Origin of the sequence: Shewanella sp. FDAARGOS_354 (assembly GCF_002209245.2) — a bacterium.
Lineage (GTDB): Bacteria > Pseudomonadota > Gammaproteobacteria > Enterobacterales > Shewanellaceae > Shewanella > Shewanella xiamenensis.
The window spans coordinates 2,421,990-2,479,660 of record NZ_CP022089.2 but is presented as its reverse complement, the minus strand read 5'-3'; the positions used below and the strand labels follow the sequence as shown (position 1 = coordinate 2,479,660).

Below are 57,671 nucleotides of genomic sequence, written 5' to 3'. Positions count from 1 at the left end.
TTGATGGGCGGTTTTAGTGGCGATGTAGCCTATCTTAATCAGCTTCAAGGTGAGTCGCGCTTAATGGCAAAAGCCTTGATCCAACAAACCATTGCTGAAGTTGCCGCGGTTTGCGCCCAGCATCATATCGACTGTGATTTACACCATGGCGGCAATTTACGGGTAGCCGCGCGTTATCCTGAGCAATTAGCCAATATTCAAGCCGAATTAGCACAGTGGCGCGCAGATGGCTTTGGTGAAGAAGATATTCGTTGGCTGGATAAGCCCGAGCTTGATAAGCAAGTGTGTATGGCCTACGGCCAAGCGGCACTTTATACCCCCCATTGTGCGCGAATACACCCAGCGAAACTCGTCTGTGGTTTGGCTGATCTGGTGCAAAGTTTAGGGGTGAAGATCTACGAGCATACCCCAGTAAATCACATGGTGTATCTCGGTGATGCGCAAACCCAATTACAGACGCCACAAGGAAATGTTCGTGCGGCGATTGTGGTGCCCGCCGTTGAAGGCTATCTTCGCCAATTGGGTGAATTGGGTCGATTCACCTTGCCTGTTCAGAGTTTACTGATCGCCACTGAGCCGTTAACGGATGAAATGTGGCAGGACATTGGTTTAGCTAATCGCGCGACCTTTAGTGATGCTAGCCGCATCGTTACCTATGGTCAGCGAAGTCCTGATAACCGTTTGATATTTGGCGCCCGTGGCGGCTACGGATTTGGCGCTAAAGTGCGGACTGAATTTGGATTTAATCCCGAGTGCTTTAATGCCCAATCTTCCGCTAGCCATCGTCAATCGGCTTTTAAAGGGGAATTTGGCTTTCGCTATCAGCTATTGTTGGCGTTATTTCCGCAATTGGCGGATGTGCAAATTACTCATGGTTGGGGCGGTACCTTAGCCTTAGCACGGCAGTTTGCGCCCCACGCTATTTACGATAAAAATGTAGGATTGGGGCTTATTGGTGGTTACGGCGGCGAAGGTGTTGGGGCTGCCAATCTTTTTGCCCGCACGCTGGTGGACTTGATCTTAGCGCGTGATACGCCGCTTACTACTATGCCTTGGGCTTTTAATGCCCCGGTTCAGCAAGTATTAACGCCTTGGGAACCTGAACCTTTGCCGTGGCTAGCTTATCATGGCATGAACAAGATTTTTGCATGGGAAGATAGGCTTTACAGCCGTCCAAAGAGTGCAGCTTGGCAAAAAGGCTTAGCCAAGCGGCTCGCGAATAGATTAGAAGGCTTAATGAGTTAATCTACTTATAAACCAGAGAGTTAATCAGTAAACCAGAGTGTTAATCAGGCCATTACCGAGTCATTTTTATTCATATACGATTTATTCATACACGATAACTACTTGCTGATCCGATGATGTTAACCGAACAGTTTTTCCTACAGGGCCGCGTTAAGCTTGAGATTATTCCCCACGAAATGCGTATGTCCCATTGGGTGTACGCGCCCAGATTAACCGATATGAAAAGCGGGCAAGTGCTGCTCGATCTTATCGGCCAATGCTGGGATTGTCAGTCTGCTATTGAGCGGGATAACGCGCTTTGCCTAACTCTCGATGGCTACCCCGATAGAGCCAACTGGCTTGAGTTGGCCTTTTTGCCCGATACGGGGCGAGTCCAGCTAAGGGCTGGCAATATCGACACTAAGGCGCTAATTGCACAAGAGTTTCTACCACAGGAGCTGACTGGCTACTTTGATACGATACGCGCGAATCTCATCTGTTAAAGGAAGATATATGCCCCAAAACCCAGCCAGCTAAGGACTAACAGGGCGATGGCAGCCCAAGCAATGGGAGTAAATTGAGTCTGTGGTAGCGAAAAATCTTCGCCGTCATCCATCTCGCCAGCCGCGCTTACTTGTTGGTTTTTTGCCCTTAACTGTTGCTTTCTCTGTTTATCCCGCTCGCGAGCTTTGGCTTTTTGCAGTTTTTTATATTCGGCAATGCCCTTTTCAATCCCCTGGGCAATCAGTTTAGTTTGTTCTTTGGTTTGTCCTGGTTTTTGAGTAGCCTTCGCCATGGCTAAGGCATCTTGCTGGGTTTCGGTTGAGATAGTGGTTTTCATCTGTTCACACTGTGACTTTAGGTGTCTATTGCAGCGATTATACCCACAACTGCGCCGCTAAAGGCGCTAGTGAAGTCAATTTTGCATCAAAAAATCAATGGATAACCGCCCAGTGGTGCAGGAATAAACTCAGGTTCGTAATCCCATACTTGGCGAATTATATCAATCGATAATGCGTCGTTAGGTGTACCTTCACTGACGATTTCACCCTGTTTGAGGACGATAACTCTGTCGCTGTAACGGGCAGCCTGATTTAGGTCGTGCAATACCACAATCACAGTGTAGGCGTGCTTGTGGGCGAGATTTTTTGCTAGCGCTAATACTTTGTGTTGCTGCGCCAGATCCAGTGCTGAGGTTGGCTCATCTAACAGTAAAATCGGCGGGAAGGGGGATTGGCTTAACTGCGTTAACACCCTCGCCAGTTGCACCCTTTGTTTTTCTCCCCCAGAAAGCGTGGGGTAACTGCGCCGAGCTAAATGCAATACACCCACTTCGGCAAGCCATTTTGTGACTAACTGCTGGCCTTCTTTTTGACTCAAGGTTAAGGGATAAAGCCCCATTGCCACCACTTCATCCACGGTAAAGGGGAAGGTTAAGCTGGCATGTTGAGGCAGAACGGCGAGGGATTTTGCCAGTTCAGCCCTTGGCCAATCCACTAGTGGGCAGTGGCCAAGCTTGATGCTGCCTTGCGCAGTGGGGATCTCTTGGCACAGTGCCTTTAACAGTGTGGATTTGCCTGCCCCATTAGGCCCTAAAAGTGCGGTGACACTGCCCGGTTGAAATTGCACGCGAATGTTGTTCAACACCGCCTTATCGCCGATAGCGTAGCTGAGCCTATCCACGGTTAATTGGGTACGTTCAAAATGTTGTTTAGCGACGGGCGCAGCCGATAAGCTCATAGCCATGGAGTTCTCGCTTAGATTAATTTGCTGCGTTGTTGCAGGAGTAAAAAGATAAAGAATGGCGCACCGATAAGCGCTGTGACTAAGCCGACAGGTAATTCGGCGGGGGGTAAAAATGCCCGCGCACCTATGTCAGCTAAGGCTAAAAGCGCAGCGCCCAAGAGGGCGCTCATGGGTAAAAGTCGTTTATGATCTGGCCCCAAAATCATCCGCACTAAATGGGGAACCACTAGACCAATAAAACCGATAATCCCTGTTGCGGCCACACTCACGCCTACGCCTAATGCACAGAGTAGGATGAGTCTTAACTTAAGACGGTCGACATCAATCCCTAAATGTCTGGCTTCAGCTTCACCCAGTAGCAGGGCATTAAGTGCCATGGCATCACGCTGAAAACGCCAACTCAGCAACACTAATACCAGTAAACACAGGCCGACATATTGCCATTGAGCTCCCGCAATACTGCCCATTTGCCAAAGGGTTAAGTCACGTAATGCCATATCATTAGCGAGATAAGTCAGTACGCCTATGCCCGCTCCTGCTAGCGCTGCAATCGCCACGCCGGAAAGCAGCAATAACACCACAGATGTGCCTAAACCGTTACTCGCCAGACGATAAACGATCAGGGTTGTGGCTAACCCACAGAGAAAGGCGCCAAGGGAAATCATAAAAGATCCCACGTCGGGAAATAACACGATACAGATGGCCGCACCTAATGCGGCTCCCGATGACACCCCGATAATACCTGGGTCTGCCAGTGGATTACGGAATAATCCCTGCATCACAGCGCCACATTGAGCAAGAATTGCGCCTACCGTAAGGGCTAACAAGGTCCTGGGTAGACGCACGTTACTTACCACCAGTTGCTCATGGGGTGCAAGATTGCCAATGCTTTGCTGGGTTGCCCAATTAAATACCGCACTGAGGGAGTCCATAAGACTAATGCTTACAGGACCTACACTCACCGAGAGTATACTGCTCAGGATGAGGAGCATCATCATTGTGGGCCAAAGCCAGCGATACTGTAACATGGTTATTTTCCCGCCGTTTTACCTTGAGTGAGTAGGGTATCTGCAAGCGTTTCGGCAGCACCAATGGCGCTAATACCTAAACCTCCCAGTAAAGCTTGCGGGGCAAGGGTTTGGATATGACCATTTTGGCCTGCGGGAGTATGCGCTAGCAGCGGCATCTCCTTTAATAGAGCCTGGGTTGTTTGACTGTTGGTTTGCGAGTCAGTTTTTTCGCTGCGGTTAGACAGTAAAATCACATCCGGTTGTAAGGCGAGAATGCCCTCTTGGGACAATGTCTTGTAGCCTTCAAAGTCTGCAATATTCTTTGCGCCCGATAGCGCAATAATGGTATCGGCAGCGGTACCTTTGCCACCGACTCGGGCTCCTCGTCCTTCCTGTAATAACATAAAGAGGATTTTTGGCTGAGCATAATGTTGGCTGAGTTGTTGTTTTTGCTTATTTAACTTATCTAGCCTTTGATGCAACTCCTGCTTTAGCGGGGCCGCTTTGTCTGTTCGATTAAGCGATTGTGCTAGCGTATCGATATTGCTCATTAATTGTTGCTCATCGGCGCTTGAGGGTAATTGCACTACCTTGATATTGGCTTGTTTTAGTACGTTTAGGGTGGTTTCTGGGCCCATTACGTCGGACCCCACAACTAGTGTAGGGCTGAGTGCCATAATGCCTTCAGCGGAAAGCATGCGGTGGTAGCCCAGTTTAGCGACTGAGCTTAATTGCTCAGGCACATAGCTGGTGGCATCGACAGCCACTAACTCATCGGCCGCCCCTAACGCCAGCACTAACTCGGTGACACCCGCCCCCGCGCTCACCAACTTTATGTCCTGAGTTGCACTCCAAGCATTAAATGAAACGAGTGCTATGACTGCGGGGAGTAGACACAACCATTTATTGAATGCATTGCTATCGGTCGGTTGACTGAGTTTATTAAATCTATAACGCACAGCTTGAAACAACATGGGTAAACTCCTGATCCATCTAAAAGCAAGGTCGAGGTGTTATCAACCTTGCAGGGTAAACGGGTTAAAACACGATTGAGTTAAGGTTTAGGGTTAATGTTCCATCAAAATTTGGGTTTGATTAATGGCGTTGCCCTGCAAAAGTGCCAGTAGCTGCATTAGCGGTTCAACTGGCGCGGCTTTATCGGCAGCAATAATGACGGTGGCCTGTGGTTGAGCCGTTAACTGCGCTTCAAAGGCTGTAGTAAACGCGGTTAAATCAGCAAATTTTTCGCCATTAATCGCCCAGTAGGGTGAAGTCGCCATAATATTGATGGCTATCGATTGCTTATGCTCGAATGCAGTAATGGCGTTGCTTGGGCTTTGAGGTACATCAACGGGTAAGCTCAGCAAACGGCTATTTGCGGTGAGCAACAGAAACACTAAAACAATAAAAATAATATCAATCAATGCCGTAAGATCGATGCTGGGCAGTGGCTCTAAGGCACTGATCCCTGCTTGGGGTAACGACGTGTGGTGAGTGCTTATCATGGCTGAGACTCAAGAGATGCGGCGTGTGGAGTGTTAGGTGTTTGATTCGCCTGATTTCCTAGAGCGAATGCCTGATATAAGTCCTGCTCAAGTGGCTGCTTGTCTACACCGGATAACCATAAGTTAATTTGATTCAGCACATGGCTCGCTTTTAAGCATTGGCTATGCGCCCAAATCCCGAATAAATGGGCGGCGGTAATAGTCGGCACCGCAATAATAAGGCCTGCTGCGGTAGTATTCATCGCCAGCCCAAGCCCCGCACTGAGTTGCGCGGGTGTGACTGGCCCTTGGGACTGGCCAAGTTGGGCAAACATGTCAATTAACCCAAGTACTGTGCCGAGTAACCCCAGTAGCGGACTAATAATCCCTATCACTTGCAAAATCTTAAGGCCCGCTTGCAGCTCCCTTTGTTGTTTATTCAGCCATAGACTGAGTAATTCTTCCCTGAGTGGTTTGGGTTGATGTGCTTGCGCTAACAGCAGTGTTGCGCCACTGGCCAGTAAATCCTGCTGATGGCTGGTTTTAGAGAGTAAAGCTTGAATGTTTTCGCTTGTCGGTTTGGCATCAGAGTGGCGTAGCTCTTTAACCCAAGCTTGTTTTTTTGGGGAGATTGACGCTACGGATTGTTGTAAAAACAGTGCGCTACGCTCAAGGCAAATCATCAAGGCAAGGAATGCACATATCAGCAAAGGCCAGGTGAGTGAACCGAGCTGGCCATGTAGGGTAGAAAAGTCAGTCATAAGCGGTGAGTCTCTATAGTTAGATCTGTTATCAAGCATTCAGCCAAATTCGTTGCAATAGGATTAGCGTGGTTAAGCGATTGCATCGCCACAGGATCAATTTAAGGCGAAGCGAATCGGTACCCTCACCTTGTAATGGCTCGCCAGTTTTGGGCTTGGCGCCTCAAACTGCCAAGTCTCTACCGCCTCTAGTGCCGCTTGATCCAGCAGGCTGACACCAGAGCTTTTGACTAACGTGAGGGCGAGCTGTTGTCCAAATTCGTTAAACATCACTTCAATTGTTGCGGTTCCTTCCAAGCCTTTTTTGCGCGCCATACGCGGGTATGTTGGTTGGGGAGGTTGACTGGCAAAAGTGGGTGTTGCCAGCTCGATAACCTCGGGAGTGGCTTTGGTGTTCTTGCTGGCACTTGTGGGCGTCACATCGCTGTTGTTAATAGCTGCATTATCTTGAGTCTTGATTTCTGCCATTTGCGATATCTCTCGCTCAGAAGATTTTGCTATTTCTTCTGTTTCTTGTTGATGCAGTGTATTTGCAGCCATTAGCTTCATAGCCGTTGTCGCATCTGCCTTAGAGGATGTGTTCGGCGTTGGCTTGTTTTGTTCAGCGGATTTAACAGTTTGCGGCTTAGCTGTGGTCGGTTCGTGGGCTTGCCTTGCCATTTCAGTTGTCGCCGTATCAGTTCGTTTTGGCGCCGTTTGGCGCTTACTGGCATTAGCTACCTTGGCATTAGACGAGCTTGCATTAGGCACATTTTGGGAGATCGTATCCACGGGATCTGCATTCGCTGGCGTACTTTTTAGCTCAGATATGACCGCTGATTTTTCCACTGAATGATGTGCTGCAAAGCTTAAGGTAACCGCTTTGTTTACCTCATTGAATGCGTGCATTTGAGCAAATTCGTTAAGATTCTTCGGTAATGAAATCGAAGGCTGCGAAGCTATAACCCCCGTTTGAATCGCAACAGTTAATGCGCCAAAAGCTAAATATCGTTTTGGTGTCACGGCAAACCTTCCCATTCCCAAAGCATTCACTCATCAATCATTGCTAATTAAGATACACAAATATAAATAAGATCGCAAATGATAATGATTTTCATTTGATCAATTTTATATTCTCAGTTAGAGTGCCTGCAATTGCTAAAGTGAATGCTCAAAAAACTAGCAAAATGCCAAGGTAGGCGAATGACTGTTACGAGTCTTTTTAGATACTAATTGATTAATAAAATTAATAATTTGAGGAAGATAATATGAACAAAAAGCCGTTAGTGATCGCCGTTGCGATGGCACTAAGTAGTACGGCGCTAAGTTTTGCGTTAGCGGCTGAAGAAGGCGTCAAACCCTCTGCGGTTCAGAAGAGTGCTGAACAGGGGGTTGTCGAAACTGAATTTGATGAAGTGTTAGTGAGTGCGACGCGTTTGAGTGAGAAAGTGTCTGAAACCAGTCGAAGTGTGGCAGTTGTCGCAGAAGAGCAGCTTAACGTTTCACAGGCTTCATCGGTTGCCGAAGTATTAAAAAACGAAGCGAATATTAACTTAACAAATGGCCCAAGAGCGACCTCTCAGGGCGTCGAAATTCGTGGTTTAAGCGGTGATCGTGTTTTACAAACGATCGATGGTGCAAGGCAAAATACTAGTTCGGGCCATCGCGGTTCCTATTTTATGGACCCTGAACTACTTAAATCTATCGAGGTGATCCGAGGTCCTGCCAGTAGTTTGTGGGGCAGTGGTGCCCTCGGCGGTGTTGTTGCACAAAATACTAAGTCTGCTCAGGATTTTTTAGCGCCAAATGAAACCTTTGGTGGTTATGTCAAACAAGGCTATGACACCAATGGCGACCGCACTAAAACCAGCGCCGCAGTCTATGGCCAGCAAGCAACAGTCGATTGGTTGCTCAATGGCAGTTATGTTGATTCCAACAATATTAATACCGGCAATGATGAAACCTTAGTCAACAGCGCTTCTTCAGGAAGCAGTGGACTGGCTAAATTCGGCTGGCAGGCTGATAAAGCCTCACGCTTAGCGTTATCGGCAAGAGTTAACAAGATTAATGAATTGGTGCCAAGTAATCCTTCTGCGGCAGTGAGTAGCTCAGTGCCTTTAGTGCGCCGCAAAACGGACGATCAAAATATCACCCTCAATTACAGCTTAGCGCCAGCCAATAATCCTTATTTGGATACTCATGTGCAGGTTTATTGGAATAGCACAGATTACGACGAAGACCGTGTCACTAAAGGCCAATTAGATAGTACTGAATACCGCACCGTTGGCATTAATTTGAACAATAGTTCTCAACTCGGTAACACTAAGTTGACCTACGGTGTTGATGGCTATCGCGATACCCTTAAAACCGTTAGAGACGATAAGGGACAGGTTGGGCAGCGTCCTGAGGATATTGATGGCGAAACAACGGTATGGGGAGCTTTTACTCGGGCGGATGTGCAACTGACACAAACGGTAAACCTCGATGCTGCTTTGCGTTATGACAGTTTTAAAAACCAGAGTCATAACCTTAATGCATCTGCTGATGATACTGAGCTATCTCCTTCACTTGGATTAAGTTGGCAAACGCAGCCATGGCTGACCTTAAGTGCGCGCTATGATCAGGCCTTCCGAGCGCCGACGGTGGAGGAAATGTTCTCTAGCGGTACCCATTACTGCATTCCGCCAATACCGGGTTTTTTACCCCAAGGGTTATGTAACACCTTTGCGACAAATCCTAGCCTAAAGTCAGAAGTGGCCCGTAATAAAGAGCTTAAAGCTGACCTTCGCTTCAATGACTTAGCTGGTGATGATGAGTTAGCCATTACCTTAAACATCTTCCGTAATGATGTGGACGATTTTATTGTTCAGCAAGTCTCTAATCCATATCGGGGGATACCAGGACTTGAGCAAACAACCTCGTGGAACAACGTGGAAGACGCTCAATTAACGGGCTTTGAGCTCAGTGGTCGTTATCGTATTGGACAAACGCGTTTAGCGATGAATTATGGTCAAACCCGCGGAGAAGACCGTAACACTGGCGATTATATCGAAGGGATGCCAGCCAATAAGTTTAATGTCGACTTGTCCCAAGGGATTATGGAAGGCGATATGAAGCTAGGCACGCGAGTGACCTATGTTGCCAGCCAAGCGAATACACCCAAAGGTTACAGTGTTGCAAAATATGATGAATACACCCTTTGGGATGTGTATCTAGCATGGGAGCCCGCGATGGGCGTAATGTCGGGCCTGAGAGTTGATTTTGCCATTGAAAACATTGGTGATGAGAAGTATCTGCAGGCATGGCAAACCTTGTATCAGCCCGGCCGTAATATGAAGCTGTCTGCACGCTACATGTTCTAAACCTTGGGATAGAGGATCTAGGAAATGACCCAAACAGTCGACATTGAAAACACGGATAACGTGCTGAGTCGCCGAGATTCAAATGCTGAAACCCAGCAAATGTTGCGGCAACGATTTGAAACTCAACCAGATTTAATGCCTGTACAGTTGGCGAGTGAATTAGGGATTGCCGAGCTTGAGGTGGTTACCGCCTTACCTCAAGCGCAGCGAGTGTTTTTACCTTTGGCCCATATGGACGAGTTACTACAAAGCTTACCCGAGTGGGGTTCGTTAACTACCATAGTGATGCTTTCGGGCAGTGTATTTGAATTTAAAGGCGATTTTCCCCAAGGAAAATTTGCCCATGGCTACTACAACCTCTACAGCAAAGGGGATGGCTTACATGGCCATCTTAAATTGGATGGCATGCGGGCGATAGCCTTGATCAGCAGACCTTTTAGGGGCAGCGAGAGCCATTCCATTAACTTTTTTGGACCTCAGGGTGAAGTGGTATTTAAAGTTTATTTAGGACGTGACAAGCAAAGAGTGCTTTTTCCTGAGCAAGTGCGCCGTTTTAAAGCGCTGGCCGCTACCTTTGCTGATTAACATTGATGAACGTAATTTATTGAGGAAACCAATATGAAGCCTGACATTTCCGAGCAAGAACAGCGTTTAAGGGACAAACTGTTACCTGAAATAGAGGTCTTTAAACAGCAACGTAAAACCTTACAACTCGCCACCGTCGATACCGATGGTCAACCTAATGCCAGTTACGCGCCATTTGCCTTAGCAGACGATGGTTTTTATATCTTGGTGAGTGACTTAGCGCGCCACGGCCATAATCTTAAACAGTCTACTAAAGTGTCTGTGATGCTGGTGGAGGATGAAGTCGAAGCCAAATCTGTATTCGCCCGCAAACGATTAACCTTTGATGCCATGGCTCAAGCGGTTGCACGTGATACGCCCTCGTTTAGCAAAGGAGTCAGCCTGTTATCTAAACGTTTTGGCGACATGTCGGATAATTTGGCAGCGCTGACGGACTTTAACCTGTACAAGTTAGCGCCCCATCAAGGATTGTATGTCAAAGGCTTTGGCCAAGCCTTTACTCTTACAGGCAGTGAATTACTCGATGTGAACTGGAAGCGTGATGGTCACCATGGCACCCCAAAAACGCCTGAAGATATGCAGGTAGCTTAGATATCTGTGTTTTACACTTCTGTACTTTGATCTTGCCCTACTCAAGGCGCAATCATAAACCCGCTATCAATGCGGGTTTATTTTTGGCTTTTATATTCTTAGCCTTGAATTTTTGCTTTGCTAGCATCACTTTGGTTATCGTGTGCGCTTTCTTGTGTGCTCAGTTCATTGTCATTTGTGCTAAGTTGAATGACAAATAAAGCCGAAGGATAACAAGAGTGAACAAACCGCTCATAGAGCCCACCGATTCGAGCATTCCACCTCTTCGACCATTATTGGAGTCCATTGTGTCTCAACAATCTTCACACACCTCGGTTCGCCAACGGGCGGTATTGCCCTGGCTTTGGCAATTTCTTAAGCCCTATCGCCTGCGGGTGGTAGCGGCGATTGTATTTCTGTTGATTGGTTCCTTGGCCTGGCTATCCCTCGGGCAGGGCGTGCGGTTGATGGTGGACGAAGGCTTTATTAAGGATAACGCCCAGCGTCTCAATGAAATTATTCTGTTGGTGCTGCTGATCACCGCCGTGAGTGGCACCGCGGTGTTTTGCCGTTTTTATCAGATGACTTGGCTCGGCGAGCGGGTCAGTGCCGATATAAGGCTTGCGGTTTATAATCAATTACTTAAATTATCTCCGGCATTTTATGCCAAGGTGCGCACTGGTGAGGTGATTTCGCGTTTTACCGCCGATTCAACCTTACTGCAAACCGTTGTCGGCTCGAGTCTTTCTATGGCACTGCGCTCCGGCGTGACGGTTATTGGTGGGCTGGCGATGATGGGGATCACCAGCGTGAAGATGACACTACTGGTGTTACTGGCCGTGCCTTTGGTGTTGGGGCCTGTCGGTTTCTTTGGCAGAAAGGTGCGCACCTTAGCGCGCGAGAGCCAAGATAGGGTGGCGGATCTCGGTGCCTATGTGGATGAAACCTTGCATGAGATCCACACAGTGCAGGCCTATGGCCATGAGGATAAGGACCGCAGTTTATTTAACGGCCGTGTCGAAGATGTGATGACCGCCGCCAGCGGCCGCATTCGTTACCGCGCGCTGCTGATTTCTTCAGTGATGTTCCTCAGTATTGCTGCCATTGCGCTAGTGACTTGGGTCGGCGCCCACGATGTGATGTCGGGTAAGATGACGGGCGGCGAACTCTCAGCCTTTATGTTTTATGCGGTCATGGTGGCAGGCGCGGTTGCGACCATTAGTGAAGTGGTCGGGGAAATCCAACGTGCCTCGGGCGCCGCAGAACGCTTAATCGAATTAGCCGAAACTGAGGTCGATATTCCGGCGCCACTGGTGCCTAAAACTCTGCCAGATAAAGTACGCGGCGAGCTGCAACTGCAACAACTTAACTTCCATTATCCCGAGCAAACTCAGTTAGTGCTCAGCGACTTAGACCTTGTAATAAATGCCGGCGAGCGGGTGGCTTTGGTCGGCCCGAGTGGTGCCGGCAAGAGCACGCTATTTCAGTTATTGCAGCGGTTTTATGTGCCGTCATCTGGCAGTATCTTATTGGATGGGATTGATATTGCTGCGCTTTCACCACAGGATTTGCGGGCGCAGTTTGCACTGGTGCCGCAGGACTCAGTGATTTTTGCTACTAGTGTGCTAGAAAATGTGCGCTATGGCCGCGTTGATGCCAACGAGCAGGAAGTGATCGATGCCTGTATTGCGGCCCGTGCCCATGAGTTTATCAGTGAATTTAATGAAGGTTATCAAACCTATTTGGGTGAGCGCGGTGTGCGCTTATCTGGCGGGCAAAAACAACGTATTGCCATTGCGAGGGCCATTTTAGCCGACAGACCTATCCTATTACTCGATGAGGCCACCAGTGCACTCGATGCCTTGAGTGAGCAAAAAGTGAAGCAGGCGCTTGATGAGTTAATGGCGGGTAAAACTACGCTGATCATCGCCCATCGGCTTGCAACCGTAATTAATGCCGATCGAATTATTGTGTTTGATAAGGGGCGAATTGTTGCCAGTGGTAAGCATCAAACTCTAATGCAAACCAATGCCTTATATCGAGAGTTTGCCAGTTTGCAGCTGCTAACGGATGAGGTTAACCCATTGAGCGAGTAAGACTTGGATTGGGTAAAGAGGCTCAAATAAAACCCCAGAGTGTTGCTCTGGGGTTTTATTTGATTTAAAGCCGTTCAAATTACTTAATGGTTTTTAAGGCTGATTTTTGAGTTCTCTACGCAGAATCTTACCCACAGTACTCTTAGGCAACTGCGGCATAAATTCAATCAACTTAGGCAGTTTGTAGGCAGTGAGTTGCTCGCGGCAGAAGTTGATGATGGTGGTTTTCATCAGGTCAGGGTCTTGGCTGTCATCCTTGAGCACGATACAGGCTTTGACTGCTTCTCCCGAGTGTTCATCCTTTACGCCAACTACGGCGCATTCGATGATATTTGGGTGGCTAGCAAGCACGTTTTCGACTTCATTAGGATAGACGTTAAAGCCGGAGACAATAATCATATCCTTTTTACGATCAACGATTTGATGGAAGCCTTCCTCGTTCAGAATCGCAATATCCCCCGTTTTAAAGAAACCATCAGCCGTCATCACATTGGCCGTTTCTTGGGGATTATTCCAATAACCTAGCATCACCTGTGGGCCACGGGCGGCGAGCTCACCGGCTTCCCCTTGCGCGACTTCATTACCGTTTTCGTCTAACAGTTTGACTTCAGTGCCGAGAACGGGCTTACCGATAGTACCAATCTTTTGATATTCCGGGGCATTGAGCGAGATCACTGGCGAGGTCTCGGATAAGCCATAACCTTCGCTAATGGTATTACCCGTGGTTTGTTGCCACAGATTGGCAGCCGCAGCGGTCAGCGCTGTGCCACCTGAAATAGTGATTTTTAAATGGCTAAAATCTAGCGCCTTAAATTCGGGTTGATGGCACAGGGCGACAAATAAGGTGTTAAGCCCTGCAAAACCGGTGAAGGGGTATTTCGCCAGCGTCTTGATTAAGCCATTAATATCACGGGGGTTAGGGATTAATACCGAGCAACCGCCACATTCAAAATACAGCACCAAGTTCACCATAAAGGCGTAGATATGGTAAATCGGCAGTGGCGCGACAAAGGTATCTTCCCCTTCGGTGATAACACTGCCGATGCGGGATTTTACCTGCGCCGCATTGGCGAGCATATTACCGTGGGTCAGCATTGCGCCCTTAGAAAGACCCGTTGTGCCACCGGTATATTGCAGCGCGGCTAAATCGCCTAAGGCGGGCATAAAGCGCGTAAACGGTAGCTCTGCACCTTGTTTTAATACGTGACAGAATTCGACATTTTTAAGCCCCGTTTTGGGCTGAACTTGTGGATCGATAAGATCTAACGGGTGGGTCGAAATCACCAATTCAATTGGTGTGGTTGCAACCACTTTGGCGAGGGTTGGCAACAGATCTGACAATACCACTAAGGCCTTAGCGCCTGAGTCATTAAACTGATGGATAAGCTCACGTTCAGTATAAAGCGGGTTAGTGTTGACGAGAATCAGGCCTGCTCGTAGTGCACCATAGGCGGCGATGACGAATTGGGTAATATTGGGTAATTGAATCGCGATCCGATCGCCAGGTTTTAGGTTAGTGTTATTCTGCAAATAGGCGGCAAAATAGCGTGAATCACGTTCTATCTCATTGAAGCTACTGCTTTTACCTAAGCAAGCATATGCGGTTTTATCGCCAAAGCGTTGGCTAGTGCGTTCGATTAAGTCTATGAGTGAAGAGTATTTGCCAAGTTCGAGTTGTGACTCTTGATCGTATGCCATGCCTAACTACCTCAAATCGGTTTAGTCGTTATTATTATTTTAAAATCAAACGAGTGTTTAGATTAGAAGGATTCAACCTATAAGGTCAATGTTTATCGCCAAATAATTCTATCCAAAGATTGCTACTATCTTTATGTTAAAAATAGTGTTTTTACTCTATATGGGCGGAGTAGAGTTAAGTCTTTATTAACTCGGGTATATTAGGGCGTGTTGATGTTTTAGGGGCATTTTTATAGCAATTGTTAGCTGAATTGGGGGAAAGAAAAGGGCGCGCAATAGGATGTGGCCATTTTAAAAACCAATAAGACGCTCAATCGATGGCGTCTTATTGGTTGTCTACGGCTAAATGGGAGCATTGAGGCTATGAATTAAGGGCTAAAGAAGCCGGTTTCTTGGCTGACGCTTTGTTTGGGTTCGTTGACATCAGTTACCGAGAATTCGATAAGTTTGCGTCCCGCAGGGATTGCATTCTTATCGGCTAATACTGTCACGGGGTAATCTGCTTGTTCACCTGCCGCGAGGGTGATTACCGGGTCGGCAATTAAGCTGAATGGCATTTCGCTGTTGACCGCGAGTTGGTATTGCTTGGTTTGTTGAGTCTTGTTACGGATCTTCAGCTGGTAGGTATTTTCCACTTTGTTATCGGCGGTTTCGCGGTACAGACTCTGTCTGTCGCGAATGACGTTAAGCTGAATCTCACTGCGACTGGAGAGATCTAAACCTATCACAACCAACATAATAACAACGGCAGCGCCGTAACCTAAAAAGCGTGGCGAGCGCAAATTGGAATGGGCGACACCTTTTAATTCATTCTCGCTAACATAGCTAATAAGGTTTTGTTTGTATTCGAATTTTTGCATGGTTTCATTGCAGGCATCGACACAGGCGCCGCAGTTAATGCACTCGTATTGGAGGCCTTGGCGAATATCAATCCCCGTCGGGCAGACCTCAACACATAAATTACAGTCAACACAATCACCGAGTTCGGTTTGTTGCTTGCGTTTACGGGGGCCGCGGGCTTCGCCGCGTGCGGCATCATAGGTCACGGTTTTGGTGTTGGCATCGAACATCACGGCCTGAAAACGCGCATAGGGACAGCAGTGTAAGCACATTTGTTCGCGCATCCAGCCAGCGTTTAAGTAAGTGCAAATCGCGAAAAACCATACCCAGCAGGTTGTCCAAAAGCCGGCGTTGCCAGTAAAAATATCCAAGTAGAGTTCACGGGCTGGGATGAAGTAACTGATAAATCCACAGCCAGTAATCAAGGCGGCTAATCCCCACAGGCTGTGTTTGAGCGTTCTTTTACTGAGTTTACTCGCAGACCATGGCGCCTTATCGAGCAACTTGCGTTTATTGCTGTTACCCTCAATTTGGCTTTCGAGCCAGACAAACATAAAGGTCCACGCGGTTTGTGGGCAAAGATAGCCGCACCAGACCCGTCCCCAAAACACGGTTATAAAAAAGAGGCCAAAAGCCGCGGCAATAAACACCCAAGCGAGTAAGGTGAAATCCTGTGGCCAGAGCGTGAGGCCAAAAAAGAAGAATTGTTGCTGACTCACATCCAGCAGTATCGCTTGCCGACCATCAAATGAAATAAACGGCAGTGCAAAAAACAGCAGTACTAACAGGCTATTCATTGTGGTTCTGAGACGCTGAAAATAGCCTTTCTGCTCTCGGAAATGAATCTGGCCACTGCTTTTGTGTGCAGGCTTATCTTCCGCCTGGATATTTTTTACCGGGATAAATTGCTCGGCAGAGGGATGTTTGGCGTTCTCTCTGTGTTGGGTGTCACTCTTGGGCATATGCTGTCCTAACGGCTTAAATAAGATTCGGCTCCCTATAGCAAGCGTTAGGCCAAAATAATTTGCATTTAACTATTTGATATTTATTGATTTAAATTAGATTGGTTTTTATGTGTGTCGCGATATATCGTCAATTGGCGATATATCGCGTTTTTGAGACTATTCATCATTAGTGATTTGACGTGTAATCCCGAGCTTCTTCATTCGCGATCTGAGGGTACTTGGCGGGACGCCGAGTACACTGGCTGCGCCGTTTGCGCCCGAAATACGCCAGTTCAGCAGTTTTAATGTTTGCTCAATATGCTGTGCTTCTGCCTCGGCCAAGGTTTGTAATGGTGAAGCCGCGGTTTGAGTCTGTAGGTGATTCGTGGGCATGGCATGGATATGTAAAATATCCGTTTGAGATAATATAGCCTCACGCTCAAGGATATTCTGCAATTCGCGCACATTACCAGGCCAGCTGTAGGCCATTAATTTTTTTAGGCCTTTTTGACTTACCCCTCGGATTTTTTTACCCAGCTTACGGTTAAGGGAGTGCAGTATATGGCTGACAAGCTCGGGCATATCCTCCAGTCTCGCCCTCAGCGGTGGCACTTGAATTGGGAAGACATTCAAGCGGTAATAGAGATCCATTCGAAATAAGCCCTGTTCAACGCGTTTGAGTAAATCATGATGACTGGCGGCGACTAAGCGAATATTCACCTTGACGGTTTCGCTGCCGCCGAGTCGCTCAAAGGATTGCTCTTGGATCACTCGCAGTAACTTAGATTGCGCCTCCAAACTTAATTCGGCCACCTCATCGAGAAACAGGGTGCCTTGATGGGCAAGTTCGAAGCGGCCCTTGCGCTGTTGAGTCGCACCCGTAAAGGCGCCTTTCTCATGGCCAAACAGCTCACTCTCTAACAGTGAGGCTGAAAATGCCGCGCAGTTAACGCTGATCATGGGCTTATCTTTGCGGCGACTCAGTTGATGTAAGTTGCGGGCAACCAGCTCTTTGCCTGTGCCATTCTCGCCACAAATCAATACGGTACTGTCGGTATTGGCCACCATATGCAGTTGCTGGATCATATGGCGGATCACTGCGCTACTGCCCGAAATATCCACATCGCCAGTCTTATCGGCTAACTCGGCTTGGAGATAATGATTCTCGCTGGCCAGTTGCTCCGACAGAGCTTGAACCTGTGCTAAAGCCTGGCGTAGCGACTGCTCGGTTTGTTTTTGAATACTGATGTCACGAAATATCGCGACTACACCGATAAGTTTGTTGTCCCGATAGACGGGCGTAGAGCTGTAATACACGGGAAAGCTGCTGCCATCCTTACGCCAAAACACATCGTGGGTAATTTCCCTTGCAATCCCATCCTTTAAGGTGTTGTAGATGGGGCAATCTTCCTGGGGATAATGACTGCCATCCGCATGGCTATGATGATGGCAATTATGGATATTTTTGCCGAGTAACTCTTCATTCTTCCAGCCCGTCATGCGCTCGGCGGCGGGATTGATAAAGACAGCATTGCCATTTAAATCAAACCCATAAATGCCTTCACCCACGGCATTGAGCAGTAACTGATTCTCTGGCAGAAAATGTTTATCCAAGGGCATTACGGCGGGCTGTGTTGATGTCATTCCGTTGATTCCTTAATACGAATGAGTGCCTAGAGTATAACCCCTTGAGTCGTGTCGCGATATATCGCGAGTTGCTTTGTCATGTTTGAATAGAATGGTTTTGAGGCTAGCTTAGAGGTCTGACCATTAACTTGTTGATAATAAAAAGCTTATATTTTAATCAATAGAAAGTTTTATTTAGTGCTGGCTTAAATTGCTGAATTGTTATAAAAATGTTTCATAAATATTATTGGCAAGGTTGAAATAGACCAGTGCGCTTACCCTTATATGGGAATATGCATTACTTCGCTAAGATATTTATTTAAGTAACTCGCTAGTTATAAAACTATTTTTATAGTGTTTTGGGGTTAGACGGCTGTTGAGAGTACGGAGTGATTTTCTGCCCACCTTTCCGGAAAATTGCTTTCTACTGATTTGAAGTGTGCAAAAAGGCTGCGATGCAGCCTTTTTTATTGCGCTCTAATACTCCATTTTTGAAGATTAAGCCAAATAAGCAAAATAGATTACAAGGCTTTAGCCTGAGCTAAGCCATTAAGCACGGCATCGATGGTGAGTTTTGACGGTAGTACTATGCCGTTAGGCGCCCTTGGACCATAGACCTTATTGTAAGGTGTACCCGGTACTCCTTCATGTTGCATGTAGTTCGCGATGGTGGAATCGGCTTCGCTCCAATTTCCCTGCATCAAAATAATCTTGTCGGCCATCAGTGCATTCACCACTTGCTCCCTATGGGTGACTTCAGCCTTATTGGTTTGGCAAATGCTGCACCAGTCTGAGGTGATATCCACAAACACTGTGTAGCCTTGGGCGACCAGTGGGGCGATTTTTTCGGGGGCCAGCGTGCGCCACTGTAGCTTTTGATAGGCTTGATAATCTTCGCCTTTATGCACAAAACCGATAATTCCGCCTAGGCCAACGGCGAAAAATCCCAACACAAAAATCACCGCCAGTGGAATGCGCTTACCTTTGCTACGTTGCCAGATTAACAGACCAATCGCGCCCACAAGTAATGCGAGAATGACCAGACTGATGAGAGTGATAGTGCCCATAGATGCCTACATAAGTTTCCGATAATCCATTCTATCTTAGCGGCTAACAGCTTAAATCTGCGTGAATTTATGTTTTAAAAGCCGATTAAACCTTTGACGCATTCAGTTGCAATTGTGCTTTTGCGCCGAGTGCACAGTCTTTGTAAGCTGGTGCACTAATAAAAAGACCACAAAATAATGACTACAGAAGGGAAGGATAATTGATGCGAGTGCTAAATAAAAAGTCAACGCCCGCAGGGCTAACATGGGCAAGTATGTTGCTGCCCTTGTTATTTACTGTGTCCATGGTCGGCCATGCCGAGCCTGCTCAAAAAGGCGAAGCCAAAGTGGATAAGTTAGTGCCAGAGGTGGTGACCACTAAGCATAAAATGACGATTCAAAATCAGAAGATCAGTTATCAAGCCATTAGTGGGGAGACCATTTTAGAGGATGATAAGGGTGAGCCTCAGGCCAGTATTTTTTCTATTACTTATTTAAGGGATGATGTGCAGGACAGCAGTAAACGTCCGGTTACGTTTATTTTTAACGGTGGCCCAGGTTCAGCCTCGCTTTGGCTGCACATGGGACTCTTTGGGCCCAAACGCGTGATTGTGCCCGATGATGCCAAAGATGATGGTGCGGCACCTTATCGGATTGAAGCTAACGATTACTCATTACTCGATGAATCTGACTTAGTGTTTATCGATCCTGTGGGTACCGGTTTTAGCCGCGCCCTTGGTGAGAAGAAAGGCACCGATTTTTGGGGCGTAAAAGAAGATGCCCAATCCATTGCCGAGTTTATCCGCCGTTGGTTGATTGAACATAAGCGTTGGAATTCGCCCAAATACCTTGCCGGTGAAAGCTATGGTACGACGCGAGCCGCGGCATTAGTGGATGAACTTCAAGGCGGCTGGACCGATATCTCTGTCAATGGCGTGATGCTGATTTCATCGATTCTCGACTTTAGTCACGCTCGCTATCAACCGGGTAACAACCAACCCTACATTGGTTTTTTACCGACTATGGCGGCGACTGCGTTTTATCACAATAAAGTCAGTGATGCCGATAAGGCCTTGGGGCTCGAAGCATTTGTCGAACAGGCGCGTCAATTTGCTATTAAGGATTACGCCTTAGCCCTATTACAGGGCAGCCGTTTAGCGCAAAGTGATTATCAAGCTGTACGCAAACAGTTGGCGCGTTTTACGGGCCTGAGTGAGTCCTACCTCGACAGAGTAAATTTACGGGTGAGTGCGAGTCGCTATACCAAGGAATTGCTCAGGGATCAGGATTTGACCATCGGGCGGTTAGACAGTCGCTATACTGGCAAAGATTACGATAGTGGTGGTGACTCGACCGATAACGACCCGTCAGGATATGGTATTGATGGTGCTTATACAGCGGCTATCCATCAATATCTGTATGAGGATTTAGGGGTTAAATTATCACGCCCCTTCAACGTGCTTTCCACCGATGTTAACCGTGGCTGGAACTGGAATATTAGCGGTAAACAAATGCATTATGTGAATGTGGCACCCTATTTAGGGCAGGCGCAGCGCGAGAATAAAGACTTGCGTATTTTTGTCGGTAACGGATATTTTGATTTCGCAACGCCCTTCTTTGCGACTGAAAATACCTTTGCCGATAACGGCATTGATAATAGCCGCGTCACTATGCATTACTACAAGGCGGGTCATATGATGTATGTAGAGCCTGCATCGCTTGCGCAACTGGTGCAAGATATTCGCGCTTTTTATCATCCCAACGGGGTGAAATGAGAGTGACCGTATTGCTAGGCCAGTGTTAAACTGCCACTCCTGTGAAGGCCCTTTTGAGGGCCTTTTTATGCTTTAAAGGGTTGAAAATGAGCTTTAGTACTTGGTTGGGACTATTGGCGATTTGTTGCTTGGGCGCTATGTCCCCTGGGCCGAGTTTGGCGATGGTCGTGCGTCATACTTTAGGCGGTGGTCGCGGGAAAGGGATTGTGTGTGCTTGGGCGCACTCGATTGGCATAGGGGTCTATGCGCTAGTCACGCTACTTGGTCTTGCGGTAATGCTGAAAAATGCGCCTTTGGTTTTTAATGGGATAGCGATTTTAGGCGCGCTCTATCTGGCATGGATGGGGATCCAAGCATTACGCTCAAACGGTGGCATGCAGGCAAAACTTACGGCGGGGGAGGCGACGGATACACTTACAGCGGCGCGCGATGGTATCGCGATTTCCCTGTTCAATCCTAAGATTATGCTGTTCTTTTTAGCGCTGTTTAGCCAATTTGTGATGGTTGCAGATAGTTTTACAGGTCAAGCACTTATCGTACTAACACCACTGGTAGTTGATGGGCTCTGGTACACCTTAATTGCGTTAGTGTTGTCCCATTCGAGTGTATTGCCTAAGTTGCGGGAAAAAGCGGGCTTGATTGATAAACTTTCTGGTGTGGTATTGATTCTGCTGGCAATACGGGTGCTGTATAGCCTCTATGTGTAGTTGTTCACTATTTTTGGAGCATATAACTAGGATTGCCCGCCAAATAGCTAGTACCGCTAAAATTAGGTTTCACGCATCTTACGGCGCCATCTAACATTGCTAATTCTTGAAATTCCGAAGTAAGAAATAGCTTTATGTGGCAATGGAGATCTTGGGATTCATGTTTAAATACTGCCAGCAGATTCTCAGGGCTACCAGCTTGTTGATAAACTTTGGTTAGGTGATATTGATGTGCGCTTAATGTTGATTGTGATATAAGCGCATCACCCAAATTCACAATAAACCACTCACATGTTGAAAGCATAATAATTTACCTTACCTGAACTCGGGGTAACGAGTGTCGAAAAAATCTAAATTTAACAAACTAAATCAATGCTATAAATGATTTTTTTGAAAGGAAAAATCTTTTCTTTCTGACTGAGTGCGCAGATTTTTGCGTATATCAAGGCGCTCAGTCGTACGGCATCGCGAGCTATGGTTAGACAGAGCAACGCACAGAGGCCCGAAAAGATGCCTATTCAGCGGCTCTACTTATCCCGAGCTCAGGTTACCTCGTTAGCGCTGCACAGTGTAAAATCTTTTAGCTGAATAAATGGTTTATGGGGCGTAACGTCACATTGGTCTGAGATTCGTTACCACACCTCATCTGACTATATCGCTAGTGCGGCTTTTAGCGTTGTAATTTCAGTGGGTGTTAGCGGTCGCATTTCTCCCTCTGGTAGAGTGTTTAGTGTGTTTGTTGCTGCTTTGCTTTCTGTACAATTATCTTCGCTTACTGTTTCAAGGCTGAGTGTCATTAAGGCCACTCGCTGTAAATCGATAACCTTATAACCTAAGGCGCTGGACATCCGCCGAATTTGCCGATTTAAGCCTTGGATCAGCACTATTTCAAATTTATCTTCACTAAGCCTACGAACGTTACAGGGGAGAGTATCTACCTCTTTGTACTTTACGCCGCTGGCCATTAGCTTAATAAACTCATCGGTGAAGGCCCTCTCTAGCTGCACATGATAGGTTTTACTGTGGGCAAAACTGGGGTGCATCAGTTTGTGGGTGAGTTCGCCATCGTTAGTGAGCAGCAATAATCCGCGGGAATCCTTATCTAATCTGCCGACGGGGTAGAGTCTTGGTGTTGGTGGCAGTAAGTGGAGCAAGCTGGATTTATCGTCTTTGAGTAAACGGCAATCTGTACCTACGGCCTTATTGAATAGCCAATAGGTAGGAGTTTCGCTGCCTAATACAGGCTTTGCATCCAAGCAAATACTATCAAGGCATTGACCATCTGCATCGAGCTGGACTGGGTCGTGATGTGTGGCAATCTTACCATTTCGCGTAATGCGTCCTGCCTCAATTAAGCGGCAGGCTTCTCGGCGTGAACTGAGGCCACATTGGGCAAGGTATTTAGCTAGACGCATAAATAATTAAGTTAAAACGGGTGATGGACTTGGGCGCGATAATACAGGATTTTGGATAAACGACGCATCGCAAATGCAAGGCTTAAGCACCAAATAATATTGAGGTTCGTTTGCAGCCACATATTGGTACTAACCAAACAGAAATGATTGTCTATATCACAGGGCGGAAAATCCAGTTGGCTCCAATCCAGTTGTAAACTCAGGCTAATAGCGCTGATAAAACTTAATAAACTCAAGTAAAACAAGGGCCTTGGGCAGATAAATTTAGGAACGACTCCGGCAATAATCACTAAGGCATGCAAGGTTAGCGTGCTTAAGAGATAGCTAGTGGAAACCAGTCTATGCATGGTTAAAAAGTTAATCGGAAAAATGCCCATCAAAATCACCGAAGTGCCAACCCAAACTCCTGTGAGTGCAATATATTGGCTAAAGCTATCGAGCTTGAGTAAGTACAGCCCAGCCATTGAGATCAGCATGCAAATCCCTGCGGCCAATAATCCTAAATTAAACACATAGGCAAGGGGCGAATGGGTATAGTCCCCTAAAAAATCGGCGCGGATAAATAGGGCGCTAACGCCCATGGTTTGGTATTGTCCATACAGCGCGACCATCACTCCTATCGCACTGAGCAGTGCGGCTCCCACAATCAACCAAGTGATTAGGCGATGTAAATCGTAAAAACTGGGTTCACGCTGTCTTGGATTCATTTGGTTTTTAATGAATAGTGGTGTGGGTTAAGGGGCAAGGTTGAATAATCGGGTGTAACTTGCCTGAATCCCTTCATGATGGCAAGTATTCTAAATAATGGTAAATTTTTAACCTTTAAAACAAAGGGAGCCAGTCAAGTGGCTCCCTTTGTTTTGTGTTGCTTTCAATAAACCTTGTGATACTTAACTACATCAGTGGCGTTTACGGAAAATGACAATTGCAATGGCTACTGCTGCGAGGATCATGCAATACCATGCATGGGACACGGCTGCTAGCGGTGTGATGCTAAATGTCGAGGCGATTAACAGCGCTTGTGCACCATAGGGTATTAACCCTTGGATAATACAGGCAAAAATATCGAGTACACTGGCAGCTCGTTTAGGTGTTACGCCGTGTTTTTCTGCAAGATCTTTCGCAATGTCACCAGTGACAACAATCGACACCGTATTGTTAGCAACGCAGCTATTGGTCACGGCTACAATTCCCGCCATCCCTAATTCTGCCGCGCGGCATGAGGCTTCGCCTTGAGCTTTTGAGAAACGGGTGATGAGCTTTTCAATCTGTTTGCTCACAAAGGCTAAACCACCTTGTTGCTGCATCAGCGCGGCTAAACCACCGACTAACATCGACAGGATAAAAATTTCCTGCATATTGCTAAAGCCCGCGTAGATATCCTTACCAAATTGGATTACGCCATAGTCCATCGTCAGCAAGCCAGTGGCACCCGCAAGCAGTATGCCTAAGGTTAAGACGACAAATACGTTTAGTCCTGCAACTGCTAATACTAGAATCGTCAGGTAAGGAATCACCTTAATAAAGTCGATATCTTGAGCGGCTAGAGCGGCTTGGCCTTGTCCTGCGATGACAAAGGCAACAAAGGTCAGCAGTGAAGCTGGGATGGCAAAAATCAGGTTCTCGCGGAATTTATCTTTCATATCACAGCCTTGAGTTCGAGTGGCCGCAATCGTGGTATCCGAAATAATTGAGAGGTTATCACCAAACAGTGCGCCAGACATCACGGCGCCGGCCATCAGGGCATAATCAATTTGTGCCTGATCGGCAACGCCTAAGGCGATAGGTGCCACGGCGGCGATCGTGCCCATAGAGGTACCCATGGCCGTTGCAATAAAGGCGGCAATCACAAAAAAGCCTGGCAGTAATAGGTTTGAGGGAATAAGAGATAAACCTAAGGCTACGGTTGCATCGACACCGCCAGTGGCTTTCGCTACCGCCGCAAAGCCGCCAGCCAGCAAGTAAATTAAACACATGGCAATAATATTGCTATGGCCAATTCCACCAATAAAGGTATCAATGGCTTGATTTAATTTTTGCTTTGATAGCACCAAAGCCAAAATAATGGCCGGCAGAATAGCGATAACACTCGGTAATTGATAGAAAGCAAAGTCCACACCTTGGCTTTGGAAATAGACGCCTGCGCCAATAAACAGACTTAAAAAAACGAATAAGGGTAATAGGGCAACAAATGATGCCGGGTTACTCGGTGCAGTGGTTTGGGTTGATTGACTCAATGTAATTTCTCTTTTACTCGGCGGGTTGTCTGCGTGCTCCTTGGCAGTCAAACTCGCTCTAAATCTATGTCGCCTTGGCATCATATCCTAGCAACTTGGTGCCAAGCATATTGGATTGCCAATTTACTGTCAATCTAGACGTCTAGATGTTTTTACTTCCGTTGTAATCTGTTCGTTAAAAAGAGGTTTAAATCGTGGTTTGTCTTAATTTTTAATCTTAATAAACAGTATATTAAAATTATTCTATTAATGATTTACTGGTTGTTGTTAGCCAATGCTAAATGTGGATTACTCAGTAATATAGCAATAGGGGGCTATTTCTTCCTCCACCGCTGATACAGTTTAGTGGATCTTAAGTTGGTGTACGATTCGGTGTTGTTAGGTTTTCTGTTGTTTTTGACACAGTACTACGTGCTGAGAGTGTGAGGAGTTATGTTAGTTTTTAACATTTTAATTTTGCGGGTATCTTTTCGCATAACATACTAAGGCCACTCTTGCTGTTAGTAACCAGATGCGGTAAAACGGTGATCCTTCATCCACACCTCACATAGCCAGCAGCATCGTGATACGAAGAGCTAAGCCATTACTGGGCACGTTAATTGAAATTGCAGTCGAATCGGTAGTTGAAGAACCCAGCCAACCAACACTCGATGAGCAAGCCATTCAAGCTGCGATTACTGCGGCTTTTTCTCGCATTACACAAATTGGACGTTTATTAAGTTTTCATCAGCAAGATAGTGAGTTAAATCTTCTAAACCGTCAGCCTGGCCATTGGGTCACCCTAAGCCAAGATAGTCTAAGGGTATTTAAATTAGCCAAGTGGTTTGGTAAAGCCAGCGACAACTTATTTAATTGCACCATTGGTGGTGAAATGATGTCTCGCGGGGCGTTACCTTGCTACCTTGGTATGCCGCTACTTTTGCAGGGCGATTGGAAAGATATTGAAATTAAAGGGAACCAAGCGCGGTTAGCTCGGCCATTTATTGTTACTTTTGACGGTATCGCAAAGGGGTATGCGGTTGATATGGCAGTAAGTGAGTTACGTCGTGCAGGGGTTTCTGGTGGTTGGGTCAATGCGGGAGGGGACTTGCGAGTATTTGGTTCTGCCTCCTTGGATGTGCTTTGTCGAGGCTCAAATGGATTAAGCCAGAAGATAACAGTCCGCAATATGGCTCTGGCAAGCTCACGAGTTTCGCAGCAATTGAGCCTAGGTTGTCCAGCATTATTACTGCCGACAGGTAATGTCGATATGATGAGCTTTGATGCGTCTAATGAGCGTGTTGTTAGCGTTCAAGCGCCTTTCGCATGGCGTGCAGATGCACTAACCAAGGTGGCAGGTTATCTTTCAGCTAAAGCTGCAAAAGATAAAATTAATCAGCTCGGCGGCCAGTTAGTCTGTTAACCGTTATATTTAAACATGCTCGGTACTAAGGCGGTGTGGTTGACGTGCCGCAGTTTGATGTACCTATCGGATTATTCTCTTCAAGCCATTGTTTTAAATGAAAACAGGCCAATCCTTTTGGGCTTGGCCAGTATCTCAAATGCCTCTCTTTAAGCGACTTTAAAGCGTGAGACTTCTTTTTGTAGATTGCTACAAATGGCTCGGGTATTGACCACTATTTGCTGTGTTTCTTGGATCACTATGTTGCAATATCTTGTTTTATCAGACAGTTCGGTCAAGTTACGATTGATTTCCTCAGTGACGTGGGTTTGTTCTTCTGTTGCGGTCGCGGTTTGAGTCGACATCTCACTGACTTTAGAAGTGGAATTTAGGATCTGATCTAAGGCATCTTGTGTCTGACTGGCAAGGGTAACCGTCGAATGGGTGAGGCTGGCGCCTGATTCAATACTCTTCACCGCATCATTAACGCCCCGCTGCAATTCTTCGATCATGCTCTGAATATCTTGAGTCGACGTTTCGGTACGACTCGCCAGAGTACGTACTTCATCGGCGACCACCGCAAAACCACGCCCTTGTTCACCAGCACGAGCAGCCTCAATGGCAGCATTAAGAGCGAGCAGATTAGTTTGCTCCGCAATTGAGCGGATCACATCTAGTACCGAGGCAATATTAGCGGAGTTGACGGAGAGCTTTTCGATAACAGCGACTGCATTTTTAACCGATTCAGACAATTGCTGAATATGATGCACCGATTGCGTGAGGATTTTTTTCCCCTCAATAGTCTGATCATTGACCTTAGTGATTTCGGTAGCAGTATGCAGGGCGTTGCTGGCCACTTCCCTTACCGCTGCACTCATTTCATTTACGGCTGTAACTATGGTGTCGACAAATTGTTCCTGCTCGTGGCTGATCCCTATGGTAGTAGCTGATTTAGTCGCTAGGTTTTCAACAGTATGGCTCACATCTTTGGTTTGGCTGATAATGGCGATTACCATCTGTTGCAGCTGGGCAACGAACAAGTTAAAAGCATTGGCCAGTTCGCCAATTTCATCTTGGCGAGTGATAGGAATTCGTTGGGTTAAGTTGCCATCACCATCGACTATGTCATTAATTCTATTAGTAATGTCTTGAATCGCGTTGACGATAATCTTAGGGCCAAAGTAGGCAATCACGAGGGCGACAATAGCGACAAGCGTAGCGATCGTAACTGACATTTGAGTTTGGGCTGTAGCCTGCTCGGTGGCTTGTAAATCCAGTTCTTTAACGCGATTGTCGGCGGCTTCACCTGCGGTATTGTAGATGTTTCTTAGGGCTTTAAACTCTTTTTTGGATTTGCTTTCGTGTAGTTGTCTTGCTAGGTCAAACTGACTATTTTTTACTGCATTTATCACGTCAGATGAGGCTTGATACCAGAGCGAAAACTGTGCTTCAAAGCCATTGGTGGATTGCAATACTGGGGCATGATCCTGCAAGAGTTTTTTAAACTCCCCCATTCGATCGCGGGCCTGATCGACATTCTCTTGCCAGTTATCTATTTCGCTTTTACGGCTGTCACTACCCAGATCGGATCTGAGTAACACTTCTTCACTTAGCTGTGCTTGGTAGAGATCGCGGTCAGCGTTGAGAATGGCTGAAATCGCAGGATTAAATAACTGACTAAACTCCTGCATTTGCTTAAGAGTTGAGCGGCTTTGCATAGCATCAGTAATTGCCATAACGATCAAGGCGGTCGCCATAATGGCAAACATCAGCGAAAACTTTACTCGAATACTATTAAACATAGGGTACTCCATAACGTACTGACAAAATTGCTTATTAAATAGCTTAGTCGCTATTTTGTGGTTTGCAGTAACAACAGACAATTAAGGAGAATCATCGTAGGAAAGCCCCACTGATATGGGGCTATTGAGTCGATTTAATCAGCACAGGCGCTTAGGGCTGATATTTTAGGTTTGGGCTTTATCTGCACTAACATTACCCCCAAGATAACCATTGAACCGCCAAGGTAGTGATAAATGGCTAAGGTCTCATTTAAGATTATCGCCGCAAATATAGCCGCCAGAATTGGCATTAGATTGAAGAAAATACTGGTGCGTTCGGCGCCCAATTTGCTAATGCCATTAATCCACGCCCAAGGGGCGATGAGTGATGCACCAAGGGCGGCATACACAATAAGTGGTGCAGCTTGGCTGCTAATCGTGACGCTTGGCGCAGTAAACAGCAGCGGAGTTAACATCAACACAGCGATAATGCCCTGAATATACACTGATTCCCACGTCGATATCGGTAGCTGCCAGCGTTTTAGCAGTACCCCATAAAGGGCGTACACAAACGCACTGATAAGTAATAATAAATCCCCCTCAGTAACCCCTATCGCCAGATTAGCCATATCCCCGTGGCTTAGCATAAACACTAAGCCCAGCAGTGAGATTAGGCTGCCAGCAAAAACTAATGGCGAGAGCCTTTGCTTGAGTAAAGGTACCGCCAAAAACAGGCTTACCATAGGCACTATCGAGTTGATTAATGCCATATTGGTGGCGGTTGTCGTCGCGGCGGCAAAATAGGCAAGGCTTTGGTTTAATACCATTCCTAAGGCGGCTAAGGTCGCTAATTTCGGTAGTAGAGGAATGATTGTTCTACGTTTTTTCAAGACGGGTTTGAGCATAAAAGGGGTAAGCACAAGCATGGCAAAAAACCAGCGATAAAAGGCAATGTCTTCAGGGGCGATAATTCCAAAGGAAAGTTTGTTAACAATGGCGTTACCCGCCCAAATCATTACGGCGAGTAGTGGAAATAAATACAACATAGGTCAGTCTTCATTGGGGGAAACGAGCCGATGCCAAGTGGCAAACGTGCTGTCATAGATAGTCGCTATTATTGCTGGTCTTTTATGATATAAATATTGCTTAAAAGACAATGTCAGTTCCTCAATAGACAACCACCGCATCAATCGATGTTTTGATTGGATGTAAAGTCGAGTTTTAGGAGTACGATGCACCCTGTTTACCATCCACTTAATTCTGAGCAAGCGCCAGTGGCAGATATTTTCTTCAACTATGAAGCCTTTCTGCCCAATACCATTACACCAAAACATAGCCACATTTGGGGGCAATTACAGCTGATCAGTGGTGGCATTATGGAGTTGCATGCGGCTGGACAACGATTTTTGTCGCCATCCCAATATGCGATTTGGGTGCCAGCAGGCGTAGAGCATGAGAGTTACACCCGCCGCAGTATCCATTATTGCTCATTGAATATTGTTGCCTGTCGGGCGCAGGTTTTTCCTGATGAAACTTGTTTACTTGCGGTGACGCCGATAGCGCAGGCAATAGTGAACGATCTCCGCCAGCGACAGGTGCGTGTTGCACAAACGGATGCGGATAAACGTTTGGTTGAGGTGTTAATTGACCAGTTAATCTTAGGTCAGGCGCAGCCACAATTTTTGCCTTCGAGTACCGATAAACTGTTGCAACCTATTTTGCAGCAACTTGAACTCGAGCCAGCCAGTCAAATAAGTCTTAAAAGCTGGGCGAGTGAATTACATACCACAGAACGCACACTCGCTCGGCGTTGCCAAGACCGCCTTGGAATGAGTTTTACTGAATTGCGTCAGCGACATAAGTTTATTTATTCGTTGCAATTGCTACGTGAAGGCTTATCAATCAAAGAAGTTGCCCTGACATTGGGCTATAACCAAACTTCACCCTATATTGTGATGTTTAAAAAATATGCTCAATACTCACCCGAGCAATATCGCCGCCAGCTGGCATAAAAATAGGGCGCGGCTATTGCCGCACCCTATGTCATAAAAGAGAGGATTTAAGGGATTTTTATAACAGGCATTAATCGGAGGCTTTTTGGCGATTCCGCTTATCCTGTCGCTTCTCTTTTAAGGTTTTCATCGGCGGTTTTTTCGCTTTTTCTTTACTCATGGAAAATACTCCTAACTAAAATGAGATTAAGTAAAGTCAAACTATCGAGTGTAGCGCCGCATTCTCACCGACAGTTAGTTCAAATTAATCTATCGATAAATTTGAATAATTTAAAGCATTCTGAGCGAGATAAAACACTTTGACCTCTTTATGGTTTCTACATAAGCGCTGCCATACTTAGTAAGTTTTTAAGAGGAGTAAGTGTTAGCTCTCTGCTATTAATTTATTTCGCGGCCAGTCAATAACTTCAAAATCGTATCCTCCAATATATTTTTATGCCTGTGCTAGATGCCGCCGCAAATAGCGACCTAAAAGCATGTTGCCACTGAAATTTGAACATGCTTTATTCTAATGCTGTTAGTTTTGCCGTTAATTTTTAGGTTGTCTCTTGCTAAGTGAAATATCCTTCACCATAAACAGCACGGGCTTACCTAAAATATTTACCTCAGCATATTCACCTTTGGTTCGGCCCAGTAAGCTCACACCTAAATCGGAAATGACAGAGTAGCGACCCGCTCTTGGTTTGTGTCTAGGTGGGTATACCAGTTCTATACGATACTCCTGCTGATCCTGTTGATTAACGAGGAGCACTTCACGCCCAACGGTCACTTTATCTAGGGTTTCTTCACTTTTAAGTTGATCGAGCTTTGCTATCACCGCCGCCAGTGCGGTGGGGCGTAATGAGGCATTAAAACTGTTTTGCAAGTAATAGGTTTCTGTTTTCAACATAAAAGACTGAAATAGATTACTAAAAAAAGAATAAAACATAGCTACCCCAAATATGAGCTAGATAACAGCTAAGCCCCAGCATAAAAATAGGAGCAATAAATTGAAATGTGGGTAATCAGATGCCGAGTGCGAGTAGCACTCGGCTTAAACTGGGAATTTAAGAGACAGGCGTGCCGCGCGGGCAGGCGTGCCGCGCGGGATAAATAATCAAGTGTATTCAGCATTAACCAAGCTGACTTAAGTCTGAGTAATGAAAATGCATTTTTTAACACGGGCTACATCTCCATATAATTTTAAGATTAAATTAATCATCTAACAGAGTTAATGATTAATAAACTGTCCATACCATAGGCCAACTAAAAAAATAAAGCAAGTCTGAAAATGATTGTCATATTAATAACAATATAATAACGGATAACTGGATAAAACTTATTTTACTCAAAATACTTGTTCTTTAATTGCAGCTGTTAAATTTTAAAGCACTATGTATAAAAATGTTTAGACTTCTAGATGGCCGTCTGGTAGCTTGGGTGCAGTGCACAAATCTTGTGCGGTTTTAGTGTCTATTTTCGCAAAGTGCCCCCAATGTTTGTGTTGGCTTAGGCGCAATGGTTGGGAATTTTTCAGGGGAAGGAAGCAAAAATGAAACTTGAATCACTGGCGTTACACCACGGATATGAGTCTGAGGCAACGACTAAAGCTGCTGCGGTACCTATTTATCAAACGACGTCCTATACCTTCGATGATACCCAGCATGGTGCTGATTTATTTGACTTAAAAGTCGCTGGCAATATTTATACGCGGATTATGAATCCAACGACCAGCGTACTTGAGCAGCGTCTTGCCGCCATTGAAGGCGGGATCGGTGCGCTTGCTGTGGCGTCTGGCATGGCGGCTATTACCTATGCGATTCAAGCTCTTACTCAGGTTGGCGATAATATCGTCAGCACCAGCCAGCTCTATGGCGGTACTTACAATCTGTTTGCCCATACGCTGCCGCGCCAAGGAGTCGAAGTGCGGATGGCGGCCTTTGATGATTTTGAAGGACTTGAAGCTTTAATCGATGCCAAAACCAAGGCGTTATTTTGTGAGTCTATCGGTAACCCCGCCGGTAATATTGTCGACCTTAAACGTTTAGCCGATATTGCCCATAAACATGGGGTGCCGCTGATTGTGGATAATACCGTGGCGACCCCTGTGTTATGCCGTCCCTTTGAGCATGGTGCCGATATCGTTATTCACTCTCTGACTAAATACATTGGTGGCCATGGTACAACCATCGGCGGGATCATTATCGATTCGGGTAAATTCGATTGGGTGGCGAATAAAGAACGTTTTTCGCTGCTAAATCAAGCCGATCCTTCCTACCATGGCGTGGTCTACACCGAAGCCTTTGGCCCCGCGGCCTTTATTGGACGTTGTCGTGTGGTGCCGCTGCGTAATACGGGGGCAGCACTTTCACCCCATAGTGCATTCCTGTTGTTACAAGGACTTGAAACGCTGAGTCTGCGTATGGAACGTCACTGTGCTAATGCGCTCGCGTTAGCCGAGTATTTGATACTGCATCCTTCGGTAAGTTGGGTTAATTATGGCGCGCTACCAAGTAGCCCTTTCCGTGAGAATTGCGAAAAAATCACTGGCGGTAAAGCGTCTGGGATCATCAGTTTTGGCATTAAAGCGGCTACACCTGAGGAAGGGAAAATTGCTGGTGGCAAGTTTATCGACGCCCTGAAGATGATTTTGCGTTTAGTGAACATCGGTGATGCTAAATCGCTAGCTTGTCATCCTGCTAGCACCACCCACAGACAGCTCGATGCGAATGAACTTGCTAGAGCTGGGGTGTCTGAAGATCTGATACGTATTTCCGTCGGCATTGAACATATCGACGATATCATCGCCGATGTGTCGCAGGCGCTGGAAAAAGCCTTGGTGTAAGCGTTTTATCCTCTCTGTTATCATCACTTGTGTATGAAAAGGCCGCTAACATGAGCGGCCTTTGGCGTTTGAACGATAAACATCACTCACGAATTTGCTTGTTGTTGGCGATTACGCGCCTTTTGATAGAAGTAAGATACGGTCAGTAAAATCACTCCAATCAACATAAAGGCGATGACTTTTTGCACCAGCTCGAAGGACGCCATATCGAGCAATAACACCTTGAGCGTGGCTAAGGTAAAGAGCCCTGCGGCGAGGCGGATCATGTCCGAATGTTGGGGTTTTAAGCTGATAAACATTAATACGCTGCCATGCACCACTAATAAAATCGCACTGAGCGGCGCGGCAATCATGGTATCAAATACATAACTCCAGGTGAGATAGCTGAGCGCAAGTAACCCATGCCAACCCCATTTCAACCATTGCAGCGGTAAGAAGCGTCGATGTAAACGGATAGCAACGCCGCGGCGTAATATCAGCGTGGCAAGCAATGCTAAGGCGGTAAATTCGCAGAGGATCAGTAACGCATTATTCAAATCTACTCTCAACGATATCTCAAAATGCAGCAGGATAGGCAGCAACGCTAAGCCAAGGCAAAGACCGTAGGCAAGACTGTAGCTTGAGCGCACTGCGGCTTGGATTTCACTGGCAATGTGACCGAATAAGCTGGTCTTTTCACCCGTATGGTTAGCCCCTCTTTGGAGTAATAGTGCAAAGTAGCCACTGAGCGCTAAAGCCGTCATCGACCAAGCCACCACATCAGTGCGATTTAATCCATAGACAAGTACAGTCAGCGGCAGTGCAAAGTAATAGGGACTCAGTTGCCATTGAAGGGTCAATAGCAGACGCCATCTGTCGGGGAGAGTGCGATAACGAATGAGTACAAATCCCATAACAAGCATGCCAATCAGCAGCGCAATAAGCCCTTGCCAGATTTCAAACAGGCATAAGCTCGCTGTGGTGAGTACGGCAAGCCAAGTTAGAATTTTAGCTTCAATCTTAAGGGCTTTATGTTTGATCACATAGGCTAAGCCAAGGCTAAACAAGCCACTAAACCAGAGTGCAGCTGCGGTAAACTCCCAGTAATTGCGGATGACTTTTGGCAATAAAAGCAGTGGTAAAAGAAGATAGCAGCCAATTTGTATCTGCTTGGCAGCTTGGGCAAATAGGGATGAGGGATAGTATTTGCGATACCAATAGTGGGTTAATAATAGGGCGGCGAATAGTTCAATTCGTGCCAGCTTGGCCATCAGCGGTTGCGCTCTAAAACTCATGCTGCCGGAGAGGGTAATGCCTTCGATTACGGCAAATAACAATGGCAGCAGCAATAGCCAAGCTGCAAACTCACTGGCCATTAGTTTGTCTTTGCTACTTAAATACAAGAGTAACAGGCTAAGGAGTGGCACAATTGCGAGGTAGTAATCGCTGCTGATAAGATAAGCCGCAACTAATAGGGTCGCGACATAAAACCCGCTGAGGCTTTCTTTTAGCAGATAACAGAGTTGCCCTTCTAAGGTGGAGAGTGTTGATTCATTAGTTTTTAATTGATTGATTATAAATAATAATCCGCCAGCACTTAAAGCTAACGCGATAAGGGGGAAGCCAAGGGCACCCACTGGCGATAAGCCGCCGAGTTCGAGTAAGGTCAAGCCCGAGAGTAGGCTGTGGGCATTGAGCGCCAGTCCCATCACTAGCAAGACATAGGCTTCGGCGCGCACTGAAATCAGTTTTTCGTTGAGTCCAATCCACAACAGTAATATTGCCTCGAGTAGCAATACTAACCCTAAGAAATCATGGCTTACCAGATAAAGTGCCGCAAAGGCGGCAAAGCTTCCGCCAAACACTAGCAAGAGGCTAGATTGGGATTTAGCGAGCCGATTGTTAAGTTTAAGGTACAGTCCTACGCAGACTAGTGCGTTATACCAATTATATTAATTATGTGATCTAATTGGTCATCAGTTTTTAATCATACAAAATATGAATAATCCCCACATCGCAGCCTTAGTAAAATCGGAGAAAAGTGCACGCAAACGTATGCGCTATCTTGCCTTACTCCATTTCACTGAAGGTCATTCTCGTACCGCCATCGCAAGCATGCTTAAGGTCAGTAGAACCAGTGTCAATCGCTGGGTCACCGCCTATTTAACCCATGGGCTGACTGGCCTTGACGATGCGCCCAATCCGGGCCGTCCTGCGACACTGTCCATCGCACAACAAGCTAAGCTTAAAGCGTTCGTACAGCACAGAAGTCTATCTGAACAAGGTGGCAGGTTGATGGCCAAGGATGTCGGCCTATTTATTCAGTCTGAATTTGGTGTGACGTTCAAGCAAGCAAATATCTACCGCTTGCTGCATCAACTTGGCTTCTCATGGATTACCACTCGCTCTCGCCACCCGAAACAATCTGAGGCTATACAAGAGGCTTTTAAAAAACTTCCGGATGGCAACGATCCTTAACACACCTGGGCACGTTGCACTCGATCGCATTGACGTTTGGTTTCAAGATGAAGCCCGCTTTGGCCAACAGAATACCACCACCCGTATTTGGGCTGAGAAAGGGACCCGTCCACGGGCCGTCAAGCAGCAACAATTTGAATCAGCGTATCTATATGGCGCCGTGTGTCCGGCAACGGGGGCGACACAAGCGATTATTGCCCCGCATGCCAATAGCGAATATATGAACGAGCATTTAAAACTGATTTCAGCCGCCACCGCATTTGGGCGCCATGCGCTGGTCATCATGGACGGCGCAGGCTGGCATCAACAGGATTTGGCCGATGACTTTGATAATCTGACGCTTCTCAAGTTGCCACCTTATTCACCGGAGTTGAATCCAATAGAGCAGGTATGGCAATGGCTGCGTCAAAATGTGTTGGCCAATCGTTGTTTTAGTGGTTATGACGATATTGTCGAACAGTGCTCTATCGCATGGAATACCTTCATTGAGAAGAAAGCAAGAGTGATAGAATTGTGTACTAGACCATGGACAATTTTGACCAGTTAGTTAATGGAATTGGTATTAGCAATAAAGATTTCCCCTGCAAACTCAGTAAATTGTGTCAGCTCAAAGATCACAAAAGCCAATAACGCAATCGGCAGCGCCAATACCCTATGGCTTAGTGATGTTGTCGATAAGTTAACGATAAGCCCAGCTAACCCATAGAGATAAAAGAGGGCGTTAAGACTCACAACGGCCAGCACCGTTTCGCCATGCCATTGCTGGAGTGGTAAATCGACAAAATAGCTGAAGGCTTCAATACAAGCGATATGTAATAAGGCGGTCATTTCAAACAGTAATGGCCACTGCAATTTGCGGCTTTGTGCTAATGCCCCAGTACCAATCAGCAGTAAGTAGGGAATATATAGCAGCGGCGCATAGCTTTGGGATAACAGCATCATTGGTGCCGTTGAGCCACCAATTAAGGCGATGACCGCAATGACTTTAGCATCGAGGCGCATTGAAAGGCCATAGCCCGCTAAGGTAATCAACAGCAATAGAATAAAGCTGGCGCCGTTGGGAATAATCTCAAAATAGGGGCCAATAAAATAAGCGCACAGATAGTTTAAGATCAGCCCTAATCCAACGATTCCCGAGCCAAAGTCGGCCATACCTTGGCGTTTTTGACGGATAAAAATGCCGCCAGCGATAATCGCATTTGCACAGCCAAAACCGAGTAATGCTTTACCGAGTTCAGAAAACCAGTGATTGATGGAATATTGCAGCAGATAACCAAAACCTAGGGTGAGGGTAATAATGCCGGCCACAGTCATTAAAAACACTGGCCCCAAGCCCTTCGCTTGATAATGTTGATAGAAGCCTTTTAGCTGTTCTTTTATGGCCACAAAGGGAGCCATTATTGCGGCAATACCTTGCGATAAAAAGGCTTCTACTTGGGCTTCAACTTGGCTTGTTGCTTGAACACCTAGTTCTACCCTAGTTTGCTTTATCAGCTCGAAATCAGTGGCTTGTGGCGAATCATGTTGCTCGCGAGAGCGCGGGTTAGTTTGGCGCAGCCATGGATCATCCTGCCAAGGTGACGTGGCAGGGGCTTGTGACTCAATAGGATGTGAAACCGTTTCGGACTGCAGAGCGGCATGGCTCGCCATTGCGTAGGTATCTGTTGTGATCGCAATCGGGGATGACTCGGTAGCAGATTGCTCAGTTATGCCGCTCGTGTGAATGAAACCATTATTTTGCTGTTCAAGCTTTAAGCTTAAGGTATCGAGTTTGGCTGAGAACTCAGCTAGTTGGCGGTCAAGTGAAGATTGCTGCGCGAGGTGCTGCAACGTTAATTGCGTCAATTCTACCTTGAGTTGCTCTACGTCATCCTTTAACGGCATATCAGTATCCTAAATACGCTATCCATATAATCAGGTACATAAAAGTCTAAGTCGTTTAGTTTTATGTATTTGCTTTCGCGGATTGTACTGACAACTTAGGGCGGCGGCTAGTTAAAAGCCGCTGTTCAGAACATTCTGATGATGAGCATCTGAGCTAATTTTGCGAAAACAGCGCTAATCGCTAGCGCCAGTTTCGCGGTGAAGAAAGGACTATTTTTGGGCTTGCAGGATGACAAATTTGCCATTTGAGGCAACGGTGGTGCAGTTTTTAAATAAGCGTTGTAATTTCACATGATAAGCCAAGTGACGATTGCCCACTATATGTAAAATCCCACCATTTTTTAACCGACGACGGGCATCTAAAAACATTTGCCAAGCAATATGATCGGTAATGGCCTCACCTTGATGGAAGGGCGGATTACACAGCACTAAATCAGGCTCTACATTATCGGGAAAGTGGCTCATGCAATCATCCCAATGAAAATGTCCTTTGCCTTCGGGGAGTTGATTGGTTGTCCAATTGGCCTTTGCCGAGGCAACAGCCATTTCGGAGTCATCGATAAAATGGATATCGGCATTGGGATATAATTGGGCGGCACGAAGTCCGAGCACGCCATTACCACAGCCAAGGTCGACAACCGTATTAAATTCACCTTTTGGCAGATTATCGAGCATAATTCGTGCGCCAATATCGAGCTTGTTGGCGGCAAAGACATTGCTTAAATTGCTGATTTTCAGGTTAAACTCTGGAATATCCCAAATGATTTCATTTGGCAGTGTTCTTGGCTTACCATCACTAATACAAGTGATCACGCGGGTTTTCTTCCAAGCAAGGCTGGCGCTCGCTGGCCCCAAGTGTTTAGCAAATAATGCCAGTAAACTCGCGTTGATTGATTTGGCTTTTGCGCCAACTAAGACGCGACAGCCAGCGGGTAATACCTGCGACAGGCGCATGAGCTGGTGGGCAAAGTAGGTGAGATTCTTCGGTAATTTCATCAACACTAAGGCGACATCTTGAGGCAAGGTGTCGCGACTGGTAAACCATTGCAGGTTATCCATCGGCAACTGATTGTGATGATGATTTTGCTCTGCACCTAAAAAACTGGTTCTGGCATCGGTTTCAACGCGAAGCGGCCAGTTGGGATTGATACGCGAGAGGGCGCAACTTAAGGCGCCAAAACTATCGTTAATAATGGCCGTTGGCACAGCTGGTTGTTCACCTTCAATCAAACTATTGATTAAATGCTCGTCTGCGGCATCCCACGCTTGAAGATTCGATTCCTGCGATGCGGGATAGCGAAATAGTTCGAGTTCTATTCCTGCTACTGAAAATTGTGTCGTCATGTTGTGTTGTGCCAATAAAAATAAGGCGCTGATTATCGCAGATTTCATGACCGCTTGCGATGTTTGCCTTAGTTTGTATACCTTGAAGTATGTCTTTGATGCCGTACCATGGCAGCCAAGTTTACTGGTCAAATTTGAATCCTCAGACTGAGGCTGGATACACTGTTGACTCGCAACGCTGCGCAAACCTACGTAAAACATTACTATCATTGGCGTTAGGCTGATTGTCGAAAGGGCGAACTGTGCATAAGGTGGGAGTATGAAACAAGCTGAATTAGGATTCGAATTTGAGGATTATCCTTTGGATACACCTGATGATGTGCTTGCCATCGAAAGCCTAGATATTGGACAACTCGAACCACCTATCACCTTAGTACGGGATTATCTAGGTAAGGCGCAGCAAAATGCGTTGATTAATGAGGCGCAATCATATCCGCTTACTCGCCCGCAAATTCAAGTGTTTGGACGATACCATTCGATCCCTCGCCAGCAGGTTTGGTATGGCGATTTGGGATGTGACTATATGTATTCGGGGCTATTTATTCGCGCCTTGCCTTGGCCTCAGTATCTGCAAAAATTACGCGATAAATTGCAGCGAGATTTTAGCCTTGGCAGTAATGGGGTGTTAGTTAACCGTTACGCCGATGGCCAGGATTGTATGGGGGCCCATAGTGATGATGAACCTGAAATTGCCCACGGCAGCGATATTGCCTCCATCAGCTTAGGTGCGACTCGTGATTTTGTGATTAAACATAAACATAGCAAGCTTAAATACACGATTAGTTTACATAGTGGTGATTTATTAATTATGCACTGGCCTATGCAACATGACTGGTTGCACAGTGTACCTAAGCGCCTAAAGGTCACAGAGCCTCGTTGGAACTACACATTTAGGCAACTTATCGTTAATTATCATGGGTAATTGAAAGGTTATTGAATTCAAAATGTTGTCGGATTTGTTGGGTTTTAAGTTGCAAAACGGGCGCTGAAATTTGATCTTTTATACTTGAAGCAGTACTCTGCGGCCACTGGATTTACCCATATTGAGAGTTGAATATGTCCAATACCCAAGTGCAGAGCACAGTGGCTGAGACCATCAATCAGAAGTTAACTGAGAGCTTCTCACCAACCTATTTAGAAGTGCTTAACGAAAGTCATCGTCATCATGTACCTCCTAATTCAGAGACTCACTTTAAAGTTGTGGTGGTCAGCGATGAATTTGAAGGGCTCCGTTTGCTTGCCCGTCATCGCTTGGTGAACAACTGTTTAGCCGATGAGTTAGCTAATGGTGTCCACGCGCTATCTATTCATACCTTTACTCAAAGTGAATGGGCGACGAACGTCGAGGTGCCTAAAACCCCCAATTGTCGCGGCTAATTATCGCTATTTAGGACGGGACATGCTTAAAACAAAAAGCCACTTTATTAAAGTGGCTTTTTGTTTTAAGTCAAATTGGTCTCATTCTTAGGTTCCCCTGTCGAATATTCTGTGTTAACAATATGTTCTATTTATCGAGTTAAGCGCCTATTTTCTACAAAAAGAGTGCTATTTTTCATGTGGTTAACAGTTTTTGTTGCGGGGAGTGCGTGATGCGTTATTTGGGGGGGCTGTTATTAGCGGTATTGTTTTTTGGCGTGACTGGCTGTAATCCCTCATCTCAACATGCGGAGTCTATTTCCATTGCTGAAAGGCCTCCTGTTAAAGAGGTGATTGAATGGCGTTTAGCCACTTCTTGGCCAAAAAATTTTCCTGGGTTAGGCATGGCCCCTGAGCGTTTTGCCACGCTTGTCGATGAGATGTCCCACGGCCGATTGCACATTAGCGTCTACGGCGCGGGAGAATTAATGCCTGCCTTTGCGGTATTCGATGGCGTTAGCCAAGGTAAAATCCAGATGGCGCATGCAGCCTCCTATTATTGGAAGGGCAAAGCCCCCGCCTCCCAGTTTTTTTCTTCAATTCCCTTTGGGATGACAGCACAAGAGATGAACGGCTGGTTACATTATGGTGGTGGCATGGCGCTGTGGGAGGAAGTCTATCGTCCCTTTGGCATTATCCCTCTGGCTGGTGGCAATACGGGAATGCAAATGGGTGGTTGGTTTAATAAACCCATTAATACGATAGCTGACTTTAAAGGATTGAAGATCCGCATGCCAGGCTTAGGCGGTGAGGTGCTTAAACGTGTCGGTGCTGTGCCCGTCAATATGCCAGGAAGAGAACTCTATGGTGCTCTTCAAACGGGTTCAATCGATGCGGCTGAGTGGGTTGGGCCTGTGAATGATCTCGCTTTTGGCTTACATAAAGTGGCTAAATATTATTACTATCCCGGTTGGCATGAACCAGGTTCCAATATGGAGTTTTTAATTAACAAGGATGCTTTTGAGAATCTGCCTAAAGATTTGCAAGCCATCGTTAAGACGGCTGCGCGTGCCATTAATCAAGATATGTTGGATGAATACACCACGCGTAATGTCAGTGCACTTGAAACTCTCGTAAAAGAGGAAGGGGTAGAGCTTAAGGCGTTTCCGTCTGCTGTGTTAACTGAACTTGAACGGATCTCACAACAGGTGATTGCAGAGCAGGCGCAACAAGATCCCATGATGGACAAAGTCTATAGGGCTTATCATGCTTATGAGCAAGGCGTGCGTGAATACCATAAGATTTCTGAAGATGCCTACAGCCAACAACGACAGCATTAATGATGGCTATTTACCCAAAATGTTCATATTAGCACCTTACTGATATGAGATGATTTCATCTTGCGTTAACTTGTTACTGTTTGGTGTTATGCTTGCACTCATATAAATAGATAGCGACAGTGGCGTTGTATCGCCCTGATAATTTGGAGATCCCTATGCCATTACTTGATAGCTTTACTGTTGACCATACTCGAATGAATGCACCTGCTGTGCGTGTCGCCAAACATATGACTACCCCCAAAGGTGATGCGATCACAGTATTCGATCTACGTTTTTGCGCGCCGAATAAAGATATCCTTAGCGAGCGTGGTATTCACACTTTGGAACATTTATTTGCAGGCTTTATGCGTGATCATCTAAATGGCAATGATGTGGAAATTATTGATATTTCGCCAATGGGCTGCCGCACTGGGTTTTATATGAGCCTGATTGGTGTGCCCACTGAACATCAAGTGGCGGATGCTTGGCTTGCTTCTATGGAAGATGTGCTGAAAGTCGTTGAACAATCTGAAATTCCTGAGCTGAACGAATATCAATGCGGTACCTACGAGATGCACTCTTTGGAGCAAGCACAGGAAATTGCACGCAATATTATTGCTGCTGGTGTGAGTGTTAACCGCAACGATGATTTAAAACTCAGTGATGAGATTTTAGGTAAACTCTAAGCCGCAAATATGGGCTTAACGCGAAAGCGTCAAGAAAGCGACATTAGTCGCTTTTTTTTTCGAACTAATTCCGCTATTTTACAAAATAACAACAAACGCCGTACGCTAACAAAAATTTTGGGAGCTTGGTATGCCAAGTCGCTATTTTGTCATGTCGCTGACCGCGCTGGCGGTTTCCTGTATTTACGCTAACTCACTCAATGCAAATCCCCTTTATTCTCAAACGCTCGATTTAGCCAAGCTCAATGATCAGTACCATTCCAGCGATGATGCGATGCAATTAAGCAATCTTAATAGCTTAACCTTGCTTCGAGCCGACCATAGTGGCAATTCCGCCAATATCAGTATGCGTTCTGCCAGCCAAGGTGTCGCTGTAATGCAAGATCGGGTGTATTTCTCACCAGCGCCTTACTCAGCCCTGAAGAATCCCCTGATGATTTACAAATAAATCATCAAATTAGAGTGGAAGCGCATCTTGTTGCATGATCAAATGGTTTCGCTAAAAACTACACTTGGACAACAAGATGCGCGAAGCCAATATCCTACAACATTCTTTACACCAATACTGCCCAGAACTTCACCTAAAACGATTAAACAGCTTGATGCTGGCCTCTAAGGCACTGATTGAATGTAAGACACTGACCTTGACTGAGTTAGGTCGAAATTTACCAACCACGGCCCGAACCAAGCACAACATCAAGCGCATTGATCGTTTGCTCGGCAACACGCATCTGCATCAAGAACGGTTAGCTGTCTACCAATGGCATGCCAGCCTCATCTGTTCTGGTAACCCTATGCCGATTGTGCTCGTCGATTGGTCAGACATCCGAGAGCATAAACGCATCATGGCTCTGCGCGCCTCAATAGCCTTCAATGGCCGCTCTATTACCCTGTATGAGAAGTCCTATCCCCTATCAGAACAATGCTCTAAGGCCTCCCACAACGGTTTTTTAGCGGACTTAGCCAAGATTTTACCTTTGCATGTTACCCCTCTCATCGTGACTGACGCGGGGTTCAAAGTGCCTTGGTACAAAGAGGTTGAGGCGCATGGTTGGTTTTGGCTAAGCCGTATTCGCGGTACAGTTCAATTTGCAGATATTGGCGCTGAAAATTGGCGTGCAGTTCGCAGTACACATGACTTGGCCAACGGTCAAGCGAAGAGCCTGGGTTGTAAGACCTTGACCAAAACTAACCCTATCAATTGCCATCTCACGCTTTATCGTAGCAAACCTAAGGGGCGTACAAATCAGCGTTCAACGAGGACTAATTGCCACCATCCATCGGCAAAAACGTACTCAACATCGGCGAAAGAGCCTTGGGTGTTAGCCAGCAATTTACCACCAGAATCTCGGAGCCCAAAGCAGCTGGTAAACCTGTACGCCAAACGTATGCAAATAGAGGAAACCTTTCGTGACCTCAAAAGCCCGGCATACGGCTTTGGCTTACGCCAAAGTCGTACCAACAGTCCAGAGCGATTCGACATCATCCTACTGATAGCGTTGATGGTTCAATGCCTGTTGTGGCTAGTTGGTTTACACGCACAGCAACAGGGCTGGGATAAGCATTTTCAGGCCAATACCATTGGGCATCGAACGGTACTCTCAACGATTCGCTTGGGATTGGAGGTGCTCAGGCGGCCTGATTATCAAATCACGGAGAAAGAATTGCTGGCGGCCTGGGTATTATTCGCCAATCAGTTGCTCAAATATGGCTATGCTATGGCTGATTTATGAGGGGATCCTTCAGTACTCAGCCCCTCAACTGCAACTCTTACCCCATCTTTTATTACAGCAAAGTGTGACGACTACACCACTGGCCAATATGGCTGTTGGTGGTCAGGGAGCGTTTGGGGTTGTGGATTATCAAAGCCTTAACATTATTGAGCGCCCGCAATCCGGCAGTGTTCAAATTGAGGGGACAACAGATTCCGATGTAAATGCTGGCCTGCGTTGGGGCGTTAAGCAAAAAGAATACGGAGCCTTATTTGCCGCCAATTATTTAAAACAACAAGGCGATGCGAATTTTTTAAACGGCAGTGATGCTGACAGAAAAAAAACGGATATCTTATTTAAGGTCAACGCCACGAGCTTGCTTGGTGCTCGCAGTCCACAGCAAACTGAATTTACCTATCAATTTATCGATGACGATAGTTATCGCTCATTGCTTGGGATAACGGCTGCCGACTGGCAGCAAGATTCATTACAGCTATATTCCGCTACAGCACAAGATAACCACCAAGGGAGACAGCATAAATACCAGTTATCACATCAAGTGGATTTGGGTGACAGTCGAGTGATTAGCGACTTTTACTATCAATCATATTCACAACAACTGGATCAGCTTGGCGCGTTTAATGGGCAAAATATTGGCTTGGGAACGCTTTACGACATTGCCGCCTTTGACCGAAATCCCAGTGTTAATGGTGACGATATCAATATGTTGGTACAAGATAATGATTACAGTGCGTTTGGTGCTCAGACTCAGGCGATAAACCAATATGGAGAGCATCAAATTACCTATAGTGCTCGTTATCATACCGATAAAGCCGAAATGCGTTTCGGTGATCAAACGGCTTTGTGGCAAGCGGACAGAAGTATAGTGCGTGATGAGTCTAACTCGGTGTTAGCCTATACCGATGATGCCACTGCGCTGACGTCGGCAATCGACTCTTTATGGCGTTGGCAAGGTATGCAAATCAAGTTAGGGCTTACTTATGAGCATGTCAGTGTCAATCGTGAGATTAGCTTAGTCTTTGCTGGGCTTGATGAGGCTGACTTTTCCGATAGCGATTGGATGCCACAATTTGGTGTACTGTATGACGCTGGCGATTGGCGCTTTAGTACTGATATCCGCCGAGCGTGGGCCGCCGCGAGTGCAGGCAATCTTACTCAGGAAGCACAGGAGTCACTCCATTATCAAGTTAGCGCCCAATATGCGAGCGAGGGGATTAAGGCCGATTTGCGCGCCTATGTGCAAGAATTTGATAATCTGCATGTTGATTGTGATAGCTATTCCATGTGTGTTGATACTCGTCTACTCACCCAAGAGAATATTCCTGATGTGCTCAGCTATGGGATTGAACTTGGCCTAGGTTATCAGTGGATGCTGGGTGAATTTGAATTGCCCTTAGGCTTAAGTTATCAGTATCTTAGCGCTGAATATCAGACGAGCACCTGCACAGATATCCAAGGCTGCGTCCTGGAGGGCGACAAACTGGCTTGGTTACCCGAGCATCAATTGCAATTGAGCGCGGGGATTGAATACGCTCAATATCAATTAAACCTTGTCGCTGCTTATCAATCTGAGCGTGATTTCAGTCAGTATGGTAGTGAGTTGCAGCGTGTTGACGGTCAATGGCGTGCCGATATAGCGGCTAATTACGATATTGATAAGTACCATCGATTGTATGTTCGGGTCGAAAATCTACTTGATGAGTCCTTGGTAACCTCAGCATCAAATAGCGGAATTCGAGTAGAAAATGGACGGATCAGCTATTTGGGCTATCAATGGCGTTTCTAAACTGAGTTAAATCTTGTTTGACGATTGTTCAGCAAGAAAGCGAAAAGGTATTTATATTTCTGGTTATCTTGATATATCGACCTTTTGCTAAATTAATTCTTTTAAAATTAATGTTATAGTATTTAGTGACCGTAATACTCTCTCTTTCTGAGCCCTCACTCGGTCGGAAGGTGAACGCTGTAGTGCATGATTCTTTTAAATCCTTATTTTAGGTTTGAAAACACCTATAATTTTCGTGGCGATGGCACGGCAATTGGGGTAAAATGCGCGCGACCAGCGTGATTGCGATCGCATTTCTGTGATAAATCTGCGCTAGCTCAATGCAGTAGGTTTTGTTTAAAACCTACGTATTTAGCAGGAACGCGGCGCATTGTCTTTCCTTCAAAACGTAGTGCTTGTGGATATGATTACAATTAAGAAAGGATTGGAACTGCCTATAGCAGGCGGACCAGAGCAAGTTATCCATAATGGCCCAGCCATTAAACATGTAGCTACTTTGGGTGAAGAGTATATTGGCTTACGTCCAACGATGAAGATCAAAGTGGGCGATAAAGTACAAAAAGGTCAGGTGATTTTCGAAGATAAGAAAAATCCTGGCGTAAAATATACGGCTTTAGCCAGTGGTACTATATTAGACATTAACCGGGGCGCCCAGCGTGTGCTGCAGTCTGTTGTTATTCAAGTGGAAGGTAACGAAAGCGTTTCCTTTGCTAAGTATGACGCCACTGCTCTTGATACGCTTGACTCGCAACTGGTCCGTGACAACCTGATTGAGTCAGGTTTATGGACTGCATTGCGTACTCGTCCTTTCAGCAAAGTGCCAGCCGTAGATTCTTCTGCTGCGGGTATATTTGTAACCGCCATTGATACGCAACCCCATGCTGCCGATCCCGTTGTGGTGATCCGCGAGCATAAAGAAGATTTTGCTAATGGTCTTAAAGTCTTAGCAAGACTAACCGAAGGTAAAGTTTACCTTTGCAAAGCGCCTGGCGCCGATATTCCTGCTGCTAATGCCCAAGTTGAAGAATTTGCCGGTGTTCACCCTGCAGGTCTTGTTGGTACTCATATCCATTTCCTACTTCCAGCTTCTGCAAAACGTACTGTTTGGCATGTCGGTTACCAAGATGTAATAGCCATTGGTCAGCTATTTACGACGGGTCAACTGAATACCGAACGTGTGGTTGCAATTGCCGGTCCTAAAGCAGCTAAGCCACGTTTGGTTCGCACTGTTTTAGGTGCAAGCATGACTGAGTTGACTGCTGGCGAAACCTTAGATGGTAACGTGCGTTTCATTTCAGGCTCTGTGCTGAATGGCCGTACTGCAGTTGGTCCTCAAGGATATTTAGGCCGTTACCATATGCAGGTCAGTCTGCTTGAAGAAGGTACTGAAAAAGAATTTTTGGGTTGGGTATTGCCTGGCGCCAACAAGTTCTCTATCACTCGCGCATTCCTTGGTCACTTAAGCTCTTCTCGTTTGTTCAATATGACAACGAGCACTGGTGGCTCGGACCGTGCAATGGTGCCAATCGGTAACTTTGAGCGTGTAATGCCTCTGGATATTCTTCCTACAATGTTACTGCGTGACCTGATTTCGGGTGACTTTGACGGTGCGGCTACCCTAGGCGCGTTAGAGTTAGATGAAGAAGATCTCGCACTGTGTACGTTCGTATGTCCAGGCAAATATGACTACGGTTCATATCTGCGTGACTGTTTAGATACGATCGAGAGGGAAGGCTAATGAGCTTGAAAGATTTTTTCGAACGTATTGAACCCGACTTCGAGAAAGGCGGTAAATACGAAAAGTTTTATGCCCTATTCGAAGCGGCATACACCATTTTTTATACGCCAGGTAAAGTGAACAAGGGAAAAACCCATGTTCGCGATAACCTTGACCTAAAACGTATGATGATTACGGTTTGGGCCTGTGCATTTCCCGCGATGTTCGTCGGTATGTACAACGTAGGTTTACAAGCACAACTCGCATTAATTGCCGGTTTTGCGACCCCAGATGTATGGCAAGTGAGCTTGTTTGGCATGTTCGGTACTGAACTGACAGCAAACTCTGGTTGGCCAGCATTAATGTGGTATGGCGCCTGTTTCTTCCTACCTATCTACGCAGTGACGTTTGCTGTCGGTGGTATTTGGGAAGTGTTGTTTGCCTCTATCCGCGGTCATGAAGTTAACGAGGGTTTCTTCGTTACCTCTATCCTGTTCGCCTTAACTTTGCCAGCAACGATTCCATTATGGATGGTGGCACTAGGTATCACCTTCGGTGTGGTTGTGGCTAAGGAAGTGTTCGGTGGTACAGGGCGTAACTTCTTAAACCCAGCGCTTGCCGGTCGTGCATTCCTGTTCTTCGCTTACCCATTGAACATGTCTGGTGACACTACATGGGTTGTGGCTGACGGTTACTCTGGTGCGACTGCACTGAGTCAAGCTGCTGCGGGCAATTTGGATTATGCCTTCAACCAAAACTGGTGGGATGCGTTCTTCGGTTTCATTCCAGGTTCTGTCGGTGAAGTGTCTACGCTAGCGATTCTTTTAGGTGGTTTGGTCATCATCTATACCCGTATCGCATCATGGCGCATCGTGGGTGGTGTAATGCTGGGTATGATTGCCATTTCTACGCTGCTGAACGTTGTGGGTAGCGACACTAACCCAATGTTTGCAATGCCTTGGTACTGGCACTTAGTGTTAGGTGGTTTTGCATTTGGCATGATGTTTATGGCGACTGACCCAGTGTCTGCGTCATTCACTAACCAAGCTAAATGGGCATACGGTATCTTGATTGGTGCAATGGCTGTGTTTATCCGCGTGATTAACCCTGCGTTCCCAGAAGGCATGATGTTAGCGATTCTGTTTGCTAACTTGTTCGCGCCATTGTTCGACCACTTCGTGGTTCAGGCAAATATCAAGCGGAGGATTGCTCGTGGCTAGTAATAGAGATTCGTTCGGAAGAACGCTATTTATCGTCGTTGGCTTATGTCTAATTTGTGCGATATTTGTGTCGACTGCGGCAGTATTACTGCGCCCAACTCAAGCAGAAAATAAACTGCTTGATAAGCAAAAGTACATTCTGGAAGCTGCGGGTCTGATTGACACTAAAGCCGGTAAAGTGACTAAAGCGCAAATTTTGGAAACTTACGGTAAGCATATCGAAGCTAAGTTAGTTAACTTAAAAACTGGTGATTGGGTTGAAGGTGTTGACGCCAATACATTTGATCAACGCAAAGCGTCTCGCGATGTGAAAACCTCATTTGTACCTGAAAACGATATCGCTTCAGTTAAGCGTGTTTCAGAAGATGCAGTGGTTTATCTGGTTCGCGACGATCAAGGTAAGTTAACCAGTGTGATCCTGCCTATCCATGGTTATGGCTTGTGGTCGACTATGTATGCTTTCCTCGCGTTAGATGCTGATCTGAACACGATTCAAAGCTTAGTTTACTACGAGCAAGGCGAAACCCCTGGTCTGGGTGGTGAAGTCCAAAACGCTCAGTGGAAAGCGAAATGGCATGGTAAAAAGTTATTTGATGCGCAAGGTAATATTGCGATCAGCGTAACCAAAAACCCCGCTGTTGCTAGCACTGAATACGGTGTAGATGCATTATCCGGCGCGACTCTGACCAGTAACGGTGTTCAACACTCTCTGACGTTCTGGTTAGGTAAAGAAGGTTTTGCGAGTTTCATTGAAAAAGCACGCAATGGAGGTCTCAGCTAATGTCTGACGCTAAAGAACTGAAACAGGTTCTGACTGGACCTATCGTCAACAACAACCCGATTGCATTACAAGTCCTTGGTGTATGTAGTGCGTTAGCGGTAACGAGCAAGCTCGAAACTGCACTGGTAATGGCGTTGGCATTAACTGCGGTAACAGCGTTTTCGAACCTGTTTATCTCAATGATCCGTAATCATATTCCTAGTAGCGTACGTATTATCGTGCAGATGACCATTATTGCCTCTCTGGTAATTGTGGTTGACCAATTGCTGCAGGCTTATGCTTATCAGATTTCTAAGCAGTTATCGGTATTCGTGGGTCTTATCATTACGAACTGTATCGTAATGGGACGCGCTGAAGCCTATGCGATGAAAACACCACCAATGATGAGCTTTATGGATGGTATCGGTAACGGTTTAGGTTACGGTGCGATTCTGTTAGCCGTTGGCTTCGTGCGTGAACTGTTTGGTAACGGTTCTCTGTTCGGTGTTGAAATCCTGCACAAGATCTCTGATGGTGGTTGGTATCAACCAAATGGTTTGCTATTACTGCCACCAAGTGCGTTCTTCCTAATCGGTATGCTGATTTGGATTATTCGTACCTATAAGCCAGAGCAAGTTGAAGCAAAAGGGTAATTGAGATGGAACATTATATTAGCCTGTTAATTCGCTCTGTTTTCATCGAAAACATGGCACTGGCCTTCTTCTTAGGTATGTGTACTTTCTTAGCGGTATCAAAGAAAGTGACTACCGCGATGGGCCTAGGGATTGCGGTAGTTGTAGTGTTAACTATCTCTGTTCCTGCTAACCAAGTTATTTACCAAGGGCTGTTAGCGCCTGGCGCACTGGCTTGGGCTGGTGCACCTGAAGCTGACTTAAGCTTCTTGAAATTCATTACCTTTATCGGTGTGATTGCGGCTTTAGTTCAAATTCTGGAAATGGCACTGGATAAGTACTTTCCTCCTTTGTACAACGCGTTAGGTATCTTCTTACCTCTGATCACTGTGAACTGTGCGATTTTCGGTGCGGTATCATTCATGGTTGAGCGTGACTACAAACTGGGCGAAAGTGTGGTGTTTGGTTTCGGCTCTGGAGTAGGTTGGGCATTAGCTATCGTATTGATGGCCGGTATCCGTGAGAAGCTGAAGTATGCCGATGTGCCCAATGGCCTGCGTGGTTTAGGTATTACCTTTATCACCGCTGGTTTAATGGCCTTAGGTTTCATGTCGTTTTCTGGTGTGTCTCTGTAAGAGACACCAAACGGCTTCTTGAATTGGACCTTCTAAGGATAAGTTAATGGATATTCTTGGTATTTTTAAATCTACTCCGCTTGAGGTTTACCTCGGTGTGAGTATGTTTACTGCTATCGTCCTAGTCTTAGTGTTAGTGATTTTATTCGCTAAATCTAAGCTAGTGTCTAGCGGTGACATCACGATCGGCATCAACGACGATCCTGAAAAAGCGATTACAACCGGTGCCGGTGGCAAGCTGTTAGGCGTGCTGGCGAACAACGGTATCTTCGTATCGAGTGCCTGTGGTGGCGGTGGTTCTTGTGGCCAATGTCGCGTAGTGGTTAAGTCTGGCGGCGGTGATATTCTGCCAACAGAATTGGACCACATCAGCAAGGGTGACGCCCGTAAAGGTTGTCGTCTGTCTTGCCAGGTGAACGTTAAGAACGACATGGAAATCGAGCTTGACGAAGAAATCTTCGGTATCAAGAAGTGGGAATGTACTGTTATCTCTAACGATAACAAGGCTACCTTCATTAAAGAACTGAAGCTGCAAATTCCTGATGGTGAATCTGTTCCGTTCCGTGCGGGTGGTTACATCCAGATCGAAGCGCCAGCACACCATGTTAAATATGCTGATTTCGACGTACCAGCAAAATACCGTGGTGACTGGGAGCACTTTGGTTTCTTCAATCTTGAATCTAAAGTTGACGAAGAAACGATCCGTGCTTACTCAATGGCTAACTACCCAGAAGAGTTCGGCATCATCATGTTAAACGTGCGTATCGCAACGCCACCTCCACGTAACTTGAGCTTACCATGCGGTAAGATGTCATCTTACATTTGGAGCCTAAAGGCTGGCGATAAAGTTACTATTTCTGGTCCATTCGGTGAATTCTTCGCGAAAGATACCAATGCAGAAATGGTGTTTATCGGTGGTGGTGCGGGTATGGCACCAATGCGTTCACACATTTTCGACCAACTGAAGCGTCTGAAGTCTAAGCGTAAGATGAGCTTCTGGTACGGTGCACGTTCTAAGCGTGAAATGTTCTACGTAGAAGACTTTGACGGCTTAGCGGCTGAAAACGACAACTTCGTATGGCATGTGGCCCTGTCCGATCCTCAACCTGAGGATAACTGGGATGGTTACACAGGTTTCATCCATAACGTATTGTATGAAAACTACCTGAAAGACCATGAAGCGCCAGAAGATTGTGAGTTCTACATGTGTGGACCTCCAATGATGAACGCGGCCGTGATCGGTATGTTGAAAAATCTTGGTGTCGAAGACGAAAACATCCTATTGGATGACTTCGGCGGCTAATGTGAATTAGCCCAAGGTGAGAAGAGTTGCAGATGTGGAGTAAAGCTCTCATCTGCAACTTTTGCATTAAAGGGCATCCAAAAGAGTTGTTAGTCACTATGTTTAAAACCCTAGCGTTAAAAACCCCTGTGTTAAAAACCTCAGTGTTGAAGCATTCAGTGAACTGGCTGGTCCTTGTAGGTCTAGCCTTTTTTATTTCAGCCTGTAGCAAACAGGATGAGGTTATCTCCCTCGCGGGTAGCACAATGGGCACGACTTACCATATTAAAGTGGTTCCTAATGAGCAAATGCCTACGGCCCAGCTATTGCAGGCCGAAATTGACCTAGCCCTAGAGCAAGTCAATAACCAGATGTCGACCTATCGACCTAATTCAGAATTGTCCCGTTTCAACCAGTTACCGCTTGAGCAAAGTGTCGAAGTGTCGCCGGATACTGTCAAAGTGGTTAAAGAAGGCATGCGTTTGTATCACGTGACAGACAAAGCCTTAGACATTACCTTAGGGCCGCTGGTGAACTTATGGGGATTTGGCCCCGATAAGCGCCCAACCAAAGTGCCGACTCAAGCCGAGATTGATGCAGCTAAGGCTAAAACGGGTATCAGTGAGCTTTCTATCGAAGGCAATCGCTTAAGCAAGCATAACGCCCATTTGTACGTGGATTTGTCATCTATCGCCAAGGGCTTTGGCGTTGATAAAGTGGCTACTATTTTAGATAAATATCACGCAACGGGTTACTTAGTTGAAATTGGTGGCGAGCTGAGCATTAAAGGCACCAAAGGCGATGGCAGTTCGTGGCGTGTCGCCATAGAGAAGCCGACCGATGAGGGCATGGCGGTACAGCAGGTGATAGAACCGGGCACTATGGCCATGGCGACGTCGGGGGATTACCGCAATTATTATGAGGAAGAAGGTCAACGTTTTACCCATATAATCGATCCGCGTACCGGTTTGCCTATCAATCATAAGTTAGCATCTGTGACCGTTTTGCATAAAGAATGTATGACGGCCGATGGTTTTGCGACGGCGATGATGGTTTTAGGCACAGAAGCGTCATTGGAGCTTGCCAAGAAAGAACACTTGGCGATAATGCTAATAGAAAAGCAAGGCGAAGGATTTAAAGTCTACTACAGTGACGCCTTCAAGCCTTTCCTTAAGTAGTTGGAGTTAACATGAGCACTTTTATCGCGGCATTTGTGATTTTATTACTGTTCTTTTTGCTTATGTCGATAGGTTATCTCATCAAGCGCAAAGCCGTGGAAGGAAGCTGTGGCGGTTTAGGTGTATTAGGGATTGAAAAAGCCTGCGATTGTGATGATCCCTGCGACAAGCGTAAGCGTCGTATGGCCGCTGAAGAAGCGCGCCGAGCGAAGTTAACCAAAGACCGGATCATTTAATTATCCGCTTCAACTAAAATAGCCTCCTCTGGAGGCTATTTTTTTGCCTCAAATTTAGCATCGTTAAAATTAATCCCTGATATATGAGGAGGATAGCGGGCTAATCTAAGCGATAATGAGAATGCTTTTTATCTTTAAGTTTATGAAAAATAAAGAAAATTTGAGTTGGGTTGAAAACTGTACTAGGCTAGAGGCTTGATTTAGATCAATCTTTCACTCATATCAAGGATAGTTACTTATGAAAGGTCATCCTAAAGTGGTGGGACAACTCAATCGGGTACTTACCTGTGAGTTAACGGCCATTAATCAATATTTTCTCCACGCCAGAATGTTCAAACATTGGGGCCTCGAGAAGCTAAATCACGTCGAATACAAAAAATCCATCCAAGATATGAAGCACGCCGATAAGCTTATCGAGCGGGTATTATTTTTAGAGGGATTACCGAATCTGCAACAGCTCGAAAAACTGCGTATTGGCGAGCACACTCAAGAGATGCTCGATTGCGATTTAGCCATGGTGCAGGAACAACTCACACTGTTGCGGGATGCCATTAGCCTCTGCGAAGCCGAGCAGGATTTTGTCAGTCGTGATCTGCTCGAAGATATCCTTGAAGATGAAGAAGAGCATTTAGATTGGCTCGAATCGCAGCAGGAGCTGATTAGCTTAACCGGCATTCAAAACTATCTTCAATCGCAAATTAGTGAGTCATAGGAGCTGAATATGAAAGGTGATAAAGAAGTCATCGACGCGTTGAATCGACTCCTAACGGGAGAATTATCGGCGATGGATCAGTATTTTGTGCATGCTCATATGTACGAAGACTGGGGGCTGAACGAACTCTATCAGCGTATTGCCCACGAGTCGGATGATGAAAAAGGTCATGCGGCCAAACTGGTACAGCGTATTTTATTTCTCGAAGGCGTGCCGAATGTGGCCGCACGGGAAGCGCTCAATATCGGTTCAAACGTCGAAGAGATGCTGCGTAACGATTTGGCCTATGAATACAAGGTGGGCGATGATTTACGTAAGGTGATTGCCCTGTGTGAGTCGAAGAAAGATTACCAAACCCGTGAGATCTTAGAAGTCTTACTCGACGATACCGAATCCGACCATATGTATTGGTTAGAAAAACAACTCGGTTTGATTGACCGTATTGGTTTAGCGAATTACCTGCAAACTAAGATGTAATAGCGTCAGTAGCGCGGCTCAAACACTCAGGCCAGTCATTCCGTGACTGGCTTTTTTATTGGGATTTTGAGTATTTGGTCTAACATTCTGTAAAAGTTAGTGATAGTAATGGGATCTTCTGATGGAAGTCCTTTGTTTAGTGATTCCTATTATTTGCTAATGTCTTTTCTTTACAAATACTTGTTTACGTTTTTTCTCATCATTTCGGCTGTTGTTGGCGGGTAAAAATTGTTACCGTGTGAAACTGTTTTTGCATGATTTTTTGTTAAGTGGTTGATCAGCCAGACGGGAAGATGAATGAGATATATAAAACGTTCTCTAAGTTTGCAGTTAGTGGTCACTATCGTCGGTGCCCTTGCTGTACTTCTTACTTTAGTTGCTGCTTTGCTCGTGAATAAAGAAAGTAATAACACACGTAAGCAAGTGGATGCGGACATTTCGGCGCTCGTAGCCTTAAAGGCCAATGAGATTGGTGGTTATTTTGTGGCTAAGGGGCAAGTGATCCACTCAGTATTTGCCGAGCCAGGGCTTATCAACTGGTTTAGCCAATACCATGCCCGTGGCAGTAACTTAGCCAATGATCAGCAGTATCAAGATATTATTCGTTATTTCCGCTCGTTTTCCGACCGTGATAGCGATGTGAAGTCAGTGTTCTTCGGCTCGGCAAATACCTTTGAATATTTCGACCTCAATGGCCGTTTCGATGGCGATCCAAACTATTACACCAATAAACGTCCTTGGTGGCAGGAGGCTATCGATCAGCGCGGCCTATTTGTGGGCGATCCTGCGGTCGATGCCAACGATGGCTCGATTTCGGCCACAGTTAAAACCCCAGTCTATGGCGCCAATGGTGAGCTGATTGGGATTGGTGGTATGGATATTCTAATCGATACCATTGGCAAAACCCTGTTAGCGCCAATCAAATACCGCAATTACGGCCAAGCCTTCCTGATGACGGACGAAGGTAAGCTGGTTTATTTCCCTGGATTCTCGGATAAATTCCCGCCGGGCTCACTTGCGAATCAAATCGATAACCAGTTTAAGGACACCTCAGGCTTTACCGCCTTAAGGCAGCAAATGCAGCGCGAAGCGAAGGGCTTTGCCGAAGTCACCTTTAACGGAGTGCCGCAGCGGGTAACCTTTGTGTCCGTGGGCGGCGATTATCCAAAGCAGAAATGGCACTTAGCCTTTATGTTGCCCCATGAGGTGATTGAAGCGCCTGTGACCGAAGCCTTTTGGAATGCCTGTTTTGTTGCCTTAGGAATTATGCTCTTGGTTGGCATCACAGTATGGTTGATGTTGTTGCCCTTTAGACGCCAGCTTGGCAAATTGCTGGATGCTATGGAAGACATTGCTGAGGGTGATAGTGATTTATCCCAACGCATTTTAATGGAGCGCGAAGATGAGTTAGGCAAGCTGGGTGATGCCTTCAACCGCTTTGCCGAAAAGGTGCAGCAGATGCTGCTGCATACCCGACATCTTACTCAAGAGGTTGGCACCGGGGTGATGGATGCGCGCCAAGTGTGCGATCTAGCCGTCTCTTCAGTGTCGTCGCAAAAACAACAAATCGATTCAGTGGCCACGGCCGCTACCCAAATGGCGCAGACGAGCCAAGAAATGGCGATTAGCGCTCAACGGGCGAATGATTTTGCCGAAAAGGCACAGACTCAGGCCCATGACGGTACTCAAATTGTGTCCCGCGCGACCGAAGGCATGAAGGCATTATCGGTTCAAGTGATTGAGGCGGCTAAAGTCATCAAGGAGTTACGTAGCAGCTCAGAGCAAATTGGCGAAGTGTTAAGCGTAATCCGCAACATTGCCGACCAAACCAACTTGCTGGCGCTCAATGCGGCCATTGAGGCAGCGCGGGCGGGTGAGCAAGGCCGAGGTTTTGCTGTGGTGGCCGATGAAGTGCGAACTCTCGCATCCCGCACCCAAGATTCTACCGCCAACATTCAAGGGATTATCCAAACCCTGCAGCAGAGCGCGCTACAAGCCGAGCAGGTGATGGAGTCTGGGGTTGAGCAGGCAAGGGTCGGACAAGACTTGACCACACAAGTGGAGCAAGCCTTAAGTGATATCGCCAGTGCGATTGTGTCGATTCAGCAGCAAACGGTGGAAATTACCGTGGCGATAGGCCAGCAGGCAGTGGTTGCCGATGAAGTGGCGCAAAACGTGGTGAGCGTGCGTGGTTTATCCGATCAATCCCTATTGTCAAGCCAAGATCTCTCCCAAAGTCTACAAGGATTTGAGCAAGCAACTCGAGAACTGACACGTAATATTGGTCAATTTAAAATTTAAACGCTGTTGTTTTAAAACCAAAGGAGCCTTAGCGCTCCTTTGGCTTTTTTGGGAATGTTATGCTTGGATAAGGATGCTTGAGTCGATAGATGAACTTCGCGACTGCGTAAATATGTCCTAGATACTTGATTGCTGTTTTTATATACAGTATTTTGGGTGTTGGAGGAACCTTTAGTGCGAAAAATCATTCATGTTGATATGGATTGCTACTTTGCTGCGGTGGAAATGCGAGACTTTCCCGAATACCGTGGTAAACCGCTGGCCGTTGGTGGTAGCCGTGAGCGGCGAGGGGTTATCAGCACCTGTAATTACGAAGCGCGCCGATTTGGTGTGCGCTCTGCTATGGCAACGGCTTATGCGCTTAAACTGTGCCCTGACTTAATCCTTGTCCCCGGTCGAATGCAGGTCTATAAGGAGGTATCGCAACAAATTCGCGCTATCTTCTCTCGATATACTGAATTGATTGAACCCCTCTCCCTCGATGAAGCCTACTTAGATGTTAGCGATTGCAAGCTGTTTAAGGGCTCTGCAACTCTGATTGCAGAAGCGATTCGCCATGATATTTTGGCCGAAACAGGGCTTACTGCTTCGGCTGGCGTTGCTCCTGTTAAATTCCTCGCCAAGGTGGCCTCTGACTTAAATAAACCTAATGGTTTGTATGTTATTTCGCCCGACAAGGTTCCTGAGTTTATTAAAACCTTATCCCTACGCAAGATCCCCGGTGTGGGGAAAGTCACCGCAGAAAAACTTTCCTCTTTAGGGTTGAATACCTGCGGCGATATACAAACTTATCCAAAACAAGACCTTATTACTCGTTTTGGCAAATTTGGTGCTGTATTAATTGAAAGATCCC

The 57,671-nt window shown here is 46.2% G+C and carries 50 protein-coding genes and 2 pseudogenes (2 of these 52 cut by a window edge); 31 read left to right on the top strand and 21 right to left on the bottom strand.

Translation table 11 applies throughout. From position 1 onward, the window contains the following. Together CEQ32_RS11245 and CEQ32_RS11240 are read left to right on the top strand one after the other, a co-directional pair. A protein-coding gene (locus CEQ32_RS11245) for an NAD(P)/FAD-dependent oxidoreductase (RefSeq protein WP_122040762.1) crosses the window boundary here: on the top strand, window positions 1-1,245 show its 3' portion. It extends 225 nt beyond the left edge of the window; only the last 1,245 of its 1,470 coding nucleotides appear in the window; the start codon falls outside the window, past its left edge; it ends in the stop codon at window positions 1,243-1,245. A 113-nt stretch (window positions 1,246-1,358) separates the two neighbouring features. Beyond that, window positions 1,359-1,727, top strand: coding sequence for a hypothetical protein (locus tag CEQ32_RS11240; protein WP_088586034.1), 369 nt, complete (start codon window positions 1,359-1,361; stop codon window positions 1,725-1,727). Here the strand turns inward: CEQ32_RS11240 and CEQ32_RS11235 are convergent. The 7 genes from CEQ32_RS11235 to CEQ32_RS11205 form a co-directional block, all read right to left on the bottom strand. After that, on the bottom strand, window positions 1,724-2,065 hold the full coding sequence (locus CEQ32_RS11235; protein WP_011073471.1) for a DUF2956 domain-containing protein: 342 nt from the start codon (window positions 2,063-2,065) through the stop codon (window positions 1,724-1,726). The two genes, CEQ32_RS11240 and CEQ32_RS11235, sit on opposite strands and share 4 nt — an antisense overlap. 86 nt (window positions 2,066-2,151) lie before the next feature. Next, window positions 2,152-2,970, bottom strand: a complete 819-nt coding sequence (locus tag CEQ32_RS11230) for a heme ABC transporter ATP-binding protein (RefSeq protein ID WP_088586033.1) — start codon at window positions 2,968-2,970, stop codon at window positions 2,152-2,154. Between the two features lie 11 nt (window positions 2,971-2,981). After that, entirely contained in the window at window positions 2,982-3,998 is a 1,017-nt protein-coding gene (locus tag CEQ32_RS11225; RefSeq protein WP_037427112.1) for a FecCD family ABC transporter permease, read from the bottom strand. 2 nt (window positions 3,999-4,000) lie between these two features. After that, window positions 4,001-4,954: a hemin ABC transporter substrate-binding protein gene (locus tag CEQ32_RS11220; RefSeq protein ID WP_088586032.1), complete on the bottom strand. Its 954-nt coding sequence runs from the start codon at window positions 4,952-4,954 to the stop codon at window positions 4,001-4,003. Window positions 4,955-5,047: 93 nt separating this feature from the next. After that, window positions 5,048-5,485 (bottom strand): ExbD/TolR family protein, encoded by a 438-nt coding sequence (locus CEQ32_RS11215; protein ID WP_088586031.1) that lies wholly within the window; start codon window positions 5,483-5,485, stop codon window positions 5,048-5,050. Continuing rightward, window positions 5,482-6,225: a MotA/TolQ/ExbB proton channel family protein gene (locus CEQ32_RS11210; RefSeq protein WP_226871904.1), complete on the bottom strand. Its 744-nt coding sequence runs from the start codon at window positions 6,223-6,225 to the stop codon at window positions 5,482-5,484. Before CEQ32_RS11210 ends, CEQ32_RS11215 begins: the two co-directional genes overlap by 4 nt. Window positions 6,226-6,321: 96 nt before the next feature. Then, the gene (locus CEQ32_RS11205) at window positions 6,322-7,227 is read right to left on the bottom strand and encodes an energy transducer TonB (RefSeq protein WP_088586982.1); all 906 of its coding nucleotides are present in this window, start codon (window positions 7,225-7,227) and stop codon (window positions 6,322-6,324) included. 245 nt (window positions 7,228-7,472) lie between these two features. On the opposite strand from CEQ32_RS11205, the gene CEQ32_RS11200 reads away from it, so the two are divergent. The 4 genes from CEQ32_RS11200 to CEQ32_RS11185 all read left to right on the top strand — a co-directional run bounded on the left by CEQ32_RS11200 (window position 7,473) and on the right by CEQ32_RS11185 (window position 12,817). Further along, a complete protein-coding gene (locus tag CEQ32_RS11200; protein ID WP_088586029.1) occupies window positions 7,473-9,566 on the top strand; it encodes a TonB-dependent hemoglobin/transferrin/lactoferrin family receptor in 2,094 nt (697 codons plus the stop codon). A 99-nt stretch (window positions 9,567-9,665) separates the two neighbouring features. Beyond that, window positions 9,666-10,151, top strand: coding sequence for a heme utilization cystosolic carrier protein HutX (gene hutX, locus CEQ32_RS11195; RefSeq protein WP_374978430.1), 486 nt, complete (start codon window positions 9,666-9,668; stop codon window positions 10,149-10,151). Between the two features lie 33 nt (window positions 10,152-10,184). Then, on the top strand, window positions 10,185-10,742 hold the full coding sequence (gene hutZ / locus CEQ32_RS11190; RefSeq protein WP_037427099.1) for a heme utilization protein HutZ: 558 nt from the start codon (window positions 10,185-10,187) through the stop codon (window positions 10,740-10,742). Between the two features lie 287 nt (window positions 10,743-11,029). Beyond that, window positions 11,030-12,817, top strand: coding sequence for an ABC transporter ATP-binding protein/permease (locus tag CEQ32_RS11185; protein ID WP_088586027.1), 1,788 nt, complete (start codon window positions 11,030-11,032; stop codon window positions 12,815-12,817). Window positions 12,818-12,910: 93 nt separating this feature from the next. Here CEQ32_RS11185 and CEQ32_RS11180 read toward each other — a convergent pair whose 3' ends face one another. The 4 genes from CEQ32_RS11180 to CEQ32_RS11165 form a co-directional block, all read right to left on the bottom strand. Continuing rightward, the gene (locus CEQ32_RS11180; protein WP_088586026.1) at window positions 12,911-14,515 is read right to left on the bottom strand and encodes a long-chain-fatty-acid--CoA ligase; all 1,605 of its coding nucleotides are present in this window, start codon (window positions 14,513-14,515) and stop codon (window positions 12,911-12,913) included. Between the two features lie 368 nt (window positions 14,516-14,883). Continuing rightward, window positions 14,884-16,317 (bottom strand): cytochrome c oxidase accessory protein CcoG, encoded by a 1,434-nt coding sequence (gene ccoG / locus CEQ32_RS11175; protein WP_088586025.1) that lies wholly within the window; start codon window positions 16,315-16,317, stop codon window positions 14,884-14,886. 159 nt (window positions 16,318-16,476) lie between these two features. After that, complete coding sequence (locus CEQ32_RS11170) at window positions 16,477-17,943, bottom strand: sigma-54 interaction domain-containing protein (protein WP_088586024.1); 1,467 nt, start codon at window positions 17,941-17,943, stop codon at window positions 16,477-16,479. A gap of 503 nt (window positions 17,944-18,446) precedes the next feature. Next, window positions 18,447-18,992, bottom strand: a complete 546-nt coding sequence (locus tag CEQ32_RS11165) for a thioredoxin family protein (RefSeq protein ID WP_037427092.1) — start codon at window positions 18,990-18,992, stop codon at window positions 18,447-18,449. A 203-nt stretch (window positions 18,993-19,195) separates the two neighbouring features. Between CEQ32_RS11165 and CEQ32_RS11160 the strand changes: the two genes are divergently transcribed. Further along, window positions 19,196-20,746 carry a S10 family peptidase gene (locus tag CEQ32_RS11160; RefSeq protein WP_226770030.1) on the top strand — a complete coding sequence of 517 codons (1,551 nt, stop codon included), beginning with the start codon at window positions 19,196-19,198 and terminating at the stop codon, window positions 20,744-20,746. Window positions 20,747-20,832: 86 nt separating this feature from the next. Further along, window positions 20,833-21,453: a LysE family translocator gene (locus CEQ32_RS11155; RefSeq protein WP_037421487.1), complete on the top strand. Its 621-nt coding sequence runs from the start codon at window positions 20,833-20,835 to the stop codon at window positions 21,451-21,453. Window positions 21,454-21,460: 7 nt separating this feature from the next. Here the strand turns inward: CEQ32_RS11155 and CEQ32_RS11150 are convergent, their stop codons facing one another. The 4 genes from CEQ32_RS11150 to CEQ32_RS11135 all read right to left on the bottom strand — a co-directional run bounded on the left by CEQ32_RS11150 (window position 21,461) and on the right by CEQ32_RS11135 (window position 25,105). Continuing rightward, window positions 21,461-21,757 (bottom strand): hypothetical protein, encoded by a 297-nt coding sequence (locus CEQ32_RS11150; protein ID WP_037415058.1) that lies wholly within the window; start codon window positions 21,755-21,757, stop codon window positions 21,461-21,463. Window positions 21,758-22,103: 346 nt separating this feature from the next. After that, window positions 22,104-22,868, bottom strand: coding sequence for a 23S rRNA pseudouridine(2604) synthase RluF (locus tag CEQ32_RS11145; RefSeq protein WP_088586022.1), 765 nt, complete (start codon window positions 22,866-22,868; stop codon window positions 22,104-22,106). Between the two features lie 11 nt (window positions 22,869-22,879). Continuing rightward, a complete protein-coding gene (locus tag CEQ32_RS11140) occupies window positions 22,880-23,575 on the bottom strand; it encodes a hypothetical protein (RefSeq protein WP_088586021.1) in 696 nt (231 codons plus the stop codon). A 192-nt stretch (window positions 23,576-23,767) separates the two neighbouring features. After that, on the bottom strand, window positions 23,768-25,105 hold the full coding sequence (locus CEQ32_RS11135) for a Na+/H+ antiporter NhaC family protein (RefSeq protein WP_088586020.1): 1,338 nt from the start codon (window positions 25,103-25,105) through the stop codon (window positions 23,768-23,770). A gap of 562 nt (window positions 25,106-25,667) precedes the next feature. Between CEQ32_RS11135 and CEQ32_RS11130 the strand changes: the two genes are divergently transcribed. Further along, window positions 25,668-26,507, top strand: coding sequence for an FAD:protein FMN transferase (locus CEQ32_RS11130; protein ID WP_088586019.1), 840 nt, complete (start codon window positions 25,668-25,670; stop codon window positions 26,505-26,507). Between the two features lie 149 nt (window positions 26,508-26,656). Here CEQ32_RS11130 and CEQ32_RS11125 read toward each other — a convergent pair whose 3' ends face one another. Together CEQ32_RS11125 and CEQ32_RS11120 are read right to left on the bottom strand one after the other, a co-directional pair. Next, window positions 26,657-28,288, bottom strand: a complete 1,632-nt coding sequence (locus CEQ32_RS11125) for a methyl-accepting chemotaxis protein (protein ID WP_088586018.1) — start codon at window positions 28,286-28,288, stop codon at window positions 26,657-26,659. Between the two features lie 134 nt (window positions 28,289-28,422). Further along, the gene (locus tag CEQ32_RS11120) at window positions 28,423-29,313 is read right to left on the bottom strand and encodes a DMT family transporter (RefSeq protein ID WP_088586017.1); all 891 of its coding nucleotides are present in this window, start codon (window positions 29,311-29,313) and stop codon (window positions 28,423-28,425) included. Between the two features lie 186 nt (window positions 29,314-29,499). Between CEQ32_RS11120 and CEQ32_RS11115 the strand changes: the two genes are divergently transcribed. Then, window positions 29,500-30,279, top strand: a complete 780-nt coding sequence (locus tag CEQ32_RS11115) for an AraC family transcriptional regulator (RefSeq protein WP_088586016.1) — start codon at window positions 29,500-29,502, stop codon at window positions 30,277-30,279. Between the two features lie 529 nt (window positions 30,280-30,808). On the opposite strand, the gene CEQ32_RS11110 is transcribed toward CEQ32_RS11115, so the two are convergent. Next, entirely contained in the window at window positions 30,809-31,207 is a 399-nt protein-coding gene (locus tag CEQ32_RS11110; protein ID WP_037427074.1) for a GreA/GreB family elongation factor, read from the bottom strand. Between the two features lie 603 nt (window positions 31,208-31,810). On the opposite strand from CEQ32_RS11110, the gene CEQ32_RS11105 reads away from it, so the two are divergent. Continuing rightward, entirely contained in the window at window positions 31,811-33,103 is a 1,293-nt protein-coding gene (locus CEQ32_RS11105) for an O-acetylhomoserine aminocarboxypropyltransferase/cysteine synthase family protein (RefSeq protein ID WP_088586015.1), read from the top strand. Window positions 33,104-33,189: 86 nt separating this feature from the next. Here CEQ32_RS11105 and CEQ32_RS11100 read toward each other — a convergent pair whose 3' ends face one another. Continuing rightward, the gene (locus CEQ32_RS11100; RefSeq protein ID WP_413776994.1) at window positions 33,190-34,947 is read right to left on the bottom strand and encodes a hypothetical protein; all 1,758 of its coding nucleotides are present in this window, start codon (window positions 34,945-34,947) and stop codon (window positions 33,190-33,192) included. Window positions 34,948-35,080: 133 nt separating this feature from the next. On the opposite strand from CEQ32_RS11100, the gene CEQ32_RS11095 reads away from it, so the two are divergent. After that, window positions 35,081-36,107, top strand: a protein-coding gene (locus tag CEQ32_RS11095; RefSeq protein WP_088585529.1) for an IS630-like element ISSpu8 family transposase whose coding sequence is annotated in 2 segments (ribosomal slippage) — window positions 35,081-35,530 and window positions 35,532-36,107 — 1,026 coding nt in all. Because the reading frame shifts where the segments join, the coding sequence is not laid out codon by codon here. A gap of 14 nt (window positions 36,108-36,121) precedes the next feature. Here CEQ32_RS11095 and CEQ32_RS11090 read toward each other — a convergent pair. After that, window positions 36,122-37,444 (bottom strand): annotated as a pseudogene (locus CEQ32_RS11090) (DUF2339 domain-containing protein); the annotation flags it as partial. A 210-nt stretch (window positions 37,445-37,654) separates the two neighbouring features. After that, window positions 37,655-38,788, bottom strand: coding sequence for a methyltransferase (locus CEQ32_RS11085; RefSeq protein ID WP_088586981.1), 1,134 nt, complete (start codon window positions 38,786-38,788; stop codon window positions 37,655-37,657). Window positions 38,789-39,047: 259 nt separating this feature from the next. On the opposite strand from CEQ32_RS11085, the gene CEQ32_RS11080 reads away from it, so the two are divergent. The 19 genes and pseudogenes from CEQ32_RS11080 to dinB all read left to right on the top strand — a co-directional run. Then, on the top strand, window positions 39,048-39,710 hold the full coding sequence (locus tag CEQ32_RS11080) for an alpha-ketoglutarate-dependent dioxygenase AlkB family protein (protein WP_088586014.1): 663 nt from the start codon (window positions 39,048-39,050) through the stop codon (window positions 39,708-39,710). A gap of 134 nt (window positions 39,711-39,844) precedes the next feature. Beyond that, window positions 39,845-40,165, top strand: a complete 321-nt coding sequence (locus CEQ32_RS11075; RefSeq protein ID WP_037415031.1) for a BolA family protein — start codon at window positions 39,845-39,847, stop codon at window positions 40,163-40,165. Between the two features lie 212 nt (window positions 40,166-40,377). Beyond that, window positions 40,378-41,484 (top strand): TRAP transporter substrate-binding protein, encoded by a 1,107-nt coding sequence (locus CEQ32_RS11070; RefSeq protein ID WP_122040761.1) that lies wholly within the window; start codon window positions 40,378-40,380, stop codon window positions 41,482-41,484. A gap of 155 nt (window positions 41,485-41,639) precedes the next feature. Continuing rightward, window positions 41,640-42,149, top strand: coding sequence for an S-ribosylhomocysteine lyase (gene luxS, locus CEQ32_RS11065; RefSeq protein WP_037415025.1), 510 nt, complete (start codon window positions 41,640-41,642; stop codon window positions 42,147-42,149). 130 nt (window positions 42,150-42,279) lie between these two features. After that, window positions 42,280-42,567 (top strand): annotated as a pseudogene (locus CEQ32_RS11060) (TonB-dependent receptor); the annotation flags it as partial. A gap of 106 nt (window positions 42,568-42,673) precedes the next feature. After that, window positions 42,674-43,882, top strand: coding sequence for an IS4-like element IS10A family transposase (locus CEQ32_RS11055; protein ID WP_001206290.1), 1,209 nt, complete (start codon window positions 42,674-42,676; stop codon window positions 43,880-43,882). Then, a complete protein-coding gene (locus CEQ32_RS11050; RefSeq protein ID WP_226871902.1) occupies window positions 43,857-45,668 on the top strand; it encodes a TonB-dependent receptor domain-containing protein in 1,812 nt (603 codons plus the stop codon). Before CEQ32_RS11055 ends, CEQ32_RS11050 begins: the two co-directional genes overlap by 26 nt. A gap of 403 nt (window positions 45,669-46,071) precedes the next feature. Then, window positions 46,072-47,406, top strand: a complete 1,335-nt coding sequence (locus tag CEQ32_RS11045; RefSeq protein WP_037415063.1) for a Na(+)-translocating NADH-quinone reductase subunit A — start codon at window positions 46,072-46,074, stop codon at window positions 47,404-47,406. Continuing rightward, window positions 47,406-48,605 (top strand): NADH:ubiquinone reductase (Na(+)-transporting) subunit B, encoded by a 1,200-nt coding sequence (locus tag CEQ32_RS11040; protein WP_037415023.1) that lies wholly within the window; start codon window positions 47,406-47,408, stop codon window positions 48,603-48,605. Before CEQ32_RS11045 ends, CEQ32_RS11040 begins: the two co-directional genes overlap by 1 nt. Then, window positions 48,598-49,386, top strand: coding sequence for a Na(+)-translocating NADH-quinone reductase subunit C (locus tag CEQ32_RS11035; protein ID WP_037415022.1), 789 nt, complete (start codon window positions 48,598-48,600; stop codon window positions 49,384-49,386). The genes CEQ32_RS11040 and CEQ32_RS11035 overlap by 8 nt, the downstream gene beginning before the upstream one ends. Beyond that, window positions 49,386-50,018, top strand: a complete 633-nt coding sequence (locus CEQ32_RS11030; RefSeq protein WP_037415013.1) for an NADH:ubiquinone reductase (Na(+)-transporting) subunit D — start codon at window positions 49,386-49,388, stop codon at window positions 50,016-50,018. Before CEQ32_RS11035 ends, CEQ32_RS11030 begins: the two co-directional genes overlap by 1 nt. A 5-nt stretch (window positions 50,019-50,023) precedes the next feature. Continuing rightward, window positions 50,024-50,632 carry an NADH:ubiquinone reductase (Na(+)-transporting) subunit E gene (nqrE, locus tag CEQ32_RS11025; RefSeq protein ID WP_006080469.1) on the top strand — a complete coding sequence of 203 codons (609 nt, stop codon included), beginning with the start codon at window positions 50,024-50,026 and terminating at the stop codon, window positions 50,630-50,632. Between the two features lie 46 nt (window positions 50,633-50,678). After that, window positions 50,679-51,935: an NADH:ubiquinone reductase (Na(+)-transporting) subunit F gene (gene nqrF / locus CEQ32_RS11020; protein ID WP_037427058.1), complete on the top strand. Its 1,257-nt coding sequence runs from the start codon at window positions 50,679-50,681 to the stop codon at window positions 51,933-51,935. 98 nt (window positions 51,936-52,033) lie between these two features. Continuing rightward, window positions 52,034-53,092: an FAD:protein FMN transferase gene (locus CEQ32_RS11015; protein ID WP_037415060.1), complete on the top strand. Its 1,059-nt coding sequence runs from the start codon at window positions 52,034-52,036 to the stop codon at window positions 53,090-53,092. Window positions 53,093-53,103: 11 nt separating this feature from the next. Further along, on the top strand, window positions 53,104-53,328 hold the full coding sequence (gene nqrM / locus CEQ32_RS11010) for a (Na+)-NQR maturation NqrM (RefSeq protein ID WP_011071354.1): 225 nt from the start codon (window positions 53,104-53,106) through the stop codon (window positions 53,326-53,328). A 238-nt stretch (window positions 53,329-53,566) separates the two neighbouring features. Next, on the top strand, window positions 53,567-54,040 hold the full coding sequence (gene bfr / locus CEQ32_RS11005; RefSeq protein WP_069453372.1) for a bacterioferritin: 474 nt from the start codon (window positions 53,567-53,569) through the stop codon (window positions 54,038-54,040). A gap of 9 nt (window positions 54,041-54,049) precedes the next feature. Beyond that, complete coding sequence (bfr, locus tag CEQ32_RS11000) at window positions 54,050-54,517, top strand: bacterioferritin (protein ID WP_088586012.1); 468 nt, start codon at window positions 54,050-54,052, stop codon at window positions 54,515-54,517. A gap of 297 nt (window positions 54,518-54,814) precedes the next feature. Continuing rightward, window positions 54,815-56,818, top strand: coding sequence for a methyl-accepting chemotaxis protein (locus CEQ32_RS10995; protein WP_069453370.1), 2,004 nt, complete (start codon window positions 54,815-54,817; stop codon window positions 56,816-56,818). Between the two features lie 174 nt (window positions 56,819-56,992). Then, on the top strand, window positions 56,993-57,671 hold the 5' portion of the coding sequence (gene dinB / locus CEQ32_RS10990; protein ID WP_069453369.1) for a DNA polymerase IV. It continues 401 nt past the right edge of the window; the window shows 679 of its 1,080 coding nt (coding positions 1-679); the start codon lies at window positions 56,993-56,995; the stop codon falls past the right edge of the window.

Coding starts and splice junctions, on each gene's coding strand:
- nqrE (WP_006080469.1), top strand. CDS start 50,024: ATGGAACATTATATTAGCCTGTTAATTCGCTCTGTTTTCATCGAAAAC.
- CEQ32_RS11230 (WP_088586033.1), bottom strand. CDS start 2,970: ATGGCTATGAGCTTATCGGCTGCGCCCGTCGCTAAACAACATTTTGAA.
- hutZ (WP_037427099.1), top strand. CDS start 10,185: ATGAAGCCTGACATTTCCGAGCAAGAACAGCGTTTAAGGGACAAACTG.
- CEQ32_RS11080 (WP_088586014.1), top strand. CDS start 39,048: ATGAAACAAGCTGAATTAGGATTCGAATTTGAGGATTATCCTTTGGAT.
- CEQ32_RS11030 (WP_037415013.1), top strand. CDS start 49,386: ATGTCTGACGCTAAAGAACTGAAACAGGTTCTGACTGGACCTATCGTC.
- CEQ32_RS11220 (WP_088586032.1), bottom strand. CDS start 4,954: ATGTTGTTTCAAGCTGTGCGTTATAGATTTAATAAACTCAGTCAACCG.
- CEQ32_RS11040 (WP_037415023.1), top strand. CDS start 47,406: ATGAGCTTGAAAGATTTTTTCGAACGTATTGAACCCGACTTCGAGAAA.
- nqrF (WP_037427058.1), top strand. CDS start 50,679: ATGGATATTCTTGGTATTTTTAAATCTACTCCGCTTGAGGTTTACCTC.
- hutX (WP_374978430.1), top strand. CDS start 9,666: ATGTTGCGGCAACGATTTGAAACTCAACCAGATTTAATGCCTGTACAG.
- CEQ32_RS11075 (WP_037415031.1), top strand. CDS start 39,845: ATGTCCAATACCCAAGTGCAGAGCACAGTGGCTGAGACCATCAATCAG.
- CEQ32_RS11050 (WP_226871902.1), top strand. CDS start 43,857: ATGGCTATGCTATGGCTGATTTATGAGGGGATCCTTCAGTACTCAGCC.
- CEQ32_RS11105 (WP_088586015.1), top strand. CDS start 31,811: ATGAAACTTGAATCACTGGCGTTACACCACGGATATGAGTCTGAGGCA.
- CEQ32_RS11085 (WP_088586981.1), bottom strand. CDS start 38,788: ATGACGACACAATTTTCAGTAGCAGGAATAGAACTCGAACTATTTCGC.
- CEQ32_RS11150 (WP_037415058.1), bottom strand. CDS start 21,757: ATGCTTTCAACATGTGAGTGGTTTATTGTGAATTTGGGTGATGCGCTT.
- luxS (WP_037415025.1), top strand. CDS start 41,640: ATGCCATTACTTGATAGCTTTACTGTTGACCATACTCGAATGAATGCA.
- CEQ32_RS11120 (WP_088586017.1), bottom strand. CDS start 29,313: ATGTTGTATTTATTTCCACTACTCGCCGTAATGATTTGGGCGGGTAAC.
- CEQ32_RS11225 (WP_037427112.1), bottom strand. CDS start 3,998: ATGTTACAGTATCGCTGGCTTTGGCCCACAATGATGATGCTCCTCATC.
- CEQ32_RS11015 (WP_037415060.1), top strand. CDS start 52,034: ATGTTTAAAACCCTAGCGTTAAAAACCCCTGTGTTAAAAACCTCAGTG.
- CEQ32_RS11145 (WP_088586022.1), bottom strand. CDS start 22,868: ATGCGTCTAGCTAAATACCTTGCCCAATGTGGCCTCAGTTCACGCCGA.
- CEQ32_RS11160 (WP_226770030.1), top strand. CDS start 19,196: ATGCGAGTGCTAAATAAAAAGTCAACGCCCGCAGGGCTAACATGGGCA.
- nqrM (WP_011071354.1), top strand. CDS start 53,104: ATGAGCACTTTTATCGCGGCATTTGTGATTTTATTACTGTTCTTTTTG.
- CEQ32_RS11155 (WP_037421487.1), top strand. CDS start 20,833: ATGAGCTTTAGTACTTGGTTGGGACTATTGGCGATTTGTTGCTTGGGC.
- CEQ32_RS11045 (WP_037415063.1), top strand. CDS start 46,072: ATGATTACAATTAAGAAAGGATTGGAACTGCCTATAGCAGGCGGACCA.
- CEQ32_RS10995 (WP_069453370.1), top strand. CDS start 54,815: ATGAGATATATAAAACGTTCTCTAAGTTTGCAGTTAGTGGTCACTATC.
- CEQ32_RS11070 (WP_122040761.1), top strand. CDS start 40,378: ATGCGTTATTTGGGGGGGCTGTTATTAGCGGTATTGTTTTTTGGCGTG.
- ccoG (WP_088586025.1), bottom strand. CDS start 16,317: ATGCCCAAGAGTGACACCCAACACAGAGAGAACGCCAAACATCCCTCT.
- CEQ32_RS11235 (WP_011073471.1), bottom strand. CDS start 2,065: ATGAAAACCACTATCTCAACCGAAACCCAGCAAGATGCCTTAGCCATG.
- CEQ32_RS11165 (WP_037427092.1), bottom strand. CDS start 18,992: ATGGGCACTATCACTCTCATCAGTCTGGTCATTCTCGCATTACTTGTG.
- CEQ32_RS11110 (WP_037427074.1), bottom strand. CDS start 31,207: ATGTTTTATTCTTTTTTTAGTAATCTATTTCAGTCTTTTATGTTGAAA.
- bfr (WP_088586012.1), top strand. CDS start 54,050: ATGAAAGGTGATAAAGAAGTCATCGACGCGTTGAATCGACTCCTAACG.
- CEQ32_RS11210 (WP_226871904.1), bottom strand. CDS start 6,225: ATGACTGACTTTTCTACCCTACATGGCCAGCTCGGTTCACTCACCTGG.
- CEQ32_RS11140 (WP_088586021.1), bottom strand. CDS start 23,575: ATGAATCCAAGACAGCGTGAACCCAGTTTTTACGATTTACATCGCCTA.
- CEQ32_RS11115 (WP_088586016.1), top strand. CDS start 29,500: ATGCACCCTGTTTACCATCCACTTAATTCTGAGCAAGCGCCAGTGGCA.
- CEQ32_RS11055 (WP_001206290.1), top strand. CDS start 42,674: ATGCGCGAAGCCAATATCCTACAACATTCTTTACACCAATACTGCCCA.
- CEQ32_RS11240 (WP_088586034.1), top strand. CDS start 1,359: ATGATGTTAACCGAACAGTTTTTCCTACAGGGCCGCGTTAAGCTTGAG.
- CEQ32_RS11215 (WP_088586031.1), bottom strand. CDS start 5,485: ATGATAAGCACTCACCACACGTCGTTACCCCAAGCAGGGATCAGTGCC.
- CEQ32_RS11125 (WP_088586018.1), bottom strand. CDS start 28,288: ATGTTTAATAGTATTCGAGTAAAGTTTTCGCTGATGTTTGCCATTATG.
- CEQ32_RS11170 (WP_088586024.1), bottom strand. CDS start 17,943: ATGACATCAACACAGCCCGCCGTAATGCCCTTGGATAAACATTTTCTG.
- bfr (WP_069453372.1), top strand. CDS start 53,567: ATGAAAGGTCATCCTAAAGTGGTGGGACAACTCAATCGGGTACTTACC.
- CEQ32_RS11180 (WP_088586026.1), bottom strand. CDS start 14,515: ATGGCATACGATCAAGAGTCACAACTCGAACTTGGCAAATACTCTTCA.
- CEQ32_RS11200 (WP_088586029.1), top strand. CDS start 7,473: ATGAACAAAAAGCCGTTAGTGATCGCCGTTGCGATGGCACTAAGTAGT.